We start from the raw sequence: 41554 nt of genomic DNA, 5'->3' as shown, positions 1-41554 counted from the left end.
GAGCGCATGGAGCGGCTGTCGCGCTCCGGCGACAAGGACGCCGCCAGGCAGTTGCTCGAGCAGTTGCAGCAGATGCTCGAAAATCTCCAGATGGCGCAGCCTGGCCAGGGCGAGGACGGGGACCTGCAGCAGTCGCTGAATGAACTCGGCGACATGATCCGCAAGCAGCAGCAGTTGCGCGACAGGACCTATAAACAGGGTCAGGACTCCCGGCGCGACAGCATGCACGACAACAGCCAGGACGGCCACCACGCGATGGATGGCTTGCAGCAGGACCAGCAGGCGCTGCAAGACCGACTGAGGACGTTGCAGCAGGAGCTTGCCAGACGCGGAATGGGACCGGCTCAGCGTGACAGGTCGGGTCAGGACGGCGAGCAAGGATCGCCGGCCGACCAGGGTCATGGCGAGAATGGCCTGGGTCAGGCCGACTCCGCCATGGGTGACGCCCGCGGACGGCTTGGCGAAGGCAATGCCGAGGGTGCCGTCGATGCGCAAGGCCGCGCGCTTGAAGCGCTGCGCAAGGGCGCCCGGAGCCTTGCCGAAGCCATGCAGCAGGGCGAGGGCGAGGGGCAGGGCGAGGATGGTCCGGGCAGTCGGGCGGGCAACCGGCAGAGCGGCGGCAACCAAACCGATCCGCTGGGACGGCCGTTGCGTGGCCGGGAATTCGGCCAGGATTCGAGCGTCAGGATTCCCGGCGAGATCGACGTGCAGCGGGTCCGCCGCATTCTCGAAGAACTGCGCCGCCGCTTCGCCGATCCGTCACGGCCGAAGATCGAGCTCGACTATATCGAGCGACTGCTCAAGGATTACTGATCATTCCGGGAGCGTCGCTCGGCCAGCGCATCGGCGACGGCGGTGCGGATATCGGCCACCGAAAACGGCTTGGTGATGACGTCGTGGACGATCGCGTCGAGACCTGACGCGCGCTCGCGCTGATCGGCGAAGCCGGTCATCAACAGGATGACCAGATCGGGGAAATCACGCGCGGCGGCCAGCGCCAGTGCGATGCCGTCCATGATCGGCATCTTGATGTCGGTGAGCAGAAGATCGAAGGTGCGGGCGTCGCCGGTCAGAATATCCAGCGCCTCGGCGCCGTCGGCCGCGGTCACCGTCTCGTGGCTGTCCATGGCGACGGCGCGGGCAACGAGCGACCGCATCGAGTCCTCGTCGTCGGCGATGAGAACGCGCGCCACGGTTTATGCTCCGCTTCCCGTGGCAAGATCCTGCCGGTTGAAGAAACGCACGTCGATGCTGCGGCCTTCCGCCGGCGGCGACGCCAGCCGCGAGCGGAACCAGGCGTTCTCTCCCGGCTTGAGCGCGGCCTGTTCGAGCACCGCGTTCCACGCATATATCTCCGTGCCGTGCGCGTCGCGGACGCTGAAGCGCAGACGCGGCAATTCGACCGGCTTGCGGGTTTGCGCCACGATCATCCCTTCGATGACCAGTACGGGTTTGCCGTTGACGGTTTCGGTCGACATCTTGACGTCCTTGAACGCCAATCCACGCAAGTTCACTTCCAGCCCGGCCAGGCGGTAGAACGTTGCGGTTTGCGGCAGCAGCCGCACGATCTCGGCGCGCCAGATCACCAGCGCCAGCACCATGGCGGCCATTGCGACGCAGATAGTGTTCAGATTCACCGCAGCCCGGCGCAACGTGAATCCGGGCTTGAGCAGGGCGCGGAGCCGCGAAGGAGCGGTCGAAAGCGGCCGCTCGTTATCCCGGGGCGTGTTGTCCTGTTGTGCCGGCGAGGTCCAGGCGCCGGCGAGTTCCTGCTGCGCGCCGCTGAGTTCCGGGCTTTCCGGCAGGTCGCTGGCGATCGATGGGCTGTCGACGGAGGGGATGGTCTCCGCCGGTTCGTTCCATCCAGCGGCCTCGTCCGCTCCCGCCATCGAAGGGACGCGAGCCTCGGCGGTCGCGATCTTTTCAGGCGTTGCCCGCCACGTTTCCTTGCAGCGCGAGCAGCGCACGGTGCGGCCCGCATCGCCGAAAGTTGCGGAGTCGACCGCGTAGGATGTCGTACAATGAGGACAGATAATGTGCATGGACGAATCGCCGCAAATGACGCTGTCCGGAGTCTATGCGCCGACCGTTAACGAATCGGAAACCATAACCGACGCACAACGAATCCGATCGCCGTCCGCGTGTCGGAGACCGCGGGGACGCGTACGGTCCGGGCGGCTTAACTTGGCCGGCCGCCTCCCTCGAACGGAGTTCGTGGGGTGGATCGGCAATTCTCCTCATTCTCGCAAGGAGTCCGTCAAGGGAACTTCTGAACATCCACATCGGTGTCCTTTCAAATCCAAAGTTCGCGAAAGGGCGTGCTGAGAACGTTGCGAACTTTGGATTCGGGACACCAGGCTTGATCCGATTCGAAAATGTCGGCTTGCGCTACGGGCTCGGCCCGGAGATTTTGCGCGACCTCAGCTTTCAGGTTCCGGCCCATTCCTTCCAGTTTCTCACCGGCCCGTCGGGGGCGGGAAAAACGTCCCTGCTGCGGCTGTTGTTTCTGTCGCTGCGGCCGACGCGGGGGCTGGTTAACCTGTTCGGTCAGGACGTCTCCCTGCTGGGCAAGGATGAAGTCGCCGATCTGCGCAAGCGTATCGGGATCGTGCTGCAGGACTTCCGCCTGCTCGATCACATGACGACTTACGAGAACGTTGCGTTGCCGTTCCGTGTGACGGGGCGCGATGAATCGACCTATCGGCGGGAAGTCATCGATCTTCTGAAATGGGTGGGTCTTGGCGAGCGCATGGACGCGTTGCCGCCGGTGTTGTCCGGGGGCGAGAAGCAGCGCGCGGCGATCGCGCGCGCCGTGATCGCGCGCCCGCAGCTTCTGCTGGCGGACGAGCCGACCGGTAACGTCGATCCGACGCTCGGACGGCGGCTGCTGCGGCTATTCATCGAGTTGAACAAATCCGGCACGGCGGTCATCATCGCCACGCACGATATCACGCTGATGGATCAGTACGACGCTCGGCGTCTGGTGCTGCATCAGGGACGGCTGCACGTCTATGAATAATGCAGGCAACGACCACGGTGTTCTGGTGGATCTCGGGCGCGAACGCCCGCAGGTGCCGGCCCGCGCGCGCAACATGTCGCCAATCGTGCCGCGCGCCTCGATCGCCGGCCGCGCCCTGGTCGCCGTCGTCGCCATCATGACGTTTCTGGCCTCGATCACGACCGGGGCGGTGCTGCTGGTCAGCGCCTCGGCGACGGAATGGCAATCGGAGGTTGCGAGCGAAATCACCATCCAGGTACGCCCGGTTGCCGGACGCGACATCGAACGCGACGTGACCGCTGTCGCCAGCGCGGTGCGCGCCGAGCCGGGCATCCTCGACGTCAGGCCGTATACCAGGGAGGAGTCGGGCAAGCTGCTGGAGCCGTGGCTCGGCAGTGGCCTGTCGCTTGACGATCTGCCGGTGCCCCGCATGATCGTGGCGCGGGCGGCGCCGGGGACCAGGCTCGACCTGGAAGGGCTCCGCAGCCGCGTGACGCAACTGGCGCCGTCGGCCAGCGTGGACGACCATCGCGCCTGGATCAATCGGATGCGGTCGATGACCAATGCGACGGTGTTCGCAGGCGTCGGTGTGCTCGTTTTGGTCATCATTGCCACTATTATTTCGGTATCCTTCGCGACCCGTGGCGCAATGGCGGCCAATCGGCCGATCGTCGAGGTGCTGCATTTCGTCGGCGCGAGTGACCGCTACATCGCCAATCGCTTCCTGCGGCATTTCCTGCGGCTCGGGTTCGAGGGCGGTACAATCGGCTGTGTCGCCGCCATGATGGTGTTCGGGTTCTCCGAATCGATCGCCACCTGGTTTTCCGGAACGCCGGTCGGGGATCAGTTCGCCGCGCTGCTCGGCACCTTCTCGCTGCGTCCCTCGGGCTATCTCGTGCTGGTGGTCCAGACTGTGCTGATCGCGGCGATCACCGCTTTGGCCGCCCGCCGCACGTTGTTCGCGACGCTGGACGAAATTGACTGAGCGGCCGTTCAGGCCTCACAGCTTTCCCGGAACGACCCGGATTCCACTTCGCCCCAAAACGCACTAAAGTCGAGGCGACCAGGAATATCGAACGGATGAGTGAACAAGCGCGTCATGACAAGCCGGAAGCGTCACGCGGGACGCCTGCGCGGCGCCGCGCCAGGATGCTCGCGGCCTTGGGCGCGGCTGTAGGGCTTGCCTTCGTCGGAGCGGGAGTAGGCTTCGTCGGATTTTTGTCGCAATTGCGCGGTGTCGAGACCAAGCCCGCCAGCAATGCCGATGGCATCGTCGTGCTCACCGGCGGCTCGTCGCGGATTTCCGACGCGATCGAGCTTCTGGCTGGCGGCTACGGCAAGCGGCTGCTGATCTCGGGCGTCCATCCCACCAACGGGGTCAGCGATATTTCGCGCTCGTTGCCGGACAGCCAGCGCCTGCTGACATGCTGCGTCGACCTCGATCGTTCGGCGGTCAATACCCGGAGCAATGCCAGCGAGACGCGGCGCTGGGTCGATGAACAAGGTTTCCGCTCCCTGATCGTGGTGACCTCCAACTATCATATGCCCCGCGCCATAGTCGAATTGTCGCACGCGATGCCGGACACCACCCTGATTCCCTTCGCGGTGATCGGCGACAAGTGGCGCGAAGAGCCATGGTGGACGAGTGGCGCCACCCTCCGGCTCTTGCTATCGGAGTATGTCAAATACCTCGCCGCGGAGGTGCGGGTTCGCCTGGCTTCCATCGGCCTCGAACCTTTCCCCGAGACCGGCGACCAGCCGCCCGGATCGGCGGAGCCGAAGCGACCGTCCTCGGGCTAGAGCAGGACCTCGAAAGAGCCTGCCCCGGACTCGATCCGGGGTCGGGTGCCGGTTTTGCGATCGGAATACGCGCTGGTTATCGATTGAGATTATCTTGCCGCCGGCCGGATCCGCCTCCGGCGCCACGGAATTGGATTGTTGATGATTTTGATCTTTCTGCGCTCGCTGGCCTTCAACGTCCTGTTCTACCTGACGATGGCGATCTGGATCATCGCCGCGCTGCCTACCTTTGTGATGCCGCGCGCGGCCCTTGTCAGCATGGTCAAGGCCTGGGGACGCTGGAACATCTGGCTGATGCGCGCCACCTGCGGCACGCGCGTGAAGATTCTCGGCACAGGAAGGATTCCGAAAGGGCCGCTGATCATCGCCTCGAAGCATCAGTCGATGTGGGAGACGTTCGCGTTGTTCAGTCTCATCGATCAGCCGATTTTCATTCTCAAGCGCGAGTTGAAGTGGATTCCGTTCTTCGGCTGGTACCTGACGAAGACCGGCATGATCGGCATCGACCGCAAGGCCGGCATACGCTCGCTCAAAATGCTGGCCCGGATGACGCAGGAGCAGATGCGTCTCGGGCGTCAGCTCGTCATTTTTCCGGAAGGGACGCGGCGTCCGATCGGGGCGCCGCCGTCGTACAAGAGCGGCGTCGCTATGATCTATGCCGAAGCCAAGGCGCCGTGCGTGCCGGTGGCGCTCAATTCCGGCCTGTGCTGGCCGCGCCGCACATTCCTGCGCTATCCCGGAACGATTACGGTCGAGTTTCTCGATCCGCTGCCGCCGGGACTGCGGCGCGACGAATTCATGTCGCGGCTGACGGCATCGATCGAAGGCGCGACGACTGCTCTGGTCGAAGCCGGCCGGCGCGAGCAGGCGCGGTTGTTCGGACGGGTACCGGACGCGCCGCCGGCGGAGACCTAGAGCACGATCCCGAACAAGCGTTCGGATAACGTCATTCAATCAGCCTCCAGCCGCGAAGGCGGCGTATCGTCGCGCAGCAATTCCGCCACCCGGTGAAGTTTCGGGTCGCGAAAACCCTGTGCCTCGATCGATCTCACGGTGGACAGCACGTAGTCGCGATTATGTCCGGAGCGGCCGTGGCCCTGCCGGACGTAACGAACTTGTTCAGCCAGTGTCAGCCGCCCCGCATACTGGACATGACCGCGATCGACGACATAAGCCAGCGCGCTGATCCTCCGGCGGGCGTCGTCCTCGAGCCAGACGGAGCGCATCACCTCGCGATAGACGCGAGTGGTCTGCTCGCGCCCGCGCAGATATGCGACGGTCGCTTCGCGGTGGTCGGCCGCAACCCGGAACGCGATGCCCCGGCAGGCGCCTCCGCGGTCGAGGCCGAGAACCAGCCCCGGTTTCTCCGGCGTCCCGCGATGGTCGAACGAGTAGACGCAGAGCGCCCGGTGCTCGCCGATCAGCCGCGCCGGCACCTGCTCGGCAAAGTCGAATCCCGGCCGCCACATCAGCGAACCGTAGCCGAACACCCAGAAATCGGTATCGGAATGGCCGGAATCCGGCTCGAATTGTCGTTGCGTATTCATCGTGCGTACGCCTGGAGCGTTGCGATTCCTTGCCCGCATCTGCCCTCGAAATATTGCAGACCCGCGCTGTCAGGCGAAGCGGAATTGAAAGGGCTGGTTTTGCCGCAACGGCGCGATTATTCTCCAAGGCAATCGCCGATTTGACAAATTCACGAGTGTACCTTCCCGCATGGCCGCCGCCACCACGCCCCCTTCCAAGCATCGTCTTTGGCCCATTTTCGTCATGCCCGCGCTGGTGGTCATCGCCGCCGCGGCGTGGAGCGCGTTCTGGTTCTATTCCGCCTCGCAGGTCGACCGGACCGTCGACGCCTGGCGCGCGCGTGAAGCCGCGTCGGGGCGCATCTATGATTGCGCCAAGCGGACCGTCGCGGGGTTTCCGTTCCGCCTGGAGGTTCACTGCTTGGATGCGACCGTCGAGCTGAGGTCGCAGACCGCCGATCAGGCCTCGGCCCAAATGCCGCCCGTGACCGCACGCCTCGGGGACATCTTTGTGATCTCGCAGATCTACACTCCGAGATTGCTGATCGCGGAGTTCAAGGCTCCGGCGACGCTATACCAGCAGGGGCAGCCGGTGATGGTCGTCAATTGGAAGACCGCGCGCAGCAGTATCGTCGGGTTGCCCGGAACGCCGCAGAGCGCCGACCTCGTATTCGACGATCCGGCGGTCGATCGCGTCGCGGGCTCGGCGCGCACGCCGCTCGCACGTGCGAGCCACGTCGAGCTTCACGGCCGCACCGCGGAGAACTCCAAACCGGATCACCCGACGATCGAGACCGTCCTCGAATTGACGGGGGCAACACTTCCCGACATTCACCCGGTGTTGACCAAGCCGTTCGATGCGGACGTTCGCGCGATGGTGCACGGGTTGAAGGATTTCACGCCAAAACCATGGCCGGTGCGGCTTCGCGAATTGCAGGCCGCGGGCGGCCGCATCGAGATCATGCAATCGCGGATCCAGCAGGGCGATTTGATTGCGATTGGCGCCGGCTCGCTCGGCCTCACAGCCGACGGACATCTTGACGGCGAGTTGCACATGACGGCAACGGGATTCGAGGCGCTCATTCCGGCGCTCGGAATCCAGCAAATGCTGGAAGAGGGGGTTCCGCAGTCGACGCTCGACAAGGTCGCGCCGGGCGTGAAGACCCAGGACATCAACAATCTGTTCGGGGCGCTGGATCGGGCGATTCCGGGGTTGGGCAAGGCTGTGCGCGAGAACGCCAATGCCGGTGTCACTGCGGGCCTTGCTGCGATCGGTAAGGAGGCAACGCTCGAAGGCAAGAAGGCGCGTTCCTTCCCGTTGCGTTTCGTCGACGGCGCGGTTTTCATCGGACCGTTGAAAATCGCCCAGACGCCGCCGCTGTTCTGAAGGTTCTGCGCAGGTCTATTTCAGATTGAAGCGGGAGCCGCGGAGTCCGTCTGCTCTCCCTCTTCTCCGCGTGAGAGGGGAAGGGGCGAGGGGTAGTCGGCCTGCTATCGGATCAAGTCCGGAGCCAAACTAATTAAGATTTCTTCGGTGCGTTGGTTTGCAGCCGCCCGAAATCCGGAGCCGCGGAATCCTGACCGATTTCGACGATGCCGCGGCGGATCGCGCGGGTGCGGGTAAAATGCTCGAACAGCGCCTCTCCGTCGCCGCGTCGCATGGCGCGCGTCAGCTTGGAAAGATCCTCGTTGAAGGTGCCGAGCATTTCCAGCACCGCGTCCTTGTTGGACAGGAAAACGTCGCGCCACATGGTGGGATCGGAAGCCGCGATGCGGGTGAAGTCGCGAAAGCCGCCGGCGGAGAATTTCATCACTTCCGAGGACGTGACCTCGCCGAGTTCGTCTGCGGTGCCGACGATGGTGTAGGCGATCAGGTGCGGCAGATGGCTGGTGATCGCCAGCACCAGGTCGTGATGCTCGGGCGTCATGGTCTCCACCCTGGCGCCGATCGCGGTCCAGAACGCGCGCAGTTTTTCGACCGCGGCCGTATCCGTCCCCTCGGGCGGCGTTAAAATGCACCAGCGGTTGATGAACAGTTCGGCAAAACCGGAATCCGGACCCGAATGCTCGGTGCCGGCGACCGGATGCGCGGGCACGAAATGAACGCTTGCGGGCAGATGCGGAGCCATGTCGCGGACCACGGCTCCTTTCACCGATCCGACGTCGGAGACGATCGCGCCCGGCTTGAGATGCGGCGCGATTTCCTGCGCCACCGCTCCGCACGCCCCGACCGGGATGCTGAGGATCACAAGATCGGCGTCATCAGCGGCCTCGGCGTTGGTTTCCACGACGCGGTCGGCGACGCCAAGCTCGGTCACCCGCGCACGCGTCTTCGCAGAGCGTGCCGTGACGATGATTTCGCCGGCAAGGCTTTGCGCACGCGCGGCGCGCGCGATCGAACCGCCGATCAGTCCGAATCCGATCAGCGCGATCCGCTGGAACAGGGGCGCTGCGGTCATGCCTGCGCCATGAAGTCGCGCAGGCCGTCCGCCACCAGGCGGTTGGCTTCCTCGGTGCCGATCGTGAGGCGGAGCGCGTGCGGCAGGCCGTAATTGTCGAGCGCGCGCAGCACCAGACCGCGTCTGGTCAGAAATGCATCGGCCTCGAACGCCGTCTTGCCCTTGGTGTTCGGGAAGTGGATCAGGATGAAGTTCGTCACGCTGGGCGTCACCTTGAGGCCGAGCTTGGTTATTTCATCCGTCAGCCAGTTGCGCCACTTCTCCGTATGCGCTTTCGACATCTGGACGTGCGCGGTGTCCTCGATCGCGGCCGCGGCCGCAAGCATCGCAGGAGTCGAAACGTTGAAGGGTCCGCGAATCCGGTTCACGGCCTCCACGATATGCGCAGGGCCGAACATCCAGCCGATTCGCAGCGCAGCCAGGCCGTGGATTTTGGAGAAGGTGTGCGTCAGCACGGTGTTCTCGGTCGTCGCCACCAGTTCGATGCCGAGTTCGTAGTCGTTGCGCGACACATAATCGGAATAGGCCGCGTCGAGCACCAGCAGCACGTGCGACGGCAATCCTGCGCGCAACCGCCTGATCTCGTCGAACGGCAGGTAGGTGCCGGTCGGATTGTTGGGATTGGCGAGCCAGACCATCTTGGTCTTCGGCGTCACGCGTTTGAGGATCGCGTCGACGTCGGCGGTGTAGTTGGTCTCCGGCGCAACGACGTTGGTCGCGCCATTCGCCAGCGTCGCGATCGGATAGACCAGAAAACCGTGCGTGGTCGAAATCGCCTCGTCGCCGGGGCTGAGATAGGTATGCGCCAGCAGGTTCAGGATTTCGTCGGATCCCGCGCCGCAGATGATGCGAGCCGGGTCGAGTCCGTAGGCGCGAGCGATGGCCTCGCGCAGCACGCGCGAGGTGCCTTCCGGATAGTCCTGGAGATGGGTCACGGCATCGCGGTAAGCGTCCATCGCCTTCGGAGACGGGCCGAACGGCGTTTCGTTGGCCGACAGCTTGAACATCTTGCGGCCTGCTTCCGGCACCGGGCTCTTGCCGGGCACGTAGGGCGCAATATCGAGAATGCCAGGATTCGGCAATGGTCGGGACATTATGAACTCCGGAACTGTCCGACGTTACGGGCGAGCCGCCGCGCTGGAAGGCATCGTATAGCGCGTTGCGTGGCTGCCGACGAGGGCCGTCGAGCGGACCGACGCGCCGGCCTCGAACAGCGCCGTCTTGATCGCCTCGAAGCCGATATCCTTCGTCACCGACACCAGCAGCGCAGCGCCGTCGAAGGCGGCATCGGGCACGGCCACGATCTCGGCGAGCGGAGACAGCGCGTGGGCGGTATCGGCGTTCCAGCCGGAGACGCGCACGCTCCATGTCTCCACTTCGGTCACCCGTGCATCGTCGGCGACGCGCGAGACCACGAACACCGGTAATGCTGCCGGGTGGTCGGCGCGTTCGATGAAAGGCAGGCGGGCGATGATCTTCGGCGCGCCGTCGGCTTCGAGCGCGAGCCACCACGGTGCACGGCTCGAGGTCGCGGAGACCAGAGCAAGGTCGCCCTTCGAGTTGGCGACCGCCTCCACGGCGGCCTGCGCGCTGAAATGCGGCACGAAGGGCACCGTGAAGCCGAAGTGGAAACGCGCGGAATCCCGCATCGCGGATTCGCCGAGCGACAGGTCGGCATGCAGCGAAAACGGCGCCTGCACATAGGTGAAGGTCGAGATGATCACGCGCCAGATGCTCTCGACGGTGTCGAGCGGCAGGATGCCGCGATGACGCTGCGCCAGGCGGCGCATCATGTCGGCTTCGCGCGCCGGACGGAACGCGGAGCCTGTTTCCTGGGTCTGCTTCACCGAGATCAGGCGGTCGATGATGTCGCCCCGCCGCATCAGCAGGCCGTGAACCTGCTCGTCGATGGCGTCGATCTCTTTGCGCAGCTCCTGCAAGGAAGGTGGCGCGGGGGGTGCTTTGGTCATGGATGCCACTTGTCGGCCGCGCGAACGGGCGGCTGCTGGTTCTGCCATTCCCATCCCGTTTCAGGGCGCGTCTTTTTTGCGAATCTCGGCGCTAAAGGACATTTGCGTCGGTCCTTCGGCGAATTCGGTTCTTCGGCAAATAACGGGTCGCGAATGGTAAATGAGTTCCCACCAGCGTCGCATTGATAGGAAAGTAGACGCATGAAAGCAAAGAAAACATTGCCCTCGACGCAAGCACTTTCGTCGGGAAGCGCAGCTTGTCTTGACGAAAACTGCATGCGGGATTAGTTTTCATGGGTTCCGTGGTCATTTGAGCCGGCCGGCTTGCAGCCACGTTAAACAACTCGCTAAACAGGCCGGGGACAGCGAAATCCTGATCCCGGCCGAACCCATGTTCAGGCCGGGTTTTTTATGGCCTGCGGTCCGGCGGTTTCTCGAAGCCCCCGGCGGAGGTCAGAGGCAGGATGGTCAACGTGCAATCGATACCGGGCCCGGCTCACGCCGAGGATCGAGCCTTGGAGGCGGACCATCCCACCTCGCAGGTTGCGACGTTCGGCAGCGACCAGCCGCTGCAGCTCGACTGCGGCATCGATCTCGCGCCGTTCCAGATCGCGTATCAGACCTACGGGGAGCTCAATGCCGGAAAGTCCAACGCCATCCTGGTCTGCCATGCGCTGACCGGCGATCAGCATGTCGCCAACGTTCATCCGGTCACAGGCAAACCGGGTTGGTGGGTGACGCTGGTAGGACCCGGCAAGCCGCTCGATACCGACAAGTACTTCATTATCTGCAGCAACGTGATCGGCGGCTGCATGGGCTCGACCGGCCCGGCCTCGACCAATCCGGCCACCGGAACTGTGTGGGGTCTGGATTTCCCGGTCATCACCATCCCCGATATGGTGCGTGCGCAGGCCATGCTGATCGATCGCCTCGGCATCGATACGCTGTTTTCCGTGGTCGGCGGCTCCATGGGTGGCATGCAGGTGCTGCAATGGTGCGCGGCCTATCCGCGGCGCGTGTTTTCCGCGCTGCCGATCGCGTGCAGCACGCGCCACTCCGCGCAGAACATCGCGTTTCACGAACTGGGTCGGCAGGCGGTGATGGCCGACCCTGACTGGCGCGACGGCCGCTATGTCGAGCAGGGCACCCATCCGCACCGCGGCCTCGGCGTGGCGCGGATGGCCGCGCATATCACCTATCTGTCGGATGCGGCGCTGCATCGCAAGTTCGGGCGCCGGATGCAGGACCGCGAGCTGCCGACGTTTTCCTTCGACGCTGACTTTCAGGTGGAGAGCTACCTTCGCCACCAGGGTTCCTCCTTCGTCGAGCGCTTCGATGCCAACAGCTATCTCTATCTGACGAGGGCGATGGACTATTTCGACATCGCGGCCGACCATGACGGCGTGCTGGCGGCCGCATTTCGCGGTACCCGGACCCGGTTCTGCGTGGTGTCGTTCACCAGCGACTGGCTGTTTCCGACGTCAGAATCGCGTGCGACCGTTCATGCGCTCAATGCCGGCGGCGCGCGCGTCTCCTTTGCGGAGATCGAGACCGATCGCGGCCACGACGCCTTCCTGCTCGACGTTCCGGAGTTTTTCGACATCGCCCACGCGTTTCTGGAATCGGCAGGCCATAGTCGTGGGCTGACGGCGGCTGGTGAGTTGAGATGAGCGTGCCGCAACCCACACTGCCGCTGGATGACAGCGCGCCGTCCCGAAAACGCTACCGCCAGAAAGGCCGTTATCGCGGCGACCATCTCCTGCTGGCCGAGATGATCGAACCCAATTCAAAGGTCCTGGACGTCGGCTGCGGCGACGGCGACCTCCTGCAACTGCTCGAGACGCGCGGCGTCGACGGCCGCGGCATCGAACTGTCGCGCGAGGGCGTCAATCACTGCGTCGCCAAGGGGCTCGCGGTGGTGCAGGGCGACGCCGACACCGATCTCGTCAACTATCCCGACGATGCCTTCGACTACGTGATCCTGTCGCAGACTTTGCAAGCGACGCGGCAACCGAAGGCGGTGCTGGAAAATCTGCTGCGGATCGGCAGCCGGGCCATCGTGTCGTTTCCGAATTTCGGCCACTGGAAAATGCGGCTCCAACTGTTGGTCGGTGGCCACATGCCGCGCACGGAGAATCTGCCGGCGACCTGGTACGACACCCCGAATATCCATTTCTGCACGATCAAGGATTTCGTGCAGCTCTGCGACGAGATCAACGTCAAGATGGAGCGTTCGGTCGCGCTCGATCTTTATGGGCGGCCGCTGCGTTTCAACGCGCCGTGGTGGTTCTGGAACATGTTCGGGGAGCAGGGCGTGTTTCTGCTCAGCCGGGTGGAGAAGACCAAATAGCCCTCAGGTAAAGGGGGCGGGCGTGCCCTTTTTAGCCAAACCGACGGACCGCGAAGCTCCGATTCGGCGTCAATGGAGAGGCGTGACGAGATTCGTCAATCTTCGGATCCGGCTCTCCACAGATAGAAATTATAATTACAAAACATACAGTTAAGCCAATTTTAAGCATGGCCGCATCGAAGTGCATTGCTGGTATGCGTTATACGCAACCCAGGTATGACTTCCAAATCCCTAACTCCCGTGGTTTCAAAGCGCCGCGTTTTCCCGTCACAACATAATTGCGGATTTACCGTGAAGCGTGGGGGGAAGTGGGAGGTGTTACAGGGGAGCAAGTATGTTTCAGTGTTGTCGCATTCGCGGCGCCGGCCTCGGCAAGACCTCATCATCGTACGGGCCATCACGCGCACGTTCATCATCACAAGCATCATCATCATCACGCCCGCCGGCATCACCGGCATCGCCATTACCATCACAGATACCGCCACACCTCGAACCGGGATGCTGACGAGAGCGGTTTCTCGGGCGGTTTCGTTTCGAATATCGTCGCCGAAGCCCGTCGCTATATCGGCGGCAATCCGACCGGCCGCAGCAGGCTCTGGTGCGCCCGCTTCATGAACATGGTTCTGAAACGCTCCGGGCATCAGGGAACGGGCTCCGACATGGCGAGTTCGTTCGCGCATTACGGGCGACGGGTCTCCGGCCCGCGGGTTGGCGCAATCGCCGTCATGGGTCGACGCGGCGGCGGCGGTCATGTCGGGGTCGTCAGTGGTATCGACCGTCGTGGCAATCCCATTATCGTTTCGGGCAACCACGGTCATCGCGTCGCGGAGGCGGTCTATCCGCGCGGCCGCATCTACGCCTACGTCGTGCCCAACTGAGGCATGTGAGGTTCCGCTATCGTCCCTTCCCCCGATGCGCGGGGGAAGGGGCCGCGGTAAAACACGACGGGCAGGACACGCATCCGCACACGCGTCCGCTTCTTCGGCAGGGATTTGAGACTGAGCCGATCTCTCGCCTACAAGAGCGATTCCCGCAGCGTTTCGATCTTGTCGTCGATCCTGACCGTGCCGCCGCTGACGACTTCCGCATAGATCCCGCAGTCGCGATGCCCGAGCGTCCGCATCAGCGTGTTGGGAATATCGAGATCGCGCGCTGCGGTCTCCGGATCGACGTTGGTGGCCGTGCATCGGACGATGCGTTTGACCACCTTGAGCCGGATGTCGCCGATCGCGAGCGTGCGCTCGAGCAGATCCAGTTCGCTCCAGGCGGGCCAGCCACGAACGTAAAGATTGGCACGGAAGCGGAGTGGGTGAACCGGTTGCCCGACCATTGTCTCGATGGCGGCTACGCTGTCGAGGTTGATGATCGAGACCACTTTCCTTGCGACGTCCGAAAAACTGTGCCCGTTGCCGGCGAGGAGCTTCGGCGGTCCCTTGAGCTCCTGGGTGAAGTTGGCGGCGAAGAACCGTTCGACCGCGTCGCGGCCTGCCTCGGTGCCGAGGTCGGCGCGCACCGCCTCCTCGCCGTTAACCCGAATTGTCAGAATGCGACCGGCGTCGTCGTAGCGGCTGTGAAGCGCGGCCAGCCGCTCGTCGCGCATCAGCATCAGAAAGCGGGACTTGGGAAAATATCGAGGCGCGGCCGGGTCGAAGCCGGTCGGGCCGTTCTCGATGGCGTAGCTGCGATCGCCGGGGATGGTCTGGCCGGAACGCAGCGTCGCATGGGTCAAGGCTTCGGCGGACAGGCCTTTGACGGGGTAACGGTAAAGGGCGGCGACGGCCGCATCCGGGACGGCGGACATGGGGCTCCTTAAGGGATTCGGGCCGGGCGTGCCAATGGGCTTTGAAAATGGGTTTTGAAAACTCTGTAGCTCCCCTTCATTTCCTGGGAGCGTATTCCTACATTTGCCGCAAGCCGGATCAACGATCCGGCACGCCGACCGTTGCCGGTTGAGGAACGTCAATGCGGCCAACGGAAACCCAATGAAGATGTTGCTTCTGTGCCTTCGGGGCGGGAGCGGCAGGCTGAGGGAGATCCCATGAACATTGAAAAATATACCGAGCGGGTGCGCGGCTTCATCCAGTCGGCGCAATCGCTTGCGGCGCGCGAAGGCCACCAGCAATTCACGCCGCTCCATATCCTGAAGGTCCTGCTCGACGACAGCGAAGGTCTGGCGGGAAGCCTGATCGACCGCGCCGGCGGTAATTCGCGCGCGATCCTGAAGGCGACCGAAGCCGCGCTCGACAAGATGCCGAAGGTATCCGGCGCCGGCGCGGGCCAGATCTATCTGGCGCCGGCAACTGCGCGGGCGTTCGACGCCGCCGAGCAGGCCGCCGAGAAGGCAGGCGACAGCTTTGTCACGGTGGAACGGCTGTTGCAGGCGCTGTCGGTCGACAAGGACAGTGACGCCGGCAAGCTGCTGAAGGACGGCGGCGTCACGCCGCAGAACCTCAACGCCGCGATCAACGCGCTGCGCAAGGGCCGCACGGCCGACAGCGCCACGGCCGAGAACGCCTATGATGCGCTGAAGAAATATGCCCGCGACCTGACGCAAGCGGCGCGCGACGGCAAGCTCGATCCGGTGATCGGCCGCGACGAGGAGATCCGACGCACCATCCAGGTGCTGTCACGCCGCACCAAGAACAATCCGGTGCTGATCGGCGAGCCCGGCGTCGGCAAGACCGCGATCGCCGAAGGCCTGGCGCTGCGCATCGTCAATGGCGACGTGCCGGAAAGCCTCAAGGACAAGAAGCTGCTGGCGCTCGATCTCGGCTCGCTGATCGCGGGTGCGAAATACCGCGGCGAGTTCGAGGAGCGGCTCAAGGCAGTGTTGCAGGAAGTCACCTCCGCCGAGGGCGGCATCATCCTGTTCATCGATGAGATGCACACGCTGATCGGCGCGGGCAAGGCCGATGGCGCCATGGACGCGTCGAACCTCTTGAAGCCTGCGCTGGCGCGCGGCGAACTGCATTGCGTCGGCGCGACCACGCTCGACGAGTACCGCAAGCATGTCGAAAAGGACGCGGCGCTGGCGCGGCGCTTCCAGCCGATCTTCGTGTCCGAGCCGACCGTGGAGGACACCGTGTCGATCCTGCGCGGCCTCAAGGACAAATACGAACAGCATCACGGCGTCCGCATCGCCGACTCGGCGCTGGTTGCGGCCGCCACGCTGTCCCATCGTTATATCACCGACCGCTTCCTGCCGGACAAGGCGATCGATCTGGTGGACGAGGCGGCGGCACGGCTGAAGATGCAGGTCGATTCCAAGCCGGAAGAACTCGATTCCCTCGACCGCGAGATCGTGCGGCTGAAGATCGAGCAGGAAGCGTTGAAGAAGGAAAGCGATGCCGGGTCCAGGACGCGCCTCGAGAACCTCGAGCGGGAATTGGTCGATCTGGAAAAAAAGTCGGCGGACCTGACCTCGCGCTGGAATGCGGAGAAGAGCAAGCTGTCGGACGCCGCCAAGCTCAAGAGCGAGCTGGATCAGGCGCGGATCGAACTCGCCAATGCGCAGCGCAGCGGCGAATATCAGAAGGCCGGCGAACTGGCCTATGGCCGGATTCCCGAACTCGAAAAGCGCCTGGAGAGCATCGAGGCCAGCGAAAGCAATACGATGATGAACGAAACGGTGACGGCGGACAATATCGCTCAGGTGGTGTCGCGCTGGACCGGCGTTCCCGTCGACAAGATGCTCGAAGGGGAAAAGGAAAAGCTGCTGCGGATGGAAGAGAGTCTCGCTGCGCGTGTCGTCGGACAGTCCGAGGCCGTGCGCGCGGTTGCCACCGCCGTGCGCCGCGCCCGCGCGGGCCTGCAGGATCCCAACCGGCCGATGGGCTCGTTCATGTTCCTAGGGCCCACCGGCGTCGGCAAGACCGAATTGACCAAGGCGCTTGCCGCCTATCTGTTCGACGACGAGACCGCGATGGTCCGCATCGACATGTCCGAATACATGGAGAAGCATTCGGTGGCGCGGCTGATCGGTGCGCCTCCGGGCTATGTCGGTTACGACGAGGGCGGGGCGCTGACGGAGGCGGTGCGGCGCCGGCCCTATCAGGTGGTGCTGTTCGACGAGATCGAGAAAGCGCATCCGGACGTGTTCAACGTGCTGTTGCAGGTGCTCGACGACGGCCGGCTCACCGACGGTCAGGGCCGCACGGTGGACTTCCGCAACACATTGATCATCATGACCTCGAACCTCGGTTCGGAGTTTCTGGTGAACCAGCCCGAGGGCGAGGACACCGGCGCGGTGCGCGAGCAGGTGATGGGCATGGTGCGTGCGCACTTCCGTCCTGAATTCCTCAATCGCGTCGATGAGATCATCCTGTTCCATCGCCTGCAGAAGAGCGAGATGGGAAGGATCGTCGAAATCCAGTTCGCCCGGCTGCAAAAGCTGCTGGAAGACCGCAAGATCGTGCTCGATCTCGATGCTGCCGCGCGCGATCGGCTGGCCGAGAAGGGCTGGGATCCCGCCTATGGCGCGCGCCCGCTCAAGCGCGTGATCCAGCGCGAGGTGCAGGACCCGCTCGCTGAAATGATCCTGGCGGGCAAGGTTCACGACGGCGATCACGTCGCGATTTCGGTGAAAGGCGGTGTGCTCACGTTCAACGGTGAGGCACCCTCGACGGCGGATATCGAGCAGTTCGAACCGCGTGTGCCGAAGCGCAAGCTTCACTGAGCGCACCGCACGCGGCTCAATCCTTCCTGCATCGCTGGATCCCCGCTTCTGATGGAATCGGAAGCGGGGATCCGTGATTTTGAGTGACGCGTTTTCTTCACGCGAACCGGTTTCCGCTTCGCTCGAAAACGCTATGGGCGGATGCCGCGTGCGGAAAGCGCGACCAATCCTTATCTCGCGGGTCGCGCGCTCGCGCTTTACAGCATTAACGTCCGGTAAAACGGCTGAGATGCCAGCGCCGATTCCCTGCGTCCCGACCACTCTCCCGCAATGCTAAAAATGGGTGCGCAGGCGGAATATTCGTTTCGCTGCCGGCGCTCGCTGAAGGGTAATATTCTTTTTTTCAATAACGCATTGTTTTCTCTACCAAAGCGGACCTATTCAAGGGGCCGGATTGTCGAAAATGAAGCGACAGATTCTGTTCGTTCAGCGGCTCGACCCGACCTGTGAAGCGCAAATCGCGGCGGGCGGCGGTTCGTTCCCGAAGGTTGGCTTGCGATGACAAAATTGGAATTTCCAGGATCAGCGCTCACGACGGATCAATGGACGCAGGTGAACCAGCTTGCGACGTCGCTCAGTCATGAACAGGCGATCTGGATCAGCGGCTATTTTGCGGGTCTCAGCAACCGGGCACGCATCGGTGCCGCCGCATCGGATGTCGCGGAGCTTGCACCGCCATCGCAGAACAGTCTCACGGCTCCCGCGACGCGGCTTCTGACGGTGTTGTTCGCCAGCGAGACGGGAAACAGCAAGGCCCTGGCCAAGACGCTCGTTGAGAGGGCGAAGGCGAAGGGCATCGAGGTCCGCCTCGCCGACATGGCGGACTACAAGACGCGTGGCCTCAAGGACGAGCAGGACATGCTCGTCATCGCCAGCACCCATGGCGAGGGCGATGCACCGCAGACCGCGGTAGGGTTCTTCGAATTTCTGGAAAGCCGCAAGGCGCCCAAATTGCCGCAGTTGCGGTATGCGGTGCTGGCGCTCGGCGATTCCACCTACGAAAAATATTGCGAGGCAGGTAAGCGGATCGACCGGCGGCTCGAGGAACTGGGCGCGCAGCGCCTCGCCGATCGCGTCGACTGCGACGTCGATTACGAAGACGCTGCGGAGGCGTGGATTGCGGCCAGGGTCGCCGGCCTCACGCCGGCCGCGCAGACTGCGCGGTCTATCCCGGCATCGACGGCCGTGATGCAAAGCCACGAACCGGCGCCCGCGACATTCGACAAGAAACACCCGTTTCAGGCCGCGGTCATCGACAACATCGTGCTGACCGGGCGCGGGTCGACCAAGGAGACCCGCCATATCGAATTGTCGCTGGCGGATTCCGGCCTGACCTATCAGCCTGGCGATGCGCTCGGCATCGTGCCGCGCAACGATCCGGCGCTGGTCGAGGCCGTACTGGAGAAGCTGTCGCTGCCGGCCGATGCACCGGTGACGGTGAAGCAGGCGACGACAAGCCTTGGGGAGGCGCTGAGCGCGACCTTCGAGATTACGGCTTTGACGCCGCGCTTTCTCGACCATTGGGCCGACATCACCGGCGCCGCCGAACTGCAGTCGCTACGCGCGCCGGATCAGAAGGAGGCGCGTGCGGCGTTCCAGCACGACCACCACATTCTCGATGTTATCAGCCGCTTTCCGGCGTCCGGCATCGATGCCGCGCAGTTCGTTGCCGGCCTTCGGCCGTTGCAGCCGCGGCTCTATTCGATCGCCTCCAGCCTCGCCGCGGCACCGGACGAGGTTCATCTCACGGTCTCTACCGTGCGCTACATGATGCACGACCTGCCGCGCGCCGGCGTCGCCTCCGGCTATCTCGCCGCGTGCACCGAGGCGGATGCCACCATTCCGGTCTATGTCCAGTCCAACGACCACTTCCATTTGCCGGACGACGATGTGCCGATCCTGATGATCGGCGCCGGTACGGGCGTCGCGCCCTACCGCGCCTTCATGCAGGAGCGCGAAGTCCGGGGTGCTTCCGGCCGCTCCTGGCTGTTTTTCGGCGAGCGCAATTTCCGCAGCGACTTCCTCTATCAGGTCGAGTGGCAGGAATTGCTCAAGAACGGCGCGCTGAGCCGGCTCGATCTCGCCTTCTCCCGCGACGCCGCGCCGAAGACCTATGTGCAGGATCGCCTGCGCCGCCAGGGCCGCGATGTCTATGCGTGGCTGGAGGAGGGCGCGTATATTTACGTCTGCGGCGACAGCGCCCACATGGCGCCCGATGTCCATGCGGCGCTCACCGATATCGTGGCCGAGCACGGTAGCCTCGATCGCGATGAGGCGGTCGCCTATCTCTCGGCGCTGCAGCGTGATCGCCGCTATCGGCTTGACGTGTATTGAGGCCAGTTTGATGGATGTGAAGGCTGAGCCCGATCGCAGCCGCGATGTTTCCCAACCCCTCGACAAGCTCGGGCCGGATGAAACGCTGAAGGCCAACAGCGACTATCTGCGCGGCACGATCAAGCAGAGTCTGGTCGATGAGATCACGTCGGCGGTGACGGCCAGCGACGCCAAGCTGATGAAGTTCTTCGGCATCTATCAGCAGGATGACCGCGACATCCGTGACGAGCGCCGGCGTCAGAAATTGGAAGCGGCGTTCTCATTCATGGCGCGCGTGCGTCTGCCTGGGGGCGTCTGCAGTCCCGGCCAGTGGCTGAAGCTCGACGAGCTGGCGCGCAGCTACGCGGGCGACACGCTGCGGCTGACCACGCGTCAGACGTTCCAGTTTCACCGTGTCATGAAGCACGACTTGCGCAGCCTGCTTCAGGGACTGCGCGACGTCCTGCTCGACACCAAGGCCGCCTGCGGCGACGATACCCGCGGCGTGATGTGCACCGTCAATCCCGATCTGTCGAAACTGCACGCCGAAGTCTATGCGCTTGCCAAGCGCGCGAGCGATCACGCGGTCCACAGGACAGGCGCCTACAAGGAGATCTGGTACGGCGCCGAGCGTGAGGAGACGGATGGTCCCGAGGAGCCGTTCTACGGCCGCACCTACATGCCGCGGAAGTTCAAGATCGGCTTCGCAATTCCGCCGAGCAACGACATCGACGTCTATGGCCAGGATCTCGGCTTCATCGCCATCGCGCGTCGCGGCAAGCTGAAGGGCTTCAACGTCGCCATCGGCGGCGGCCTCGGCCGGACCGATCAGTCCCCCAAGACCTATCCGCGTCTCGCCAGCGTCATCGGCTACATCGACGCCGACAAGCTGTTTCCGACGATCGACGCGGTGATGTCGGTGCAGCGCGACTACGGCGACCGGCTCGACCGGCTGCACGCCCGCTTCAAGTACACCATCGACGAAAAGGGAATCGACTGGATCAAGGCGGAGGTCGAGCGTCGTCTCGGATTCGCGCTTGGTCCGGAGCAGCCCTATACCTTCACGTCGAACGGCGATCCGCTCGGCTGGGTCAAGGGCGAGGATGGCCGCGAGCATTGCATCCTGTTCATCCAGAACGGCCGCGTCATCAACACACCGGACTTTCCGATGATGGACGGCTTGCGCGCCATTGCCGCGGTCCACAAGGGCATGTTCCGCGTCACGCCGAACCAGAACCTGATCATTTCCGACATCGCTTCCGAGGACCGGCCGGCGATCGAGGCGCTGATGAAGCAGTACGGCCTCGACCAGTTCGAGACCCGCAGCGGACTGCGCCTCAACTCGATGGCCTGCGTCGCGCTTCCGACCTGCGGTCTGGCGATGGCCGAAAGCGAACGCTATCTGCCCGATCTCGTCACCAAGATCGAGGCCATTCTTAATACGCACGGGCTCAAGGATGATCCGATCACCATCCGCATGACCGGCTGCCCGAACGGTTGCGCGCGTCCCTACATCGCCGAGATCGGCCTGACCGGCCGTGCTCCGGGCAAGTACAACCTCTATCTCGGCGGCGGCTTTCACGGCGAACGGCTCAACAAGATGTATCTCGAAAACGTCGGCGAGCCCGCGATCCTCGAAGCGCTCGAGAAGACGCTCGGCCACTACGCCCGCGACCGCAAGCCCGGCGAACACTTCGGCGACTTTGCGATCCGCGCCGGCTATGTCGCAGAGGTGAAGGAGGGGCGGTTCTTCAACGATTGAGCGGTCCGGTGAGGCTCTGCTCGAGGCGGGAGAAGACCGCACGACATGCTGCTCCGCGCCCGGGGCGCTTTTCGCGCAACGCAGGTCGCGCGGAGTTGTTACGGGACCGTTTGTGTTTCGGCTGAAGTCCTTTAGATATCCGAGGTTGGATCGGGCCGTGACATTCCGGACGGACCGGGCCAGCCCTCGCATTTCATCGAAAGTCCTTCAACACTATGTCCGAGTCTACGAACCTGAAAACGGTCGCGGCCGCAAACGGCATTGCGACCGAGGATAATGTCGGCGCGGTGACGCCGACGATCTGTCTGTCGAGTACGTTCACATGGCCCGGTTTCGGGCGCAGCGGGCCGCACGAATACACCCGCACCAGCAATCCGACGCGGACGCTGCTCGCCGATACTCTCGCCAAGCTCGAAGGCGGCGCGGGCGCAGTGGTGGTGTCCTCGGGCATGGCCGCGATCGATCTGGTGCTGTCGCAACTGTCACGCGATGACATCGTAATTGTGCCGCATGACTGTTACGGCGGCACCCACCGCCTGCTGGTGAACCGCCGCGACCGTGGCCACTTCAAGGTGGCGTTTGTCGACCAGAACGACCCCGCGGCGCTGATTGCGGCGTTTCAGAGCAAGCCCAAGCTGGTCCTGATCGAGACCCCGAGCAATCCTCTGATGCGCATCGTCGACATCCGGGCGATTGTCGCGCAGGCCAGAGCGGCAGGCGCCAAGGTCGCCGTCGACAATACGTTTCTGTCGCCCGCGCTGCAGCGGCCGATCGCGCTCGGCGCCGATTTCGTCATTCACTCGACCACGAAATATCTCAACGGCCACTCGGACATGGTCGGCGGCGCCGTGATCGCGGCCGATGCTGCTGATGCCGAGGCGCTGGCGGCCTGGGCCAATATCGTTGGCACGACGGGGGCGCCGTTCGATTCCTACCTCGCGCTTCGCGGTATCCGCACGCTGTTTCCGCGCATGGAGTGGCAGCAGCGCAGCGCGCAGGCGGTCGCCGAGTTTCTTGCCGAACATCCTCTCGTTGCCGCATGCCACTATCCGGGGCTGCCCACGCATCCGGGCCATGCCGTCGCCAAGGCCCAGCAATCCGGCTTTGGTGCGATGCTCAGCTTCGAGTTGAAGGGAAGCGGCTTGGCGGTTGCCCGCTTCGTCGAGGCCGTCCGGCTTTTCAGTCTCGCGGAGTCGCTCGGCGGCACCGAGAGCCTCCTGGCTCACCCCGCGACGATGACCCATGCCAGCATGTCGGAGGAGGCGCGCAAGGCCGCCGGCATTACCAACGGTCTCATACGGCTTTCGATCGGCCTCGAGGATACCGCCGATTTGATCGCCGATCTGGAACGGGCCCTTGCCGAAATCGACGGATCGGCGCGTTCAAAAGCAAACATCTGAATCGTCACATCGTAGACGGCTGCAAAGCAAAACCCGCTTGTAAAAAAAACGCGGAGCCGGTGGGCTCCGCGTCAAACGGCTCGGATGTGTCGGCGCGAAGGCACGCCGAGAAATTCCGCCGCTTACGGACAGGGATGACGGTAGCCGTCGAGGCCGAGATATGTCCCCGATGCCGGATCGTAGGAACGAAAGCGTTGCGCGCAGTAGGCTGCGTTCTGTTGTGCGTTGGCTTGACCGGCAGCGATTGCGCCGCCGATAATGGCGCCTGCCGCCAAGCCGCCGATCAACGCGCCGGCGCCGCCGCCTCCACCATGATAGTGGCGATGGTGATGGCCATAATATTGAACAGCCTCGATCGAGGACGGAGCCGCCTTGCTCATATTGGACTGGCCCATGAGCGGTGCCGACGTCGCCGGCACGGAAAAGGTGAACGCTACGGAACCGGCGAGCAATGCCGCTAAACTGATCTTCGATCGCATCTTTAATCTCCTCACTGGTGGATTCGCCAAAAGATACTTGTTCAAGGCGTCATGATTGGCGAAGCGGCAGATTGCCGCAAGCGGCCATCAGGTGATGATGAACACGGTGCTGATTGCGCGATGACCTCTCCAAGGCTAGCTCGGCGATGAATCAATAGCAAATAGCCCCTGAACGAGGCTGCACGCGAGGGGGCGGAGGCCGAAGCTGCGCCGTCTTGCAAATAGCGATAGTCGCGTCTGGCCGTCGACAAGGGTCGTTCGCGCGAGTTACGAAAGCGTGGCTGCAAGTTGGGTCATTTCCGCCGCCTCGCTACACCACGACACTCAATCGCTTCGCGGCGCGGGTGATGCCGGTGTAGAGCCAGCGCGCGCGGCTGTCCTGAAACGCGAAACTTTCGTCGAACAGCACCACGTCGTCCCATTGCGACCCCTGCGACTTGTGCACCGTCAGGACGTAGCCGTAATCGAACTCGTCGTAGGGCTTGCGCTGTTCCCACGGAATATCCTCGATGCCGCCGGCGAAGCAGTCCTGCCGCACCGAGACCTTCGTCACCTTGTGCGCGAATTCCTCATCAGGGGAGAGTCGCATCGTGATGATTTTCGATTTCGAGGCCGCGCGCGACTTCACGCGCCACAGGCCGCCATTGAACAGCGCCTTCTTGCGGTTGTTGCGCAGGCAGACCAGCTTGTCGCCGGCCACCGGTAGCTGGTCCTCGATATTCTGCCGCTGCCGCATCCGCATATTGTAGGAGCGGCGGGTGTTGTTGCGGCCGACCAGCACCTGGTCGGCGTTCATCACGCGCGCCGGGTCGAGATCGCCGCGCGCGACAACCTCGCTTTCGCCATAGCGGCCGATGTCAAGCTCGCGGCCCTCGCGAACGTCCATTGACATGCGCACGATCGGGTCGTCCTGAGCCTGCCGGTGAACCTCGGTCAGCATCGCGTCCGGAGCGGCGCTGGTGAAGAAGCCGCCGCCCTGGATCGGCGGCAGTTGCGCGGGATCTCCCAGCACCAGCAGCGGACAGTCGAACGACATCAGGTCGCGACCGAGTTCGGCGTCGACCATGGAACATTCGTCGATCACGATGAGCTTGGCCTTGGATGCGGGCGCATCGTCCCACAACTCAAAACTCGGCTGCTCTTCGCCGGATTCGCGGGCGCGATAGATCAGCGAGTGAATCGTCGAAGCGCCGTCGCAGCCCTTGTTGCGCATCACCAATGCGGCCTTGCCAGTGAAGGCCGCGAACTTGACCTCGCCGTCGACGCCGTCGGCGATGTGGCGCGCCAGCGTGGTCTTGCCGGTGCCGGCATAGCCGAACAGACGGAACACCTGCGGTGTGCTGCCTTTGCCGGGTTTGGCTTTCAGCCAGTCGGCGACGGCTTGCAGCGCTGTATCCTGATGCGGCGTAAAGGAGGTCATGGGGTCTCGAAGGATGGCAGAGCCCCGAAGCGGCGCCGCGACTCGATGGTCGAAACCTAACCATTCGCGAGACGGGCGCAAGGTGCGTTCCCTCGGTGCAGTGGAACGCTCTCTTCCCGTTGCGGGTAAACGCCGCTCGTCTTCGCTTTCCGCGCCGAAAGCGGGAAGCGCGCTCAGACCGTCGGAACGAATGCGCGATGATCGCCGCTGCCGGGAGGCGTGATCGGGATACCGCCGTCGGCATATTCGTTGAGCTTGTTGCGCAGCGTCCGGATCGAGATGCCGAGAATGTTGGCGGCGTGGGTCCGGTTACCGAGGCAATGCTTCAGCGTTTCGAGAATCAGGTCGCGTTCGACGTCGGCGACGGTGCGGCCGACCAGCGCCCGCGTCACCTGCTCGGCGGCGAGCGTGGCGTGGGCGACGGCGGGCGCGGTCCTCGCCAGGTCGAGACGGTCGCCGTCGGGCGTCAGGATCGCGTCCGCCCCGATCTCGTCGTCGCTGGTCATCAAGACGGCGCGATGAATGGTGTTCTCAAGTTCGCGGACATTGCCTTGCCAGCGGTTCGTCGTCAGCACGCGCCGCGCATCCGCCGACAGCGAACGCACCGGCAGGCCGTTGGCCTCGGCATATTTCTTCGCGAAGTGCTGCGCCAGTTCGAGAATGTCGGCGGGACGATCGCGCAGCGGAGGGATTTTCAGGTTCACGACGTTGAGACGGAACAGCAGGTCCTCGCGGAAGGTCCCCTCGCGCACGGCGTCCGCAAGGTTGCGGTTCGATGTCGCGATGATGCGGATGTCGACCGGCACCGGCCGCGTGCCGCCGACGCGATCGATCACGCGCTCCTGAATGGCGCGCAAGAGCTTCGATTGCAGCCGAACGTCCATCTCGGAAATTTCATCGAGCAGCAGCGTGCCGCCGGTGGCCTCCTCGAATTTGCCGATGCGGCGCGCGACCGCTCCGGTAAACGCGCCCTTCTCGTGGCCGAACAGTTCGGATTCCAGAAGATGCTCCGGGATCGCCGCGCAATTGATCGAGATGAAGGGCCGCTTGGCCCGGTTGGAACGGGCATGCACGTAGCGCGCCAGCACTTCCTTGCCGGTGCCGGATTCGCCGGTGATCATGATCGAGGCGTCGGAGCCGGCGATCTGCTGCGCCAGCTTGATGATCCGGGCCATTGCCTCGTCGCGGTAAATCAGATCGCGGGAATCGTTCGCTACTGCGGCGAGCACCGCGGCGATCAGCTCCGGATCCGGCGGCAGCGGGATGTATTCCTTGGCGCCTGCATGGATCGCGGCGACGGCGGCTCGCGCGTCGCTGGTGATGCCGCAGGCGACGATCGGCACGTGAATGTGTTCCGCCTCGAGCCGCATGACGAGGGCGCGTATATCGAGATCGACATCCACCAGAAGGAGATCGGCGCCCTTGCCGCCGCGGAGCACGGCCATGGCTTGTTCGTTGCCGCCGGCGTGGGTGACGGAGGCGCCATTGTCCATGGCGATCTTGGTGGCGGTCGTGAGCTGGCCCTTCAGTGTGCCAACGATGAGAAGCCGCATGATCTGCTCCTGTTATCTGTCCCGGGCTCGCGGCGGCCGGTCCGCGTCAGGCTTTGTCGGCCTTGATGATTTCGGTCATGGTCACACCGAGCTTGTCCTCCACGAGAACGACCTCGCCGCGCGCCACCAGCCGGTTGTTGACGTAGATATCGATGGCCTCGCCGACTCGCCGGTCGAGTTCCAGAACACTGCCGGGCCCGAGCTTGAGGAGCGCGCCGACGTCCATCCTTGAACGGCCGAGCACGGCGGAAACCTGAACCGGAACGTCGAACACTGCCTCGAGATCGGACGCAACCCTCGAGACCTGTTCGTCCTCGCTGTATCCGACGTCATCGTCCGTCGGCGCATCGGCCGCGTTGAGGTCGGGAAGCGGCACCTGGGTGTCGTTATCGCTCATTGTTCTTCCCCATGCCCTCAGGTGTTGCCGTTCGATTTGCGAGCCATGTAGCCGCGCACCAGTTCATCGATCCTGGCATCGATGGCCGTGCGTTCCAGCACGATCCCACCGTCGGCCCACTCGATCCGGCAGTCGCCGGTCTCGATGTCGGGTTCGGCGAGTATGACGAGCTGGCCGGTAAACCCGTTTTGTTTGGCGATGCGTTCGATCTGCTCGCGCGCCGTGTCGTAAAGCTGATCGTTGATCCGCACCACGAGATGCGGCGTCGACACCAGATGCCGGAAGCTGTCGCAGACAAGCGCGGTGACCTCCGTCAAGGGTTCGGCCGCGATCAGTTCGCTGCACAATTTGCGCGCGACCGCGACCGCGACGTCGACCGCCTCGGTCTCCATCCGCGCTTCGACCGCAGTGATGCTTTGGGCAATTCCCTTGATGCCTGCGGCGATATTCTCGATCGCCAGCGCGATCCGGCGGTCGCTCTGCACCCTGGCTTCGCGCTGTGCGGCGTCGAACCCGTTCTGATATGCCCTGGATTCGGCGGCCGCGATCTGCTGCGCGATCTCCTGGGTCGTCGGCGCCCGCTCGCTGGATTTGTTCGGAACCGAAAAGTCCGTATCGAACAGAAATTTTGCCGGAGCGCCCATCAGTATACCAGCTCGTCGTCGGCACGGTTTTTCGACAGCATGATTTCGCCCTTGGCCGCGAGGTCCTTGGCGAGATTGACCAGCAGCGCCTGCGCCTCGTCGACATCGCGCAGCCGGACCGGCCCGAGCGCGGCCATGTCGTCCATCAGCATCTTCGCGGCACGCGATGACATGTTGCCCATGAAGAAAGCGCGAACCTCCTCGTTGGCGCTCTTCAGCGCGATGCCGAGCTTGTCCTTGTCGACGTGGCGCATCAGGGTCTGCGCCGAGCCTGCGTCGAGTTTCACCAGATCGTCGAAGGTGAACATCAGCGCCTTGATGCGTTCGGCGGACTCCCGGTTCTCTTCTTCCAGCGCGGTGATGAAGCGGGTCTCGGTCTGGCGGTCGAAATTGTTGAAGATTTCGGCCATCACCTCATGCGCGTCGCGGCGGCGGGTCTGGGACAGGTTGGACATGAATTCGCTGCGCAGCGTCTGCTCGACGCGCTCGATGACTTCCTTCTGCACCGCTTCCATCTTGAGCATGCGGCCGACCACGTCGAGCGCCATGTCTTCAGGCAGGATGGCGAGCACCCGCGCGGCGTGCTCGGGCTTCAGCTTCGACAGCACGACGGCGATGGTCTGCGGATATTCGTTCTTGAGGTAGTTCGCGAGAACCTCCTCCGGAACGTTGGACAGCTTTTCCCACATGTTGCGCCCAGCCGGTCCCCGGATCTCATCCATGATTCCGCTGACCCGGTCGTTGGGAAGATATTGGGTCAGCAGCCGCTCCGTTGCGTCGAAATTGCCCATCAAGGCGCCCGACGCCGACATCCGCGAGACGAATTCGAGCAGCAGGTCCTCGACGACATCGGCCTCGACCGTGCCGAGAGTGGACATCGCCAGCGACAGATCGCGGACCTCGTCGTCGTCCAGCATCGCCCAGACCTTGCCGCCATATTGCTCGCCCAGCGCCAGCATCATCACGGCCGCCCGTTTCGGCCCGCTCATCGGCTTGGACTTGGGACGGTTGCTCTGGCGACTGGCAAGCGAGGCGACCACGCTGGCGATATCGTTTGCATTGGTTGTTTGAGGTACGGCCATGTCGGATCACGCGGGCTCGGCTAACCATTGACGGATGATGGAGGCGGTTTCGGCGGGATTGCGGTCGGCCAGTTCGCCGACCCGATGCACCGACTGGGCATGAACCTGCCCCTGCACCTGGGCAACGTCGATCAACTGCGCGGTGGCGTTGTTGCCGGGAACGAGATTTTGCCCTGACGGGTTGGCCTGGGCGCTGGCCTCGGCCGGGGCCGGGAGCGCGGACGGCGGGCTGGGCGGCGGCGGCTCGGACGCCAGGATACGCCGGACCAGCGGACGGATCACCATGAAGATCACCACGAGGCCGAGCATCATCATGACGGCGAGTTCAATGACGTACATCAGGTCGTCTTTGGTGAACTGCATCATTCCCAGCAAGCCGGTCGGCTCGGAGAGCGGCACGGCAGAGGGCGGCTCGGCGAACCGGAGGTTGACGACCTCGACCTGGTCGCCGCGCTTCTGGTCGAAGCCGATGGCCGAGCGGACCAGCGTCGCGATGCGGTCGAGCTGCTCCTTGCTGCGCTCCGCATAGACCATCTGGCCCTTGTCATCCTTGGTGTAAGTGCCATCGACGAGGACTGCGACCGAGATGCGGTTGACGCGGCCGGCTTCGGTCACCTCGGTCTTGGTGGTGCGGGAGATTTCGTAGTTGTTGGTCTCTTCGCTCTTCTTGCTCTGGTCGCGCGCGGGGTTCGTCGTGTCCGATTGCTGAGTGCCGGGCAACTCGTTGTTGACGGTGACCTGGCCGTTGTTGTCGGCGGTGACGGAGGATTCCTCGCGGGTCTGGCTGGACCGCAGCACCCGGCCTTCCGGATCGAACTTGTCCGAGGTCTGGGTGATCTTGTTGTAGTCGAAGTCGGCGGAGAGTTCGACGCGAGCCCGGCCGCTTCCGACCACCGACGAGACGATGGCCTCGACCTGACTGCGCATGCGCTTTTCGAATGCGGCGCGCCGCTCGTCTCCGGTCACGCCGTCGGCATCGGTGTTCGAGCCGTCGGCGAGCAACTGGCCGGCTTCGTCCACGATGGACACACGCTGCGGCTTCAGCCCGTTGACGGCCGAGGCAACGAGATGGCGGATGGCGCGAATCTGCTGCGGTTCGAGGGCGCCGCGGACACGCAGCACGATCGAGGCGGATGGCTGCGGCGCTTCGCGCGAGAACAGCGGCCGCTCGGGCAGCACCAGATGGACGCGGGCGTCCTGGATACGGTCGATGGCGCGGATGGTGCGGGCGAGTTCGCCTTCCAGCGCGCGCAGGCGATTGATGTTCTGGACGAAGCTCGTGGTGCCGAGGGCGTCGGATTTGTCGAAGATCTCATAGCCGACCCCGCCGCCCTTGGGCAGTCCCGCCTCGGCGAGCTTCATCCGCAGCCGCGTCACCTTGTCCTTCGGCACCATGATGACGGCGCCGTCGTTGCGCAGCTCGTAGGGAATTGCCTGACGTTCGAGGTCCTTGATGATCCCGGCGGAGTCCTCGACGCTGAGGTCGGTAAAGAGAGTCGTCATCTGCGGCGTGGTGACGCGCACGATGATGAATGCGAAGAAGCCGATCAGCACGGCGGTGACGGCGACCATCGCCATCAACCGTGACGCGCCCAGGCCTTTTAGAAATGCCAGCAGCCCCTGCAACGAACCAGCCCCTTGGACTCGACCCCTGGAAAGGCCGACTCGGCAATTATTGCCTATGGTATGGTTTCGATATGGTTAACGGCGATTAAGACCCGTGACGAAATTGCTCAAACGACAAAAAACCGGTCTCCAGAAGGAGGCCGGTTTTCTGAGGATTCGCGCTAATCTGGAGGTATATTACTGGCGATATTGCTGGATTCGCGTGGTGCGCAGCCCGGCAAGGCCGTGCTGGTCGATCGAGAACTGCCAGGACAGGAATTCATCGACCGTCAATGTGTAGCGGCTGCAAGCCTCCTCAAGGGAGAGCAGTCCGCCGCGTACGGCGGCAACGACCTCGGCCTTGCGGCGGATCACCCACCGCTTGGTGCCGGGTGCCGGCAGATCGGCGATTGTTAACGGGCTTCCGTCGGGCCCGATGACGTATTTCACCCTCGGGCGATGGGGTTCTGTCATGGCGTACTCACAAACTCTAAACCACTGAACTCGCCGAGGAAGCTACGCCTTGCGGCTTAAAATTTGCCTAAGCCCAAGGCTTCAATACGATTCTCCTTGAAAAGACCGTTTGGGAGCGACGCCGGTCCGTCGTCTCGGTTGCACGAGACCGGTCGGATAGGGAAGCCCGAGGCACGAGCTGCGCCGTCAGTTCACGATGCGCTTGATCTGGCTGATGGTGTAGGTCTGGCCGCCGATCGACAGCAGCGGCGGCGATTGGGTGAGATCAACGGAATTCACCTGACCCTGAATCTGCGTCGAGACCAAGACCGGATTGCCGGAGGCATCCGCCGCCGTCGTCGTCAGCGTGTATTTACCGTCGGGCCATTGCGTGCCGTCGTTGCCGAGGCCGTTCCAGGAAAAAACCTGATTGTCGCCGGCATTGACGCCGTAGGAACCGGAGAAAACGTTCTGACCGGTGCTGTTGGCGATGTTGACGGTGAGAGTGGAGGCGGTCGGGATGCTGAGCTGCCACGTCGCCGCCGCGTTGGTCATGGTCGCGGTGCTGCCGTCGACCACGGCATTCTTGCCGACGAAATCCAGCGCCTGCGTCGCCTGCGTCGTTTGCTGCAGGGAAACAAGACTGGCGAGCTGGTCGTTGGTCTTCAACTGTTGCTCGACGCCCGCGAACTGGACGAGCTGCTGGGTGAACTGGTTGGTGTCCAGCGGATCGAGCGGGTTCTGGTTCTGCAACTGCGTCGTCAGCAGCGTCAGGAAGGTCTGGAAGTTGCCGGCCAGCGTGCCGTTGCTCGATGTCGCCGAGTTTGAGGAGGAAGCGGGCAACGGCGTCGTGCCCGACACCACCTGCTGAACCGCGGAACCCACTGAGCTCGTCATGTCCCTCTCCCTACACCCGGATATCGAGACCGCCGCTCGATCCGAGCATCCGGCCATAGCTGCGTCCGGCTGCCGCCGCCGGAACGATGTCGTCTTCGGTCACGATCAGGTGCCGCGCGTTACGGCCGGTATCGTCGCGCGGGGTCTGGCCCTGCGAGGACTGATCGCGCAGGCTGAATTGCAGACCGCCGTCGCCGGTCTTCAGGCCCGCGTCCTGCAGCGCGCGCTGGAGCTGCGGCGCGTCCTGCCGCAGCATCGCAAGCGTTTCCGGTTTCTCGACCGTCAGATGGGACGTGACCCGGCCCTGACGGTCGACGTCGAGACGGACATCGATGCGGCCGAGGTCGGCGGGGTCGAGCCGGATTTCGAAGCGGCTCTTTCCGCTCTGGGCCGTGACTGCGATCTGGACCGCAAGTCCGTTCAGTGGCACCGCGGCGCCGGCGGCGGCCGCGACATTGTATTGCGGCGTTGCGGGCGTTGTCGCGGCGGTTGATTGCGCCTGCGGCTGCGCCAGGGTGCCGTTGATACCCTGCGGTTGACCGTTGTCGGGCTGCGGCTGCGGCGCGACGGCGTCGCTCGCCTGGCCGGAATGCTGCGGTGCTGCCGCTCCTTGCTGCGTTGCGGGCGTGCCGGTATCGGACGAGGCCGCTTTTGTGCTGTCGCCGGAGGTGGCATCATGCTTGTGATCGCCGGGCGGGGCGTCGTGCGGCGCATTCGGGCTCGGGTTCGCGGACGCGGCCGATGGCGCTGATGCGTCCGAGGTCGTTGGTGAGGGCTCGAGTCCGGTCATGATCGATGCGGCCGCCTTGGCCGGCGGCGCATTGTCGGCTGTCTTTGTGCCCGCCTTGCCGGTGGCCGGTGTTGCCGCGGCAACCGTGGCCCCGAGGGTCTGCACGGCGGTTGCCTGTGCGGCCTGCTGGGACGCCGGCGGGACCGTCGCCTCTTTCACGAATGCTGCCGTGGCGGCGGCCGTCTCCGGGGTCGGCCCGAAATCGGCGTCCGCGCGCGCGACTTGAATAGTGGGAGTGACGTCAATAGTGGGAGTGACGTCGGTCGCCGACGCCCCGGCGGCGCGGGTTGATGCGCTCGCCGAACCGGTGGCCGCGGTTGCAGCGGGCGTGGCGGCCGTCGATGCTGCTGCGGCAATCGGCGTTGCGACCGGAACTGCGACCGCGACCGGCGATATCGTGACTTGCGGCGGGGTGGCCGGGTCTGTGATGTCCGGGGGCGTCAGTGCAGGATTTGAAGCGTCCCCGCTCGAAGCGACCTCGGTATCTCCGTGTTTGGTCCGAGGGTGATGTCCGGCGTTCGCCGCTTTTGCGCCTGCATCGGCCTTCTGGCCGCCGGTGGCTGGTTCTGCGCTCGAATTGGTCTGCTGCGGTCCGGTGGAGGGCGGCTGGGAACCCCGCGTCTGTACGTTACTATCGGCCGGCGCGGTACGATCCGGGCCGGAGCCGCTGGCGGTGCGGTCGGGACGGATGGCGTGCTGGTCGGACCAATTCGACGCTGGCGCGGCGGGAGCCTGCGAAGCCTGTGCGCTGATATCGACCAGGGCCTCGAAGGAGCCCCCCATCGGCTGATCGTCCCGCTCAGGCCTTTGCCTCATATTCGGTAACGACACGCTGGTGGCGGTTTCTGGTGTCACGCTAAGCACAGGCAACCTCTCGCGATACGGTGCCAAGCGAGCAGCAAGGACCGGGCCATCGTCCGGTTTGAATGTATCATGAGTATATTCAATGAGTTATGCGGACCATCCGACCGCCGATCCCGCCGGTTCGGCTGCTCGCTTTCTGCCCGGCGGCAAGATTTGCCGCTGGTCCGTCGCCGTCGTCTGGCCGTGATTGCCTCGCAGGAATACGAACTATATTACTGTACAAAAGCTGGTCTTTCAGTCGGCCGGACGGAACGGAATTCCCGCTCCGAAACACCGCGAAAGTCTCCGATCGGCAAGGCGCATGCGACCTTGCGCGATCTCATGTATGACGGGATCAATGCTCAACAGTCTGGATCTTGAAGGCCGTCCTCAGGATACGCGGGTCGTGGTCGCCATGTCGGGCGGTGTCGATTCGTCGGTGACGGCCGCGCTGTTGAAGTCCGAGGGCTACGACGTCGTCGGAATAACCTTGCAGCTTTACGATCACGGCGCGGCCACCCATCGCAAGGGAGCCTGCTGCGCCGGTCAGGACATCCATGACGCCCGCAACGTTGCCGAGCGCCTCGGCATTCCGCACTACGTGCTGGATTATGAAAGCCGCTTCCGCGAAACCGTGATCGAGAATTTCGCGGACAGCTATGCGTCGGGCGAGACGCCCGTGCCCTGCATCGAGTGCAACCGTCTGGTCAAGTTCCGGGATCTCCTGGCCACCGCGCGCGAGCTTGGCGCCACCGCGCTTGCGACCGGCCACTACGTCGCTTCCCGCAGTCTGGCCGGCGGTTCGCGCGCGCTGCTCTGCGCGGCGGATGCGGATCGCGACCAGAGCTACTTCCTGTTCGCCACCACGCGCGAGCAACTCGATTTTCTGCGCTTTCCGCTCGGCGACATGACGAAGGCGCAGACCCGCGAACTGGCGCGGCGCTTCGACCTCTCGGTTGCCGACAAGCACGACAGCCAGGATATCTGTTTCGTGCCGACCGGCCGCTACACCGATGTCATCAGCAGGCTGAAGCCGAACGCATTGGAGCCGGGCGACATCGTCGATCTCGACGGGCACGTCCTCGGTCATCACGAGGGCATCGTGCATTTCACGGTCGGACAGCGCCGCGGCCTCGGCATCGCCTCCGGCGCGCCGCTTTACGTCTTGAGTCTCGACGCGGCGAACCGGCGGCTGGTTGTCGGACCGCGCGAAGCGTTGAAGATGCATCGTATCGTGCTGCGCGACGTGAACTGGATCGGCGACGGCGCGCTCGATCGCGCGGTGGGGACGGGACTTGAATTGTTCGTGCGGGTCCGTTCGACCCGCAAGCCCCAGCCGGCATGGCTGCGCGCCATCGACGGCCGCTATGAGATCGAACTCGTGGCTGGCGAGGAGGGCGTGTCGCCCGGTCAGGCCTGCGTGTTCTACGATGGGCCGGAAGGGCAGGCGCGGGTGCTCGGCGGCGGGTTCATCGCGCGTGCCATGGCGAAGCGCGCAAGCGGAACGGCCATGCAGAACGGCACGTCGGTGGCGCCTCTCGCCGCCGAACTGCGCGGATAGGGTTCGGGACGCGCGGACAGCATGGGCAACGACATCGACCGCGCCGGCGTCGCGAAGGCCTATGGCCGCTGGGCACCGGTCTACGATTTCGTATTCGGCAAGGTTTTCGATCCGGGCCGCCAATCCACCATCGCCATAGCCGATACGATCGGGGGCCGTATCCTTGACGTCGGCGTCGGCACCGGCCTGTCGCTTGCGGATTATGCGTCCACCACGAAACTGTATGGCGTCGATATCTCCGAGCCGATGCTGCGCAAGGCGCAGCAGCGGGTGCGTTCGCTCAATCTTACCAACGTCGAAACGCTGGCGGTGATGGACGCCAAACATCTTGCGTTCGCGGATTCATTTTTCGATGCGGTGGTGGCGCAATTTGTCATCACCGCGGTGCCCGATCCCGAAGCGACGCTCGATGATTTTGTCCGCGTGCTGAAGCCGGGCGGTGAATTGATTCTGGTCAATCATATCGGCGCCGAGCGCGGACCCCGCCGTCTGTTTGAACTGGCGTTTGCGCCTTTGGCCCGGCGGCTCGGCTGGCGTCCCGAATTTCCGTGGCAGCGCCTCGTGGACTGGGCTGCGAAGAACGGCGGCGTCACGCTTTTCGAGCATCGCCCGATGCCGCCGATGGGGCACTTCTCGCTGATCCGCTATCGCAAATCCTGATTGTTGGTTCCGGCGGAACATCCGCTCTCGCCCTTCGTTGCCACTACATGCGGATGACAGCCAGGTCCTTGTTCGTATTGGTCGCACTCGTTGCGCTCCCGGAGACCGCCTTTGCACAGGCGCCGCCGCCGGGCGCACCCCCTGCCACGACGCCGGCCCCCTCCACGAACACCGGTTGCGCCCCTCACGACACGGTCTCGCCGAACGGAACGACGACCGGCAAACGCGGGGAGCCGCTCGGGGACAAATTGGCGAAATCCGACGGCGTCCTGTGCCCGCCTGCGGGCGTCGATCCGGAGATCCGCGCGCCGACCCCGGAAGGCGGCAACACGCCGGTTATTCCGCCACCGGGCAGTCCCGGCGGGGACCCCAACGTGCGGCCGAAATAAGTCCTCACTAATAAGCCGGCATATCGGTCGGCTTTGCTTGACACGCCATTGAGCGGCTTTTTATATGCCGCCGCGCGTTCACTGCTCTCTTCGGCTGTGCACGCCGTGGCGAGGTAGCTCAGCTGGTTAGAGCACGGGAATCATAATCCTGGGGTCGGGGGTTCGAGTCCCTCCCTCGCTACCATCTCGCATCCCGCCGGAAACGAGCGCGAACGCGGGCAATCCGATTAATTCCGTCAGTCTCCCACGGATATCGATTTCGAGCGCGTTGCTGTTCGGTGAAGCGCGCACCACGATGGCCCAAACCAGTTCGCGGATCCGCGCGCCCCGAATTCACTGCGCGCATCAGCGCCTGACAGCCCGGCCGATTGATCGCCGAGGATTGCGCGATCGCATGGTCCTCGAACGTCGAGATCCCCGTCATGCCGTTCGTGCTGGGCGGCCTCTACCTGATCTTCCGCGCCAACAAGAATAGGCAACGCGCGCCAACCGATTCCAACCGGTTCCGCCGTGCTGATCATGGGGCCGCCGCACGAGGTGATGGAGGTCGTCCACGCTATGTCCGAAGAGAGCCGGAAGCAGACCGACCTTCTCAAAGCAAGCACGCGGTTCTCGCGTGCGTGCAAGACCGCACTTGAACTGATCCGCAACGAGTCCCGTCAGCGCGAGATCGGGGCTGCCAGTCAACGGGTACGTAAGACCGGCAGCCCCATTTTGCCAGCGACACTGACACCGGCATCCAAGGTATATCCGAGAAGAAACATGCGAGTTATCGTCATTTTGGCGATGCTGCTATGCGCTGTCTGCTCGACAACGGCGATGGCATGCGGTCTTGCGATGGCGACGGGAGGCCGTGGCAGTCGGCCGTGAATCCATCTGTTGTGGACGCCTCGTCGAATCGATTCACGCTTTGCGGGTCAGTTTGTCGAGCGTGATCGGAAGATCGCGCACACGCACACCTGTCGCATGATAAACGGCATTGGCGATCGCAGCAGGAACGCCGACGATGCCGATCTCTCCAAGTCCCTTGATGCCCATCGGGTTGACGAACTCATCCTGCTCATCGACAAAGATCACATCGACATCGTGAACGTCGGCGTTTACCGGAACATGATACTCGGCGATGTTCGCATTCATCATGCGCCCGAAACGATGATCGATCAGGGTTTCCTCGTGCAACGCCATGCCCATGCCCCATACCACGCCGCCCATGATCTGGCTGCGCGCGGTCTTCAGGTTGAGAATGCGCCCGGCGGCCACGGCGCTGACGACGCGGGTGACGCGAATCACGCCGATGTCCTCATCGACTCTCACTTCGGCGAAGATCGCGGAATGGGTATTGTGCGCGTGGGCATCGTCCTTGGCGAATGTCGTCCGTTCTTCACGCTCGATCCGGTCGATGCCGGCCGATCGCATCACGTCGGCAATCGCAGTCGCGTCCCGACCATCGGTTTTTAACGCGATCGCGCCGTTGGCCAGCACGACCTCGTCGCCGCTGCGCCCTTTGAGCGGCGAGCCGGGCAGGCGTTGCGCCAGCTTCAGAAGGTCGTCCCGGATCGCCTGGCTGGTGGTGACGATGCCGTTTGAGACCGAAGCGGCCATCCACGATCCTCCCTCGACCGGCGCTTGCGGAAGGGTGGAATCGCCGAGCTTGATCGAGATCGCCTCAAGCGGAAGGCCGAGCATGTCGGCCGCCACTTGCGCCATGATGGTGTAGGTTCCGGTGCCGATATCGGCTGTCGCGCACGACACCTCGGCGTGACCGTTCGACGTCAGCGCGATACGGACGGCGATCGGCATCTGCAAGGCTTCCCAAACGCCGGTCGCCATGCCCCAGCCGATGAATTCGTGGCCTTCGCGCATCGAACGCGGCGCGGGATTGCGCCGGCTCCAGCCGAAAGTTTCCGCCCCTTGCCGGTAGCATTCCCGCAGGTTCTTGCTGCTGAAGGGCAGGCCATTGCTCTGGTCGCGATCGGAATAGCATTTCAGCCGCAGTTCGATCGGGTCCATCTTGAGCGCTTCCGCGAGTTCATCCATCGCCGCTTCCAGCGCATAGACTCCGGTGGCCGCGCTTGGCGCCCGCATGTCGCATCCGGTCGGAAGATCGAGACGGACGAGCTTGTGGTCATATTTTGCCGTTTCGCTCCTGTAGAGAAGGCTCGACCAGGTGGTTTCGTTGCGGTGGAAGTCCTCATATTCTGACGTCGACGTCACCGCGTCGTGACTGATTGCGTTCAGGCTGCCGTCGGCCTTTGCGCCGAGCTGAATGCGCTGGATCATCGCCGGCCGATAGCCGATCGCATACATCTGCTGACGCGTCAGCACGAGGCGCACCGAGCGACTGATCGCGCGGGCGGCCAGCACAGCAAGCGCGACCTGAAACGGCGGCCGCAGGCCGGAGCCGAACGCGCCGCCGACATAAGGCGACATCACGCGGATATCTCCGGGGTCGCATTCGAATACGCCGCACAGGTAACCATGGACGTTCTGGACCCCTTGTGTCTTGTCGTAGACGGTGATCCGTCCATCGTTCCATATGGCTGTCGATGCATACAACTCCATCGGATTGTGGTGCTCGATCGGAACGAAGTAATCGGCCTCATGGCGAGCGTCCGATTCGGAGAAGGCTTTTGTGGCATCGCCGCGCGGTTTCGCGGGAGCTTTGAGCGCCATGCCATTATAGCGTTGACGCGTGATGTCGGTAACATGCGGCTCCTCGTCATACGCGACATGGACGAGCGAGGCCGCGTAGCTGGCCGTCTCAAGATCCTCCGCCAGCACCACAGCGACGGGCTGGCCGCTGAACTTGATGCCGTCGTCGTAGAGCGGCCGGAACGGCGAACCATTCCTCGGCGCCACCTGATCCTTGTAGGCTTTGTCGTTGTCCGCCATGGATGGACGGTTTTGGTGCGAGAGGACCGTGATGACGCCCTGGACTTTCAATGCCGCGGTAACATCGAGCCGTTTGAGGCGGCCTCGTGCGATCGGCGACGTCACCAGGCTGGCATAGGCAAGATCAGGCGCGCCGAATTCCGCCGCATAGCGCGCCGTGCCGGTGACCTTGTCGCGCCCGTCAATCCGGGAGGTTGCCGTGCCGATATAGCTCGTCATGGATGCACTCGCTTGTCTGGGCGTTCCGGCAGTAGCCGCTGCATGCGAGGCTGCGGCTCCGATTGTGCTGAAAGCCGCCGCGCCTTTGAGCAGCGTGCGGCGGTCAACTCCTGCCGAGGCGGACGTGCTTCGCTGGGTGCGAGAAGTGTCATTGACGCTCACGCGATCCTCTTGTCCGACTGCGATTGCGGCGTGCCCTGCGCGGCCTGATCCAGCGCGCGGATAATGGTCCGCCGGGCGAGGTCGATCTTGAAGTCGTTGTGGCCGAATCCTTTCGCATCGCGCAGGACGACGCTGGCGGCTTTGGCGAACGTATTTCTTTCCGCGGACTGACCGACCAACACCGCTTCGGCTTCCGGATCCCGCCAAGGCTTGTGAGCGACGCCGCCGAGCGCCAGCCTGGCTTCGCGAATGATGCCGCCTTCGATTTCGAGCGCGGCCGCAACGGCGACCAACGCGAAGGCATAGGACAGGCGGTCGCGAATCTTGAGATAGGTATAATGCGTGCGGAAGCTACGGGCAGGGAGCGCGATGGCCGTGACGATCTCGTTGGCTCCGAGGTTGGTGTCGCGCTCAGGCGTATCGCCGGGCAGGCGATGAAAATCCGTCATGGCAATCGCGCGCTCGCCTTCGGGGCCGACAACGTGAACCGTGGCGTCGAGCGCGGCCAGTGCGACGCACATGTCGGACGGATGCGTGGCGATGCAGACATCGCTGGTGCCGAGGATCGCGTTGATCCGGTTGATCCCGCCGACAGCCGCGCAACCGCTCCCCGGCTTGCGCTTGTTGCATGGTGTGGCGACGTCATAGAAATAGAGGCAGCGCGTGCGCTGGAGCAGGTTGCCTCCGGTGGAGGCCATGTTGCGAAGTTGCGTTGACGCTCCGGCAAGAATGGCGCTCGACAACAGCGGATAACGCTCTTTTACCTGGGGGTGCCATGCAAGGTCCGAGTTTGGCACCAGCGCGCCGACGCGAAGCCCTCCGCCGGGCGGTTCCTCGATCGCTCGCAGTGGCAGATGCGAAATATCGATTAAACGCGCAGGCCGCTCAACTTCGTATTTCATCAGGTCAACGAGATTGGTGCCGCCGGCGATGAACTTGGCTGATCCGTCGGCGGCAGATTGCCGGACGGCGTCGGCGACGTCTTGCGCCCGTGAATACTGGAAGCTGTTCATGTCGCCTTCATCGCCTCCTCGATTGCAGCGATGATATTGGGATAAGCCCCGCAGCGGCAGATGTTGCCGCTCATCGCTTCACGGATTTCGGCGCGGGTTCTGGCTCTTCCGTCACTGATGAGACCGACCGCCGAGCAAATTTGGCCCGGGGTGCAGTAGCCGCATTGAAAGGCATCGTGATCGATGAAAGCCTGCTGCACCGGATGGAGCGTGCCGTCACGGGCAAGACCCTCCACGGTGGTGACATCACTGCCGTCCTGCATCACCGCGAGCGCGAGACAGGAATTGATCGGCCGACCGTCGAGCAGAACCGTGCATGCGCCGCACTGGCCATGATCGCAGCCCTTCTTGGTCCCGGTGAGGCCGAGACGCTCACGCAAGGCATCGAGCAGCGTCGTCCACGGGGCGATTTCAAGTTCTCTCCTCACGCCATTCACCGTCAGGGCCACGGAAATTTGCTGCATGGGGGAGGATCGAGGTGAAGCCTTTGCTACTGGAGTATTTGAGTCTGCCATGGGCATTCTCCGCAAGTCCGACAACATTCAATTCGACGCAATCCCGGACGTTCCTTTGCGGGTCTCTGGATCGGGACAACTCGGAATGGATGTCACCGGCGGATCGGGCGGTCACCCGTTATGGATGCGCTTTGAAGCGCTCGGACGCGAGTACGGTCGTGGCGTCCAACGCCCAGGGTCGATCCAGGCGCGGCGCGGATGGATATTCCGGGGGGGATCGGGTTCGTCATCGTCGCATTGGCGGGTTACGTTTCTCGTCCGGATTCGGGTGCGGCACGTCGTCAGGCAACTCCCGCGGTGGCGGCTCCTTGATGTCGGGCCCCGGGTTCGGATCGGGTGTGGGAATCGGTGGTGGAACCGGTTCGATCGGATCCGGGTTTCGTGGTTCTGGATGCATGGCGTTTTCCCTCGCTGTGGGAAACCGGTCGCGATTGATATCGTTCCACTTTCACATTTTGCGGCGCGGCGCACGGCCCCTGATGGAACTGTCTTGAGTCCGATTGCGGCTGCTTCGGCCCGCTGGAGCACAGGCGTGTCGTTGCTTCGAGCGCTTCATGAGGTGCCGCCCGTTTCACTAGCGTCAATGTGATCTTGTCTTGCGCAGTGCGCCGATCATCGCAAATGCAGAGACTACGATGCCGCCCGGAAAGAAGCGGGCCACATATTCGGTCATTTCGGCCGCTTCCAGAGCGTCGATAGCGGTCCTCCGCTTCCGTAGACCGGATCT

At 63.7% G+C, this 41554-nt stretch carries 38 protein-coding genes, 1 tRNA gene and 1 riboswitch; of the genes, 19 read left to right on the top strand and 20 right to left on the bottom strand.

From position 1 onward, the window contains the following. Positions 1 to 813 (top strand): DUF4175 family protein (locus BGN91_RS00945; protein ID WP_292610089.1); only part of this gene is annotated, 813 nt, incomplete at its 5' end. Here BGN91_RS00945 and BGN91_RS00940 read toward each other — a convergent pair. Next, positions 807 to 1193: a response regulator gene (locus BGN91_RS00940; RefSeq protein ID WP_292610088.1), complete on the bottom strand. Its 387-nt coding sequence runs from the start codon at positions 1191 to 1193 to the stop codon at positions 807 to 809. The two genes, BGN91_RS00945 and BGN91_RS00940, sit on opposite strands and share 7 nt — an antisense overlap. Before the next feature lie 3 nt (positions 1194 to 1196). Beyond that, positions 1197 to 2042, bottom strand: coding sequence for an MJ0042-type zinc finger domain-containing protein (locus tag BGN91_RS00935; protein ID WP_292610087.1), 846 nt, complete (start codon positions 2040 to 2042; stop codon positions 1197 to 1199). A gap of 317 nt (positions 2043 to 2359) precedes the next feature. Between BGN91_RS00935 and ftsE the strand changes: the two genes are divergently transcribed. The 4 genes from ftsE to BGN91_RS00915 all read left to right on the top strand — a co-directional run bounded on the left by ftsE (position 2360) and on the right by BGN91_RS00915 (position 5713). Then, positions 2360 to 3019: a cell division ATP-binding protein FtsE gene (gene ftsE / locus BGN91_RS00930; RefSeq protein ID WP_292610086.1), complete on the top strand. Its 660-nt coding sequence runs from the start codon at positions 2360 to 2362 to the stop codon at positions 3017 to 3019. Then, on the top strand, positions 3012 to 3983 hold the full coding sequence (locus BGN91_RS00925; RefSeq protein WP_292610085.1) for an ABC transporter permease: 972 nt from the start codon (positions 3012 to 3014) through the stop codon (positions 3981 to 3983). Before ftsE ends, BGN91_RS00925 begins: the two co-directional genes overlap by 8 nt. Before the next feature lie 95 nt (positions 3984 to 4078). Beyond that, positions 4079 to 4798 (top strand): YdcF family protein, encoded by a 720-nt coding sequence (locus tag BGN91_RS00920; protein WP_292610084.1) that lies wholly within the window; start codon positions 4079 to 4081, stop codon positions 4796 to 4798. A 141-nt stretch (positions 4799 to 4939) separates the two neighbouring features. Beyond that, a complete protein-coding gene (locus tag BGN91_RS00915) occupies positions 4940 to 5713 on the top strand; it encodes a lysophospholipid acyltransferase family protein (protein ID WP_292610083.1) in 774 nt (257 codons plus the stop codon). Between the two features lie 35 nt (positions 5714 to 5748). Here the strand turns inward: BGN91_RS00915 and BGN91_RS00910 are convergent, their stop codons facing one another. Continuing rightward, the gene (locus BGN91_RS00910) at positions 5749 to 6345 is read right to left on the bottom strand and encodes a gamma-glutamylcyclotransferase (protein ID WP_292610082.1); all 597 of its coding nucleotides are present in this window, start codon (positions 6343 to 6345) and stop codon (positions 5749 to 5751) included. 169 nt (positions 6346 to 6514) lie between these two features. Here BGN91_RS00910 and BGN91_RS00905 point away from each other — a divergent pair, with 169 nt between their 5' ends. Continuing rightward, positions 6515 to 7711: a DUF2125 domain-containing protein gene (locus BGN91_RS00905; RefSeq protein WP_292610081.1), complete on the top strand. Its 1197-nt coding sequence runs from the start codon at positions 6515 to 6517 to the stop codon at positions 7709 to 7711. A gap of 133 nt (positions 7712 to 7844) precedes the next feature. Here BGN91_RS00905 and BGN91_RS00900 read toward each other — a convergent pair whose 3' ends face one another. Genes BGN91_RS00900 through BGN91_RS00890 form a run of 3 tightly spaced genes read right to left on the bottom strand, consistent with a single transcriptional unit; the run spans position 7845 to position 10753 of the window. Further along, positions 7845 to 8783, bottom strand: coding sequence for a prephenate/arogenate dehydrogenase family protein (locus BGN91_RS00900; protein WP_292610080.1), 939 nt, complete (start codon positions 8781 to 8783; stop codon positions 7845 to 7847). Continuing rightward, on the bottom strand, positions 8780 to 9877 hold the full coding sequence (gene hisC / locus BGN91_RS00895) for a histidinol-phosphate transaminase (protein ID WP_292610079.1): 1098 nt from the start codon (positions 9875 to 9877) through the stop codon (positions 8780 to 8782). Before hisC ends, BGN91_RS00900 begins: the two co-directional genes overlap by 4 nt. Before the next feature lie 24 nt (positions 9878 to 9901). Then, positions 9902 to 10753 (bottom strand): chorismate mutase, encoded by an 852-nt coding sequence (locus BGN91_RS00890; RefSeq protein ID WP_292610078.1) that lies wholly within the window; start codon positions 10751 to 10753, stop codon positions 9902 to 9904. A gap of 292 nt (positions 10754 to 11045) precedes the next feature. Beyond that, a riboswitch (SAM riboswitch) is annotated at positions 11046 to 11125 on the top strand. A 92-nt stretch (positions 11126 to 11217) separates the two neighbouring features. On the opposite strand from BGN91_RS00890, the gene BGN91_RS00885 reads away from it, so the two are divergent. The 3 genes from BGN91_RS00885 (at position 11218) to BGN91_RS00875 (ending at position 13981) form a co-directional block, all read left to right on the top strand. After that, positions 11218 to 12423, top strand: coding sequence for a homoserine O-acetyltransferase (locus BGN91_RS00885; protein WP_292610077.1), 1206 nt, complete (start codon positions 11218 to 11220; stop codon positions 12421 to 12423). Beyond that, entirely contained in the window at positions 12420 to 13103 is a 684-nt protein-coding gene (gene metW / locus BGN91_RS00880; RefSeq protein ID WP_292610076.1) for a methionine biosynthesis protein MetW, read from the top strand. The genes BGN91_RS00885 and metW overlap by 4 nt, the downstream gene beginning before the upstream one ends. A gap of 284 nt (positions 13104 to 13387) precedes the next feature. Then, positions 13388 to 13981: a TIGR02594 family protein gene (locus BGN91_RS00875; RefSeq protein WP_292610093.1), complete on the top strand. Its 594-nt coding sequence runs from the start codon at positions 13388 to 13390 to the stop codon at positions 13979 to 13981. Between the two features lie 137 nt (positions 13982 to 14118). Here the strand turns inward: BGN91_RS00875 and BGN91_RS00870 are convergent, their stop codons facing one another. Continuing rightward, on the bottom strand, positions 14119 to 14904 hold the full coding sequence (locus BGN91_RS00870) for an MOSC domain-containing protein (protein ID WP_292610092.1): 786 nt from the start codon (positions 14902 to 14904) through the stop codon (positions 14119 to 14121). Between the two features lie 237 nt (positions 14905 to 15141). On the opposite strand from BGN91_RS00870, the gene clpB reads away from it, so the two are divergent. The 4 genes from clpB (at position 15142) to metB (ending at position 23253) form a co-directional block, all read left to right on the top strand. After that, complete coding sequence (gene clpB / locus BGN91_RS00865) at positions 15142 to 17778, top strand: ATP-dependent chaperone ClpB (protein WP_292610075.1); 2637 nt, start codon at positions 15142 to 15144, stop codon at positions 17776 to 17778. 498 nt (positions 17779 to 18276) lie between these two features. Then, positions 18277 to 20112: an assimilatory sulfite reductase (NADPH) flavoprotein subunit gene (locus BGN91_RS00860; protein WP_292610074.1), complete on the top strand. Its 1836-nt coding sequence runs from the start codon at positions 18277 to 18279 to the stop codon at positions 20110 to 20112. Positions 20113 to 20122: 10 nt separating this feature from the next. Continuing rightward, entirely contained in the window at positions 20123 to 21853 is a 1731-nt protein-coding gene (locus tag BGN91_RS00855; RefSeq protein WP_292610073.1) for an NADPH-dependent assimilatory sulfite reductase hemoprotein subunit, read from the top strand. 215 nt (positions 21854 to 22068) lie between these two features. Continuing rightward, the gene (metB, locus tag BGN91_RS00850) at positions 22069 to 23253 is read left to right on the top strand and encodes a cystathionine gamma-synthase (protein WP_292610072.1); all 1185 of its coding nucleotides are present in this window, start codon (positions 22069 to 22071) and stop codon (positions 23251 to 23253) included. 122 nt (positions 23254 to 23375) lie between these two features. On the opposite strand, the gene BGN91_RS00845 is transcribed toward metB, so the two are convergent. Beyond that, entirely contained in the window at positions 23376 to 23672 is a 297-nt protein-coding gene (locus BGN91_RS00845; protein ID WP_292610091.1) for a BA14K family protein, read from the bottom strand. Here BGN91_RS00845 and BGN91_RS00840 point away from each other — a divergent pair. Next, the gene (locus BGN91_RS00840; RefSeq protein WP_292610094.1) at positions 23647 to 23787 is read left to right on the top strand and encodes a hypothetical protein; all 141 of its coding nucleotides are present in this window, start codon (positions 23647 to 23649) and stop codon (positions 23785 to 23787) included. The two genes, BGN91_RS00845 and BGN91_RS00840, sit on opposite strands and share 26 nt — an antisense overlap. 255 nt (positions 23788 to 24042) lie before the next feature. Here the strand turns inward: BGN91_RS00840 and BGN91_RS00835 are convergent, their stop codons facing one another. The 9 genes from BGN91_RS00835 to BGN91_RS00795 all read right to left on the bottom strand — a co-directional run bounded on the left by BGN91_RS00835 (position 24043) and on the right by BGN91_RS00795 (position 33356). Continuing rightward, entirely contained in the window at positions 24043 to 25152 is a 1110-nt protein-coding gene (locus BGN91_RS00835) for an ATP-dependent RecD-like DNA helicase (protein ID WP_292610071.1), read from the bottom strand. A 173-nt stretch (positions 25153 to 25325) separates the two neighbouring features. Next, the gene (locus BGN91_RS00830) at positions 25326 to 26705 is read right to left on the bottom strand and encodes a sigma-54 dependent transcriptional regulator (protein WP_292610070.1); all 1380 of its coding nucleotides are present in this window, start codon (positions 26703 to 26705) and stop codon (positions 25326 to 25328) included. Positions 26706 to 26751: 46 nt separating this feature from the next. Continuing rightward, entirely contained in the window at positions 26752 to 27102 is a 351-nt protein-coding gene (gene fliN / locus BGN91_RS00825; protein ID WP_292610069.1) for a flagellar motor switch protein FliN, read from the bottom strand. A 17-nt stretch (positions 27103 to 27119) separates the two neighbouring features. After that, a complete protein-coding gene (locus BGN91_RS00820) occupies positions 27120 to 27746 on the bottom strand; it encodes a FliH/SctL family protein (protein ID WP_292610068.1) in 627 nt (208 codons plus the stop codon). Beyond that, on the bottom strand, positions 27746 to 28828 hold the full coding sequence (fliG, locus tag BGN91_RS00815) for a flagellar motor switch protein FliG (protein WP_292610067.1): 1083 nt from the start codon (positions 28826 to 28828) through the stop codon (positions 27746 to 27748). The genes BGN91_RS00820 and fliG overlap by 1 nt, the downstream gene beginning before the upstream one ends. A gap of 6 nt (positions 28829 to 28834) precedes the next feature. Next, entirely contained in the window at positions 28835 to 30454 is a 1620-nt protein-coding gene (fliF, locus tag BGN91_RS00810) for a flagellar basal-body MS-ring/collar protein FliF (RefSeq protein WP_292610066.1), read from the bottom strand. 177 nt (positions 30455 to 30631) lie between these two features. After that, the gene (locus BGN91_RS00805; protein WP_002714638.1) at positions 30632 to 30907 is read right to left on the bottom strand and encodes a DUF1153 domain-containing protein; all 276 of its coding nucleotides are present in this window, start codon (positions 30905 to 30907) and stop codon (positions 30632 to 30634) included. A gap of 186 nt (positions 30908 to 31093) precedes the next feature. Continuing rightward, positions 31094 to 31783 (bottom strand): flagellar hook capping FlgD N-terminal domain-containing protein, encoded by a 690-nt coding sequence (locus tag BGN91_RS00800; protein ID WP_292610065.1) that lies wholly within the window; start codon positions 31781 to 31783, stop codon positions 31094 to 31096. 10 nt (positions 31784 to 31793) lie between these two features. After that, positions 31794 to 33356, bottom strand: a complete 1563-nt coding sequence (locus BGN91_RS00795) for a flagellar hook-length control protein FliK (protein WP_292610064.1) — start codon at positions 33354 to 33356, stop codon at positions 31794 to 31796. Positions 33357 to 33774: 418 nt separating this feature from the next. Here BGN91_RS00795 and mnmA point away from each other — a divergent pair, with 418 nt between their 5' ends. From mnmA to BGN91_RS00770, 5 genes are all read left to right on the top strand, one after another. Beyond that, a complete protein-coding gene (gene mnmA, locus BGN91_RS00790) occupies positions 33775 to 34977 on the top strand; it encodes a tRNA 2-thiouridine(34) synthase MnmA (RefSeq protein ID WP_292610063.1) in 1203 nt (400 codons plus the stop codon). A gap of 21 nt (positions 34978 to 34998) precedes the next feature. Continuing rightward, positions 34999 to 35637, top strand: coding sequence for a class I SAM-dependent methyltransferase (locus tag BGN91_RS00785; protein ID WP_292610062.1), 639 nt, complete (start codon positions 34999 to 35001; stop codon positions 35635 to 35637). Positions 35638 to 35690: 53 nt separating this feature from the next. Beyond that, a complete protein-coding gene (locus BGN91_RS00780) occupies positions 35691 to 36026 on the top strand; it encodes a hypothetical protein (protein WP_292610061.1) in 336 nt (111 codons plus the stop codon). A 107-nt stretch (positions 36027 to 36133) separates the two neighbouring features. Continuing rightward, positions 36134 to 36210 (top strand) — tRNA-Met (locus BGN91_RS00775). A 326-nt stretch (positions 36211 to 36536) separates the two neighbouring features. Next, positions 36537 to 36896 (top strand): hypothetical protein, encoded by a 360-nt coding sequence (locus tag BGN91_RS00770; RefSeq protein ID WP_292610060.1) that lies wholly within the window; start codon positions 36537 to 36539, stop codon positions 36894 to 36896. A gap of 33 nt (positions 36897 to 36929) precedes the next feature. Here BGN91_RS00770 and BGN91_RS00765 read toward each other — a convergent pair whose 3' ends face one another. From BGN91_RS00765 to BGN91_RS00755, 3 genes are all read right to left on the bottom strand, one after another. After that, a complete protein-coding gene (locus BGN91_RS00765) occupies positions 36930 to 39137 on the bottom strand; it encodes a xanthine dehydrogenase family protein molybdopterin-binding subunit (protein WP_292610059.1) in 2208 nt (735 codons plus the stop codon). Positions 39138 to 39295: 158 nt separating this feature from the next. Beyond that, positions 39296 to 40312: a xanthine dehydrogenase family protein subunit M gene (locus tag BGN91_RS00760; protein ID WP_292610058.1), complete on the bottom strand. Its 1017-nt coding sequence runs from the start codon at positions 40310 to 40312 to the stop codon at positions 39296 to 39298. Continuing rightward, positions 40309 to 40776, bottom strand: a complete 468-nt coding sequence (locus tag BGN91_RS00755; protein ID WP_292610090.1) for a (2Fe-2S)-binding protein — start codon at positions 40774 to 40776, stop codon at positions 40309 to 40311. Before BGN91_RS00755 ends, BGN91_RS00760 begins: the two co-directional genes overlap by 4 nt. Positions 40777 to 41554 lie beyond the last annotated feature (778 nt).

Source organism: Nitrobacter sp. 62-13, from assembly GCF_001896955.1.
Taxonomy (GTDB): domain Bacteria; phylum Pseudomonadota; class Alphaproteobacteria; order Rhizobiales; family Xanthobacteraceae; genus Nitrobacter.
This window is presented reverse-complemented; position numbering and strand designations above follow the sequence as displayed.

Coding starts and splice junctions, on each gene's coding strand:
- BGN91_RS00935 (WP_292610087.1), bottom strand. CDS start 2,042: ATGCACATTATCTGTCCTCATTGTACGACATCCTACGCGGTCGACTCC.
- BGN91_RS00925 (WP_292610085.1), top strand. CDS start 3,012: ATGAATAATGCAGGCAACGACCACGGTGTTCTGGTGGATCTCGGGCGC.
- BGN91_RS00920 (WP_292610084.1), top strand. CDS start 4,079: ATGAGTGAACAAGCGCGTCATGACAAGCCGGAAGCGTCACGCGGGACG.
- BGN91_RS00915 (WP_292610083.1), top strand. CDS start 4,940: ATGATTTTGATCTTTCTGCGCTCGCTGGCCTTCAACGTCCTGTTCTAC.
- BGN91_RS00910 (WP_292610082.1), bottom strand. CDS start 6,345: ATGAATACGCAACGACAATTCGAGCCGGATTCCGGCCATTCCGATACC.
- BGN91_RS00905 (WP_292610081.1), top strand. CDS start 6,515: ATGGCCGCCGCCACCACGCCCCCTTCCAAGCATCGTCTTTGGCCCATT.
- BGN91_RS00900 (WP_292610080.1), bottom strand. CDS start 8,783: ATGACCGCAGCGCCCCTGTTCCAGCGGATCGCGCTGATCGGATTCGGA.
- hisC (WP_292610079.1), bottom strand. CDS start 9,877: ATGTCCCGACCATTGCCGAATCCTGGCATTCTCGATATTGCGCCCTAC.
- BGN91_RS00890 (WP_292610078.1), bottom strand. CDS start 10,753: ATGACCAAAGCACCCCCCGCGCCACCTTCCTTGCAGGAGCTGCGCAAA.
- BGN91_RS00885 (WP_292610077.1), top strand. CDS start 11,218: ATGGTCAACGTGCAATCGATACCGGGCCCGGCTCACGCCGAGGATCGA.
- metW (WP_292610076.1), top strand. CDS start 12,420: ATGAGCGTGCCGCAACCCACACTGCCGCTGGATGACAGCGCGCCGTCC.
- BGN91_RS00870 (WP_292610092.1), bottom strand. CDS start 14,904: ATGTCCGCCGTCCCGGATGCGGCCGTCGCCGCCCTTTACCGTTACCCC.
- clpB (WP_292610075.1), top strand. CDS start 15,142: ATGAACATTGAAAAATATACCGAGCGGGTGCGCGGCTTCATCCAGTCG.
- BGN91_RS00860 (WP_292610074.1), top strand. CDS start 18,277: ATGACAAAATTGGAATTTCCAGGATCAGCGCTCACGACGGATCAATGG.
- BGN91_RS00855 (WP_292610073.1), top strand. CDS start 20,123: ATGGATGTGAAGGCTGAGCCCGATCGCAGCCGCGATGTTTCCCAACCC.
- metB (WP_292610072.1), top strand. CDS start 22,069: ATGTCCGAGTCTACGAACCTGAAAACGGTCGCGGCCGCAAACGGCATT.
- BGN91_RS00840 (WP_292610094.1), top strand. CDS start 23,647: ATGAGCGGTGCCGACGTCGCCGGCACGGAAAAGGTGAACGCTACGGAA.
- BGN91_RS00835 (WP_292610071.1), bottom strand. CDS start 25,152: ATGACCTCCTTTACGCCGCATCAGGATACAGCGCTGCAAGCCGTCGCC.
- BGN91_RS00830 (WP_292610070.1), bottom strand. CDS start 26,705: ATGCGGCTTCTCATCGTTGGCACACTGAAGGGCCAGCTCACGACCGCC.
- fliN (WP_292610069.1), bottom strand. CDS start 27,102: ATGAGCGATAACGACACCCAGGTGCCGCTTCCCGACCTCAACGCGGCC.
- BGN91_RS00820 (WP_292610068.1), bottom strand. CDS start 27,746: ATGGGCGCTCCGGCAAAATTTCTGTTCGATACGGACTTTTCGGTTCCG.
- fliG (WP_292610067.1), bottom strand. CDS start 28,828: ATGGCCGTACCTCAAACAACCAATGCAAACGATATCGCCAGCGTGGTC.
- BGN91_RS00805 (WP_002714638.1), bottom strand. CDS start 30,907: ATGACAGAACCCCATCGCCCGAGGGTGAAATACGTCATCGGGCCCGAC.
- BGN91_RS00800 (WP_292610065.1), bottom strand. CDS start 31,783: ATGACGAGCTCAGTGGGTTCCGCGGTTCAGCAGGTGGTGTCGGGCACG.
- BGN91_RS00795 (WP_292610064.1), bottom strand. CDS start 33,356: ATGGGGGGCTCCTTCGAGGCCCTGGTCGATATCAGCGCACAGGCTTCG.
- mnmA (WP_292610063.1), top strand. CDS start 33,775: ATGCTCAACAGTCTGGATCTTGAAGGCCGTCCTCAGGATACGCGGGTC.
- BGN91_RS00785 (WP_292610062.1), top strand. CDS start 34,999: ATGGGCAACGACATCGACCGCGCCGGCGTCGCGAAGGCCTATGGCCGC.
- BGN91_RS00780 (WP_292610061.1), top strand. CDS start 35,691: ATGACAGCCAGGTCCTTGTTCGTATTGGTCGCACTCGTTGCGCTCCCG.
- BGN91_RS00765 (WP_292610059.1), bottom strand. CDS start 39,137: ATGACGAGCTATATCGGCACGGCAACCTCCCGGATTGACGGGCGCGAC.
- BGN91_RS00760 (WP_292610058.1), bottom strand. CDS start 40,312: ATGAACAGCTTCCAGTATTCACGGGCGCAAGACGTCGCCGACGCCGTC.
- BGN91_RS00755 (WP_292610090.1), bottom strand. CDS start 40,776: ATGCAGCAAATTTCCGTGGCCCTGACGGTGAATGGCGTGAGGAGAGAA.